This is a genomic window from Pseudomonas sp. PDM03 (genome assembly GCF_014852385.1).
GTDB lineage: Bacteria > Pseudomonadota > Gammaproteobacteria > Pseudomonadales > Pseudomonadaceae > Aquipseudomonas > Aquipseudomonas migulae.
Genome location: NZ_JACVBM010000002.1, coordinates 337,417 through 395,087 on the forward strand (window position 1 = coordinate 337,417; position 57,671 = coordinate 395,087).

Below are 57,671 nucleotides of genomic sequence, written 5' to 3' on the forward strand. Positions count from 1 at the left end.
CTGTTTGACCGTCACAACAAATCAACGCGGTCGTTCATTCCCGGTTACATCAGCAGAGGTTTATCGCTATGCCTGACTACAAGGCCCCCTTGCGTGATATTCGCTTCGTTCGTGACGAACTGCTCGGCTACGAAGCGCACTATCAGAGCCTTCCGGCTTGCTCGGACGCAACTCCGGACATGGTTGACGCCATTCTCGAAGAAGGCGCCAAGTTTTGTGAGCAGGTACTGGCTCCGCTGAACCGCGTGGGTGACACCGAAGGCTGCACCTGGAGCGAGTCCGGCGTTAAAACCCCGACCGGCTTCAAAGAAGCCTACAAGCAATTCGTTGAAGGCGGCTGGCCAAGCCTGGCCCACGACGTAGAGCACGGCGGCCAGGGCCTGCCGGAGTCTCTGGGGCTGGCAGTCAGCGAAATGGTTGGCGAAGCCAACTGGTCGTGGGGCATGTACCCGGGCCTGTCGCACGGCGCGATGAACACCATTTCCGAGCACGGCACGCCTGAGCAGCAACATGCTTACCTGACCAAACTGGTCTCCGGCGAATGGACTGGCACCATGTGCCTGACCGAACCGCACTGCGGCACGGACCTGGGCATGCTGCGCACCAAGGCCGAACCTCAGGCCGACGGTTCCTACAAAGTCTCCGGCACCAAGATCTTCATCTCGGCCGGTGAACACGACATGGCCGACAACATCGTCCACATCGTGCTGGCTCGCCTGCCGGATGCACCGGCTGGCACCAAAGGCATCTCGCTGTTCATCGTTCCGAAATTCATGCCGAACGAAGACGGTTCGATCGGTGCGCGCAACGCCGTGACCTGTGGTTCCCTGGAACACAAAATGGGCATCCACGGCAACGCCACCTGCGTGATGAACTTCGACGCGGCCACCGGTTTCCTGATCGGCCCGGCGAACAAAGGCCTGAACTGCATGTTCACCTTCATGAACACCGCACGTCTGGGTACCGCGCTGCAAGGCTTGGCCCACGCCGAAATCGGTTTCCAGGGCGGCCTGAAATACGCTCGCGATCGTCTGCAAATGCGCTCCCTGACTGGCCCGAAAGCGCCGGAAAAAGCCGCCGACCCGATCATCGTGCACCCTGACGTCCGTCGCATGCTGTTGACCATGAAAGCGTTCGCCGAAGGCAACCGCGCAATGGTTTACTTCACCGCCAAGCAAGTCGACATCGTCAAGTACGGCGTGGACGAAGAAGAGAAGAAGAAAGCCGACGCACTGCTGGCGTTCATGACGCCAATCGCCAAAGCCTTCATGACCGAAGTCGGTTTCGAATCCGCCAACCACGGCGTGCAAATCTACGGCGGCCACGGCTTCATCGCCGAGTGGGGCATGGAGCAGAACGTTCGCGACAGCCGCATTTCGATGCTGTACGAGGGCACCACCGGCATCCAGGCACTCGACCTGCTGGGCCGCAAAGTGTTGATGACTCAAGGCGAAGCCCTGAAAGGCTTCACCAAGATCGTCCACAAGTTCTGCCAGACCAACGAAGGCAACGAAGCCGTTCAGGAATTCGTCGCACCGCTGGCTGCAATCAACAAAGAATGGGGCGAGCTGACCATGAAGGTCGGTATGGCAGCCATGAAAGACCGCGAAGAAGTTGGCGCGGCCTCCGTGGACTACCTGATGTACTCCGGTTACGCCTGCCTGGCCTACTTCTGGGCTGACATGGCACGCCTGGCGGCCGAGAAACTGGCAGCCGGCACCACCGAAACGGCGTTCTACACCGCCAAGCTGCAGACTGCGCGCTTCTACTTCCAGCGCATCCTGCCGCGTACCCGCACTCACGTTGCAACCATGCTGTCGGGCGCCAACAACCTGATGGACATGAAAGAAGAAGACTTCGCACTGGGCTACTAAGCCTTAACGCAGCCTTCTGAAAAAACCGCTGCTCCTTCGGGAGTGGCGGTTTTTTTTCAACTCGACTTTGGTGAAAAAATCACGGTCGGGGGCAGTTCTCCCGTCTTTTGTTACGACCTTTGATGGGGGAACCGTGCATTGCTGGTTGGCCGGATAGTAGTCAGTAATGCGGCGTCAAAAAAACCTTAGCAAATCACTCAGAAAATCAGGGTCACTGCCGTTAAAGTAGTGGGCACAATGCCATCTATAGACATGACGGGTCGGAGCTTTACCCTTGCCGCGTTCTTCCGCTGTACGTTTCAGTCATTTCCTACCGTCACTTCTGCTTTTGCTTGCGGGGCTGGCGGCTGCGTACGTCAAGGACCTGAACGTCTTCTTCACTTCGCTGTTCAACGTGCTGCCTACGTTGGTGCTGTTGCTCGGCGGCGCTTATTGCGCGGTTTACCGACGTCAGCGTGAACTGTTTCTGATGGTCACGGTGTACATCGCCTACTACCTGCTCGACACCCAGACCGACTATTACCGCGACAACGGCAGAGTGCGTGAAGACGCCGCCGTGGTCTTTCACCTGTGCTGTCTGTTGCTGCCGCTGATGTTTGGCATATTCGCGGCGTGGCAGGAACGCACCCATCTGTTTCAGGACATGATCGCGCGTTTCGCGGTGTTGCTGGCCGTCGGCAGCGTGGCGTTAGGCCTGGAGCAAAGTTACCCACAAGCGCTGTTGATGTGGCTGTCGGAAATCCGCTGGCCAGCCTTGCATGGCGCGTGGATGAGCCTGATTCAGCTGTCCTACCCCGTGTTTATCGCCTCGTTCCTGCTGCTGAGCTGGCAATACTGGCGCAACCCCAGACCTTTGCACGCCGCCCAACTGGTGGGTTTGCTCGGGTTGTTCTGGGCGTTGCCGAAGACGTTCATCCTGCCGTTCACCCTGAACATCATGTGCAGCCAGGTGATGTTGATGATTGCCGCGGCGGTTGCCCATGAAGCCTATCAAATGGCCTTCCGCGATGAGCTCACCGGTTTGCCTGGCCGCCGCGCGTTGAACGAACGCATGCAGCGCCTGGGGCGCAATTACGTGCTGGCGATGAGCGACGTCGACCACTTCAAGAAATTCAACGACACCCACGGCCACGACGTCGGCGATCAGGTGCTGCGGCTGGTAGCCAGCAAACTGTCGAAAATCGGCGGCGGCGGCAGGGCGTATCGCTACGGTGGTGAGGAATTTGCGCTGGTGTTCGCGGGCAAGACGCTTGAAGAGTGCATGCCGCACCTGGAAGTCATCCGCGAATCCATCGCCACCTACAACATTCAACTGCGGAACCAGGACAACCGTCCTCAGGATGACCAGCAAGGTCGTCAGCGTCGTGCCGGATCAGGGGCTTCGAGCGTGTCGGTCACCGTCAGCATCGGCGTCGCCGAACGCGTGGAACAACGCAACCCGGAAAAAGTGCTCAAGTCTGCCGATGAGGCGCTCTACGCCGCGAAAGGCGCCGGGCGAAACTGCGTGGTGGCTTACGGTCAGAACCGTCGTGGTGCGGTGCGCGAGGCGGCTGCGGGTTGAGTGATGATGGCGCATTCAGCGTCTGGACTGTGATTGTGAGGCGTGGTCGGCGGCAGTAGGTTTGATCAATCTGCTGCCGGAGAAATGACCATGCCCGAGTACAAAGCTCCCCTGCGCGACATGCGCTTTCTGATCGACCACGTCTTCGACTTTCACAGCAACTACGCCGCACTGGGCGCCACGGATGCCAGCCCGGACATGGTCAATGCGATCCTCGAAGAAGGCGCGAAGTTCTGCGAGAACGTGCTCGCACCGCTCAATCGCAGCGGCGACGAAGAGGGTTGCCATTTCGACAATGGCGTGGTGACAACGCCTACAGGCTTCAAGCAAGCCTTCGCACAATACGTCGAAGGTGGCTGGCATGGTCTGGCGGCCGATCCCGCTTATGGCGGCCAGGGCTTGCCGAGTTCCCTGGGGCTGGTCATCAGCGAGATGGTCGGGTCCAGCAACACTTCCTGGGGCATGTACCCGGGTCTGACGCACGGCGCGATGTCGGCGATCCACGCCCATGGCACCGAAGAACAGAAAAACACCTACCTGAGCAAACTCACCGCGGGCCAATGGACCGGCACCATGTGCCTGACCGAAGCCCATTGCGGCACAGACCTGGGCATCATCAAGACCCGCGCCGTGCCAGCAGCCGATGGCAGTTACGCGATCTCCGGCAGCAAGATTTTCATCTCTGCCGGCGAGCACGACATGAGCGACAACATCATTCACCTGGTGCTGGCGAAACTGCCGGATGCGCCTGCGGGCACCAAGGGCATTTCGCTGTTCATCGTGCCTAAATTCCTACCCGATGCCGAAGGTGAGGCGGGTGCGCGCAACGGCGTTTCCTGCGGCTCGATCGAACACAAAATGGGTATCAAGGCCTCGGCCACCTGCGTGCTGAACTTCGACGAGGCCAAGGGCTTTTTGATCGGTGAGCCGAACAAGGGCCTGAACTGCATGTTCACCATGATGAACCATGCGCGTCTCGGCACCGGGATGCAGGGTTTGTGCCTGGGGGAAGCGAGTTTTCAGGGCGCGATCAAGTACGCCAATGATCGTTTGCAGATGCGTTCGCTGACCGGCCCCAAAGCACCGGAAAAAGCCGCCGACCCGATCATCGTTCATCCTGATGTGCGTCGAATGCTGCTGACCATGAAGGCCTTCAACGAAGGCAATCGCGCGCTGACCTACTTCACCGCGCAACTTCTGGATGCCGCGCACCTGAGCCCGGATGAAACCGCGCGGCAGGACGCCGAAGACCTGTTGGCGTTCCTGACGCCGATCTGCAAGGCCTTCATGACCGACACCGGGCTGGAAGTGACCAACCACGGCATGCAGGTGTTCGGCGGCCACGGCTTCATTCGTGAGTGGGGCATGGAACAGTTGGTTCGCGATTGCCGGATTGCACCGATCTACGAAGGCACCAACGGCATTCAGGCGCTGGATTTGCTCGGGCGAAAAGTGCTCGGCAGCCAGGGCAAACTGCTACGCGGCTTTACCAAAATCGTTCACAAGTTCTGCGCGGCGAACGCCGATCATCCGCAACTCGCCAGCTACATGGCGCAACTCAACGGGTTGAATCAGCAGTGGGGTGAGCTGACCACTCAGGTCGGCATGGCCGCGATGAAAAATCCGGACGAAGTGGGCGCCGCGTCGGTGGATTACCTGATGTACAGCGGTTACATCATCCTCGGTTACTTGTGGCTGCGCATGGCGCTGGTGGCTCAGGCGCAGCTGGATGCGGGCAGCGGCGATGCCGATTTCTGCCGGGGCAAACTGGCGACCAGCGAGTTTTACTTCAAGCGATTGCTGCCACGCACCGCCGCACATCGCGCGGCCATCGAGGCGGGTAGCGATTGCTTGATGAAGCTGCCGGCGGAGTTGTTTGCGCTGTAACGGTTACGTTTGAAAGCTTCGCGGGCAAGTCGGATCGCCGCATCGCTCGCTCCTACAGGTCATGCACCAAATCGAAATGGCGCAAACCCTGTAGGAGCGAGCGATGCGGCGATCCGACTTGCCCGCGAAGGCGTTCTAGCAGACACAAAAACGCAATGACCAAAAATTACAAAACGGTCACAGCCTGACCCTATGTGTCGCAAAAGTTGTTGGGTTACACTCGGACCCAACGAAAACACTCTTCCTACGAATCACCTGTAAAGATCCTGCGAGGTTTGCCATGGCTGACTACAAAGCGCCCCTGCGCGATATGCGCTTCGTCCTCAATGAAGTATTCGAGGTCGCCAAACTCTGGGCCGAGTTGCCTGCGCTGGCCGACATCGTTGACGCGGAAACCGTTGAAGCCATCCTTGAAGAAGCCGGCAAGGTCACCAGCAAAAGCATCGCGCCCCTGAGCCGCGCGGCGGACGAAGAAGGTTGCCATTGGGCGGACGGTGCCGTCACCACGCCGGCAGGTTTCCCACAGGCTTATCAGACTTACGCTGAAGGCGGTTGGGTCGGCGTCGGTGGCGATCCGACCTACGGCGGCATGGGCATGCCCAAGGCGGTTTCGGCCCAGGTCGAAGAAATGGTCAACTCCGCGAGCCTGTCGTTCGGCTTGTACCCGATGTTGACCGCCGGTGCTTGCCTGTCGATCAACGCCCACGCCAGCGACGAGCTGAAAGCCGCTTACCTGCCGAACATGTACGCCGGCGTCTGGGCCGGTTCCATGTGCCTGACCGAGCCGCACGCCGGTACAGACCTGGGCATCATCCGCACCAAGGCCGAGCCTCAGGCGGACGGTTCCTACAAAGTCAGCGGCACCAAGATTTTCATCACCGGCGGCGAACACGACCTGACCGAGAACATCATTCACCTGGTACTCGCCAAACTGCCGGATGCACCGGCGGGGCCGAAAGGCATTTCGCTGTTCCTGGTGCCGAAGTTCATGGTCAATGCCGATGGCAGCCTCGGTGCACGTAACCCGGCGACCTGCGGTTCGATCGAACACAAGATGGGCATTCAGGCCTCCGCGACTTGCGTGATGAACTTCGACGAAGCCGTGGGTTACCTGGTCGGTGAGCCGAACAAGGGCCTGGCGGCGATGTTCACCATGATGAACTACGAGCGTCTGGGCGTCGGTATCCAGGGCCTGGCCTCTGGCGAGCGCTCTTACCAGAACGCCGTTGAATACGCCCGCGACCGCCTGCAAAGCCGTTCGCCGACCGGCGCGCAGAACAAGGACAAAGTGGCCGACCCGATCATCGTCCACCCGGACGTGCGTCGTATGCTGCTGACCATGAAAGCCTCGAACGAAGGCGGCCGTGCCTTCTCGACTTACGTGGCGATGCAACTGGACACCGCCAAGTTCAGTGAAGACGCGACCACCCGCAAACGCGCGGAAGACCTGGTGGCGCTGCTGACCCCGGTAGCCAAGGCGTTCCTGACTGACCTCGGTCTGGAAACCACCGTTCACGGCCAGCAGGTTTTCGGCGGCCACGGTTACATCCGTGAGTGGGGCCAGGAACAACTGGTTCGCGATGTGCGCATCACTCAGATCTACGAAGGCACCAACGGCATCCAGGCGCTGGACCTTGTAGGACGCAAGATCGTTGGCAGCGGCGGGGCGTTCTACAACCTGTTCGCCGACGAGATTCGTCACTTCACCGCGACGGCCAGCGCTGAGCTGGACGAGTTCACCAAGCCGCTGAACGATGCCGTGACCACCCTCGACGAACTGACGGCGTGGTTGCTGGATCGGGCGAAAAACAACCCGAATGAAATCGGCGCGGCTTCGGTCGAATACCTGCAAACTTTCGGTTACGTGGCTTACGCATACATGTGGGCACTGATGGCCAAGGCCGCCTTAGGCAAAGAAGCGCAGGACGATTTCTACGCAAGCAAATTGGGCACGGCGCGGTTCTATTTCGCACGCCTGCTGCCGCGTATTCACTCGTTGAGTGCGTCGGTGAAGGCCGGTAGCGAGTCGCTGTTCCTGCTGGACGCGGCGCAGTTCTGACAATGTAACGTCATGTAAGCATTCTCTTACATGACGTGCTGCTTTTCTCCCATAGATGCAAATTGGATCCACGGCTAATCTACTTCACATGGACGTCGCGCAGGAAGCGCAAAGCAACAACACGGACACGTAGGATTCTGCCAGGACGGCGGAGTGAAATGGATGTCAGGGAAACAGTCTGCAAAGCCCCGCTTCGGCGGGGTTTTCTTTTGCCCGCAGAAAAGTAGTCAGCTCATCCCGTCCAGGGTTGTCGGGACTTCATTCGGGCCATTCATCACTTCTTCAAGCAAGGTCCGCAACAACGCCAATGACGCTTGTTGCCGTTGCACATCGCGACACACCAACCCGACTTTCAATGGCACCCGTGGCTCGGTCAGCGGCTTCCAGAGCAGTTCGTCATTGCCCAGCATCTTCTGCGAGCGGCCGGGCAGGACAGTCGCCAACCGGGTGTGCGGCAGGCTGTCGAGAATCCCCGCCATGTTGTTCAGTTCGGCCTGCACTTGCGGGCGTCGTCCCAGGCTGGCCAGTTGCGTCTGCCAGATTTGTCGCACCTGAAACTCTTCACCCAGCAGCAACATAGGCAACTCGGCGGCCTGACTCATGGAGACTTTCTTGAATTCACGCAGCGGATGATCCGCCGGGATGACCAGTGTCAGTTCATCTTCGTACAGCATCACGCCGTGTAGCCCCGGCTGACGGGGCGGCAGGTAACTGATGCCGATGTCCAGCGAACCGTTGAGCAGCCGTCGTTCGATTTCCAGTCCCGTCAGTTCATAGATCTGCACCACCAGGTGCGGCTGCGCCTTGCGCACGCGTTCGAGCATCTGCGGCACCAGGCTGGTGTGGACGGTTTGCAGCACGCCAATGGCCAGGGTGCGCAGCGCTTGTCCCTTGAAGTTGCCCAATGCTTCACGCGCCCGTTGCAGGCCGTCGAGCAAGGGCAGGGCGTGGTTGTACAACGTGTGCGCGGCCAGGGTCGGCAGCAAGCGTTTACTGCTGCGCTCGAACAGGCTCACATCGAGGTGTTGTTCGAGCTGGCGAATCTGTTGGGAGAGTGCCGGTTGGGAGATTGAAAGCCGCTCGGCGGCCCGGCCCACATGGCCCTCTTCGTAGACCGCGACGAAATAACGCAGTTGTTTAAAATCCATAAGTTTTACTTATTGAAAATGCTGGGAAATCGAAATGGCTCAAGGTCCTGCCTGAGCCTAGTCTAACCGCATTCACAGGGCTTACAGGGCCATAGAACGCGATGACAACCGTTTACGCCGAAGGTGTTTACATAGGTAAGGCAAAACACTTCACACGAGGTGTTTTCGGATGAATTTGTTCAATTTACGACGCAACGCTCCCAGCCTTGATGACCTGAGCGCGGACACTTTCCTGTCGTACAAAAGTGACAATCTTTCCAGTGAGTGCCTGATGCCCAGTGTCGAGCGGCCGAAACAGATTTTTGTGCGCGGTCAGGGCTCCTGGTTGTGGGACAGCGAAGACCGCGCCTATCTGGATTTTTCCCAGGGTGGCGGGGCCAATAGCCTCGGACATAGCCCTTCGATACTGGTCAACGCAATCACGGCGCAAGCTCAATCGCTGATCAACCCCGGTTTCGGCCTGCACAACCGCGGCATGCTCAACCTCGCCGAGCGGCTCTGCGTCAGCACTGGCAGTGACCAGGCGTACCTGCTCAACAGTGGCAGTGAAGCCTGTGAAGCGGCGATCAAACTGGCGCGCAAGTGGGGCCAGCAACATCGCGGCGGTGCGTCGCGGATCATCGTGGCCAACAACGGTTGCCATGGCCGTAGTCTCGGGACGATCCCGGCGTCGGACAGTTCCAGGCTGACCAACCGCTTCGACCCGCAACTTCCAGGCTTCAGCCACGTACCGTTCAATGATCTGGCCGCTCTGCACGCCGCCGTTGATGCCCGAACCGTGGCAATCATGCTTGAGCCGATCCAGAACGAAGCCGGGGTCATTCCCGCTACCGAGGATTACCTCAAGGGCGTCGAACGCCTGTGCCGTGAGCTTGGCATCCTGTTGATCTTCGACGAAGTGCAAACCGGTCTTGGTCGACTCGGCACCTTACTCGCAGAACAGTCCTACCGTGTGCGAGCCGATATCGTCGTCCTCGGCAAAGGCCTGGGCGGTGGTGTGCCCTTGGCGGCGCTGCTGGCGCGAGGCAAAGCCTGCTGCTTCGACGTCGGCGAGCTGACGGGCACTCACCATGGCAACGCGCTGATGACCGCTGCTGGCCTGGCTGTGCTCGATAGCGTGCAGGACAAGGGCTTTCTCGAGCATGTCAGGGAAACCGGCCAGCACTTGCGCGAAGGCCTGGCACGTCTGGCTCATCGTTATGGACACGGCGAACTGCGCGGTCAGGGATTGCTCTGGGGTCTGACCCTGTCCGACGATTCGGCTGACGCCGTAGTCAAAGCAGCGCTGTACGAAGGCTTGCTGCTCGACGCCCCGCAAGCCGATTGCCTGCGATTCACCCCAGCGCTCACGGTCAGTAAATCCAACATCGACGAAATGCTCCTGCGCCTGGCCCGCGCGTTTTCCCGCGTGCGCACCGCACAACTGCAATGCCGCAAAGGGATTGCCGTCTGATCAGAACCGTCCTACACGAATTCCCGAACCGTCTCGCGGTATAACGCATCGCCCCACGTTTGATTCTTTTGACGTGGGGCGTTTTTTTGTCTCTGCGTTTTGCCAGGCGCACTTCGTCGCTTGAACGGGAGCTAAATCGGTGGCTTTTTAGAAAAGCCGGCAGGGAGTGCCGGTGCCAGTGAAGGATTCCTGGTTTTGATTTCTATACCACTCAGTGGTATGTTTTTTGGAAGGGGTGCCAATGTCACCAAGGTTGTTCAAGACAAAGCGTTTTGCGATGCAGGCGGGTAAGGCCTGGATTGGTGATGATGAGCTTCGGGAGGCATTCACCGAAGTGCCCAAGGGCCAGGTGGAAAGTCTCGGCGGCGGGGTTTGGAAGAAGCGTTTGAATGCCAATCGCCACCGCTCGATTGTTGTGGCGAAGGGCGGTCGTTACTGGATCTATCAGTTCCTCTATGCCAAGCAGGATCAGAGCAATATCAGTCAGGCCGATTTGATCGGTTTTCGGAAAGTGGCGAAGGCCTACGAGGGGCTGACAGAGTTGCAAGTCCAGTACTTACTGGATACGAGGGAGTTTTTGGAGATATCTCATGAGTAAGAAATTCAAAAGTGAGGCGTTGGAATCAGTACACGAATCCGCCAGTGCCTTGTACGCCATCGGCGCAATCAGCAAGGCAACCATGCGCGAGTTCGATGAATCCTGTCTCGCGAGGGTACCGGACGCGATTCCTGCAGAGCAGATCAAAGCGCTGCGCGAGCGCAACAACGTCAGCCAGCCGGTATTTGCGCGTTATCTGAACACCAGCGCGTCGACGGTCAAACAGTGGGAAGCAGGGGCCAAACACCCCAGTGGCATGGCGCTGAAGTTATTGAGCATCGTACAGAAACACGGTCTGGAGATACTGGCCTGAGGAACAGCACTGAACCCTGACGAACGGTGTTGGTCGATTAGCAGTAAGGCTCACGTGAGCCCACTTCAATTCAGGAGCTGCCCCATGGACTTCATTCGCATCATCATCGCCATTCTATTGCCGCCACTGGGCGTGTTTCTGCAAGTCGGTTTCGCTGGTGCGTTTTGGCTGAATATTCTGCTGACGTTGTGCGGATATATTCCGGGGATCGTGCATGCGGTGTACATCATCGCCAAGCGCTAAGGTTCGCAGCGCAAGATAGATCGCATTCGCTGGCAAGCCAGCTCCCACAGAGTTTGTGCCCGCTGCAGATCCTGTGGGAGCGTGGCTTGCTCGCGAAGGGAGCGACACGGTTTCAGCTTTCGAGCGCCATCACCCGTCGATAAAACAACCACTCCTGTTCCAGCGCATGGGCCTGATTACCGGCCTTGCGGAAGCCGTGACGTTCGTCCGCGTAATAATGCGCCTGTACCAGAATGCCGTTTTGCTGCAGCGCCTCGGCCATGTCGCGGGTCTGTTGCGGAACGACCACAGCGTCCAGTTCGCCCTGAAAGAAAATCACCGGCACGCTGATGTTGCTCGCATGCAGCAGGGGCGTGCGTGCGGCGTAGCGCTCGGCGTCCAGCTCAGGATCGCCAATCAGCCAATCCAGGTAATCGCCTTCGAACTTGTGGGTTGCGCGGCCCAGGGCAACGGGATCGCTGACGCCGTAAAGGCTGGCACCGGCGCGAAAGACCTTCTTGAACGCCAATGCACACAGCGTGGTGTAGCCGCCGGCACTGCCACCGCGAATAAACGCCTGGTCGCCATCGATCAATCCGCGCTCGGCGAGATGGGCGACTACCGCGCAGGCATCTTCCACATCCACTTCACCCCAACTCAAATGCAGCGCCTGGCGATAGGCGCGGCCGTAGCCGCTGCTGCCACGGTAGTTGAGGTCGGCCACGGCGAAGCCGCGTTGTGCCCAGTACTGGATGCGTGGATCAAGCATCGGGTAGCACGCTGATGTCGGGCCGCCGTGGATGAACACTACCAGCGGCGGTTTCGCTTCGCCGGTCATCGCCGGGTAGAAAAAACCGTGAGCCTCGCCCGAACCGCTCGGGTAGCGCAGGGTTTGCGCGATGCTGATCTGATCGGCGGGCAGCGGCGCGACTCCACCGGCCAATACCCTGACGGCTCGGGTCTTGCGGTCGATGGCGATCACGGCTGATGAACTGACCGGCGAAGCGGCGATGCAGTAGATGAATTGTTCATCCAGTGCCAGATGTCGGAATCGACTGTAGTCCCCGGTGAAATCTTCTGTAGTGTCACCGCCAATGCCCAGTCGGCCGAATCCGCCTTCGGTCCAACTGGCCAGATAGCTGTTTTCACCCAAGGGCAGCCAAGTGCAACCACCCAACTGCCAGGGCGCTGGTCCATGATCAGCCGCAGCGCTGGGCAAAGGGCGCAACGCATCGGAAGACTCCGCCCACGGCTGCCAGTAACCGCCGCGATCCGTCAGGCAAAATAGCCGGCCACCGTCATCGAATCGCGGTTGTTGCAACGACTCCTGAATATCTTCACCCGCCAGGCAACGCGCTTGAGCATAACGTCCATCGCTCTGGCGCTCGGCAACCATCAGGCGCGTCGCGGTCCATGGTTGGTCCGGGCGGCTCCACTCGATCCAGGCCAACCGTCGAGCATCGGGGCTCAGTGTCGGCGAGGCATAAAAGTCAGCACCCTCGGCCAACAGATGCCGCGTGCTGTCCGCCAGATCGATGGCCACCAGTCGATGCCGGTCCCGATGCTCTTCAACGGCCAACACTTGCCCATTGGCAAATTGCAGATCGCCGTAGCGGCATTCACCGGACGTCAGCGCTTCGGGCGTTTCGCCTTTGAGCGATTGGCGATACAGCTGCTGATCCGCCTCGTTGACGAAAACCAACCCGTCATCTGTCAGACAGAACGCTCCGCCGCCATATTCGTACACCCGACTGCGCACGCTGAAACCCATTGGCGTCAGGCAATGTGCCTGGCCATCACGCCAATGCCAGATTCGACAAGCGGCGTCCTCGGGACGGTACTCGTTCCAGAACAGGCCATGCTGGCCAACCTGCAGTTCGGCAAAGTCGACACCGGCAGCGACCGCTTTGGCGGCGCTGAAGGGTTCAGCTTTTTGCGATGAGTCGTGAGTTTCGTTCATTGCGAAAGGCCAGTTGTTCGATGGTCTGGGTCGCGTGCTCGGCTTCTTCGCGGGCCTTGAGAATCACGCCGTGATGTTCCGACTTGCTGCACACCGGGTCGGCGTTGCTGGCGTCACCGGTGAGCATGAAGGCCTGGCAGCGGCAGCCACCGAAGTCCTTTTCTTTCTCGTCGCACGAGCGGCAGGGCTCGGGCATCCAGTCGTAACCGCGAAAGCGGTTGAAGCCAAACGAGTCGTACCAGATGTGCTGCATGCTGTGGTCGCGCACGTTAGGAAACTGCACCGGCATCTGTCGGGCGCCGTGACACGGCAGCGCGGTTCCGTCCGGGGTTACTGTCAGAAAAATACTGCCCCAACCGTTCATGCAGGCTTTCGGGCGTTCTTCGTAATAGTCCGGCGTGACGAAAATCAGCTTGCACGGATGCCCTTCGGCTTCGAGTTTTGCGCGGTATTCGTTGGTGATGCGTTCGGCCCGGACCAGTTGTTCCTTGGTCGGCAGCAGACCGACCCGATTGAGCTGAGCCCAACCGTAGAACTGGCACGTGGCGAGTTCGACGAAGTCCGCCTCAAGGGCGATGCACAGCTCGATGATCCGGTCGATCTTGTCGATGTTGTGCCGATGGGTGACGAAATTCAGCACCATCGGATAACCGTGTGCTTTCACTGCGCGAGCCATTTCCAGCTTTTGCGCGAAGGCTTTTTTCGAGCCGGCCAGCAAGTTGTTCACCTGCTCGTCGCTGGCCTGGAAGCTGATCTGGATATGGTCCAGGCCGGCCTTCTTGAAGTCGCTGATTTTCTGCTCGGTGAGGCCGATGCCGGAGGTGATCAGGTTGGTGTAGAAACCCAACTTGCGCGCCTCGGCAATCAGTTCGGCGAGGTCCTGGCGCACCAGCGGTTCACCGCCGGAAAAGCCCAGCTGCGCCGCGCCCATTTCCCGTGCTTCGCGGAACACCTTGATCCACTGTTCGGTGCTCAACTCTTTGCCTTGCTCGGCGAAATCCAGCGGATTGGAGCAGTACGGGCATTGCAGCGGGCAGCGGTAGGTCAGCTCGGCCAGCAGCCACAGCGGCAGGCCGATTTCCGGTTTGGGCGGTAACTTGTCCGACACGGAATCAGGCAAGTTCGATCCAGTGCTGAGCACGGGCGACCTCCATGAATTGCTCGATGTCATCACCGAGCTCTGGCACGCCAGGGAACTGCGCGTCCAGTTCGGCGATGATCGCTGCGACGTCACGTTCGCCGTCGATCAAACCGCCGATCAGCGCGGCGCTTTCATTCAGTTTGATCATGCCTTCCGGGTACAGCAGCACATGGCCTTTCTGCGCCGGTTCGTACTGGAACCGGTAGCCTGGACGCCAGGTTGGGGTCTTGCTGCGATCAAAACTCATAAGCTGATTCCTTTGTGCCAGACCCGTTGCTCGGTCACGCTGTGATACGGCGGGCGTTTCAGTTCGTAGGCCATGCTCATGGCATCGAGCATGCTCCAAAGAATGTCCAGTTTGAACTGGAGAATTTCCAGCATGCGCTCCTGGCCTTCCCGCGTCGTGTAGTGCTGCAAGGTGATCGCCAGACCGTGTTCGACATCGCGGCGCGCCTGGCCCAGGCGGGTGCGGAAATATTCGTAACCGGCCGGGTCGATCCATGGGTAATGCTGCGGCCAGCTGTCGAGGCGCGACTGGTGGATCTGCGGCGCGAACAGCTCGGTCAAAGAGCTGCTGGCGGCTTCCTGCCAACTGGCCCGGCGGGCGAAGTTGACGTAGGCGTCCACGGCGAAACGCACGCCGGGCAACACCAGCTCCTGCGAGCGCAGTTGGTCCGGGTCGAGGCCGACGGCCTGTCCCAGACGCAGCCACGCTTCGATGCCGCCGTCTTCGCCGGGGGCGCCGTCATGGTCGAGCAGGCGTTGAATCCACTCGCGACGGATTTCCCGGTCCGGGCAATTGGCCAGAATCGCGGCGTCCTTCAGGGGGATGTTCACCTGATAGTAGAAGCGGTTGGCGACCCAGCCCTGGATCTGCTCGCGGGTCGCCCGGCCTTCGTACATCGCCACGTGATAGGGGTGATGGATGTGGTAATAGGCGCCCTTGGCGCGCAGGGCGGCTTCGAATTCGGCGGGGGACAGTGGGGTGTCAGTCATTTCGGTCTCCGGGGAACAACCGGTGGATTCTGTTGTGTCTGTTCGGGCCTCATCGCGAGCAGGCTCGCTCCCACAGGGATTTGGTGTGACCGCAGATCCAATGTGGGAGCCAGCCTGCTGGCGATAGACCGCGCAGCGGTCTCGGTGTCCTACAACACAATGCTCATGCCGTCATACGCCACTTCAACATCCCGCCGAGCCAGCTCGGCGCGCTCCGGCGAATCCTCATCGAGGATCGGGTTGGTGTTGTTGATGTGGATAAGCACCTTGCGCTGCTTGGGCAACTGTTCCAGCACTTCCAGCATACCGCCGGGGCCGTTCTGCGCCAGATGGCCCATTTCCCGGCCGGTGCGGGTGCCGACACCACGGCGCTGCATTTCGTCGTCGTCCCACATCGTGCCGTCCACCAGCAGGCAGTCGCTGCCGGCCATGATCTCCAGCAGCGGCGCGTCGACTTTGCCCAGGCCCGGCGCGTAGAACAGCTTGCCGCCGGTGTTCAGGTCTTCAATGATCAACCCGATGTTGTCGCCCGGATGCGGGTCGAAACGGTGCGGCGAGTACGGTGGCGCGGCGCTGCGCAGCGGCAGCGGAGTGAAACGCAGACTCGGGCAGGCCGGGATGGTGAAGCTGCAGTCGAGTTCGATGCGGTTCCAGTTCAGCCCGCCGTTCCAATGGGTCAGCATGGTGAACAGCGGGAAACCGGTGCTCAGGTCTTCATGGACCATGTCGGTGCACCAGACGTTGTGCGGGCAACCCTCGCGCAGGCTGAGCAAGCCAGTGGTGTGGTCGATCTGGCTGTCCATCAGGATGATCGCGCTGATACCGGTATCGCGCAGGGCGCGGCCCGGTTGCATCGGGGCAAAATTCTGGAGCTGGGCGCGGATGTCCGGCGAGGCGTTGCACAGCACCCAGTTCACGCCGTCATCGGAAATCGCGAGGGACGACTGGGTCCGCGCCTTGGCATTCAGGCTCCCGTCGCGAAAACCTGCGCAGTTCACGCAGTTGCAGTTCCACTGGGGGAAACCGCCGCCGGCGGCGGAACCTAGAATCTGGACAAACATGGGTGCTCCATCATTTCAACGCTGAAAATAAAAACGCCTCGGCAAACCGAGGCGCTGAACGGCAGGACAAGCTTAGCGGCTTGCGAAGTACATGGTGACTTCAAAGCCGATACGCAGGTCGGTGTAAGCAGGTTTGGACCAGGACATGGGAGCGCTCCTTCAGGTGATGGGACGGTTGAGATCTATACATATAGTCCACCTCCAGCCGGAGATGTTCAGATAGTTAGGTGGCTATGTTACTCAAAATTACAGAGTGATTGGCCTGCATTCTCGGAAAAAGCTAATTGCACCAGCGGTAATGATCATTTTGCCACTTGCCAAGGCGCCTCTGGCTGCGAACCGCTGGCCAGACAGCGCCAGCCGCCCTCGGCGTTGATCAGGCGTTGTGCGGCGGTGCGCAGGGCAGAACGATCGATGTCCAGAATGGATTGGGGAAGCTGTGCCAGATAATCCGACGAGTGGCCGGCCAGCTTGCCCTGCCAGAGCAGTTCGGCGGCCTGGGCGACGGGCAATGCAGGGATCTGGAATTGATCGGCCAAGGCCTGACGCTGGGCAACGAAGGTCGCCTCGTCGATGCCGTCGATCATTGTGGGCAAGTCGTTCAGAAAGTCTTCCATGTGTTGCAGCAGGTTTAGAGGGGCGACGCTCGGTGATTGCACGCCGAACAGAACACCCGTCTGCCCATGGACCTGACGCAGCGCACTGAACACCGCATAACCCAGTTGCAACTCAACGCGCAGACGCTGGTAGAACGGCGTCTGATAAATGTGCGCGAGCAAACGCCACGCAGCTTCGTCAGAGATTTCCTGTGTGGCCGTCGGACAGAACAGCAACAGCGCGTGTTCGCTGGAACCGGTGTCGAGGGCGGTCCACAGACGCTGCCCGTTGATCGAGGACAGCGGCGACGGTTGAGTGTCCGCAATGCCGGGCACGCGACTCAGGGCGAACCCCATCGCTGCTTGAGTCTGTGCCGACAACCCGATTGCCAGGCCTTCCCAGCGCGCCGTCGACCACAGCTGCTGCAAGTCATCAGCGACTGAGCTTTGCTCAAGGCAATGATCAGGCAGCGCTTTCAGCAGTTGTTTAATCGGTATCAACGCGGCGCTTTTCGGTTCTTCCTGTGGGAAACCGGCGTCAGGGTTTGTCAGCTCTTTCAGCGCATGTTCGAGGACGGTCGGCATCGACTCTTGCAGCCCCGTCATTTTCAGCAACCATTCATTTCCAGAAGCGCTGAAAGAAAAGTCGACGCCCGCCTGACGGGCATCCTCGCGCAGCGGTTGCAGATGGTTATCCAGACCCTGTTGATGGCGGGGTTGAGGTTTGGACTCCAGTCGCCAGCGCAGATAAATCGCGCCTTCAGCGGTGTTGTCCGGCAGGGCCTGGCTGAATTGCATCGGCGAGTTTTCGCGACGGCTGCGCGAGCGGTCCTGCGCAAATGTCCGCAGGCCACGGTGTTTACTGGTCTGGCCGCGAATCAGGCCGGCATTTGAGGGTGGCGCCTCGGCGCGCAAGAACGGATTCGGTGTCGGCAGTTGCCATTCACCACTGAAGTTATCCACAGCGCCGATTTTCTTCAGGATGTCCTTGAGCGCAGCAACGCTCTGCTCGGATAACCCGGTTTCAAGCTGTTCGCTGTCGAGTCGGGCCAGTTGCAGCGCACTGCTGACTTGTTGCTGGCGCTGAAGCACGGCAGCGTACTCGTCACGCAGAAGGGCCCAATCTTGCTGAGCTGCAAAAAAGCCCAGCCAATCCAGGAGCTTCTCGCTCAGGACGCTCGCCGAGGCGGTCGTTGTGAATTCAACGTGCAGCACGGCTTGTCCGGCAAATTTATACAGTGGCTTGGCATTCAGATGCTCAGCCAAACCGCATTCGCGCAATACAGTCAGTAGCCCGCCGGGTTTCGCGGCGTTCAGCCAATGGCACAGAAACGCCAATGCTTCGGTCGACGCATTGGGCAGTGCTTCGAAGGTAAACAGCAGATCCAGCCGACGCTCGCCAGCCTGTTGATAACTTGCGACTGAAGATTCCATCAGCGGCACAGGAGCCTGTTGCGGGAGGTTTTCTCCCATGGAAATCACTTCGCCGAATTTCAGCGCCATTTGCTTCAACTCTTCGATACTTTGCGGGCCGGCCAGGCTCAGCGTCATCTGTCCGGTCTGATAAAACTGCTGATGGAAATCCTGCAGCGCTTGCTGAAACTCCGGTTGCTGCACGGGCAGGCTGTCGCGGTTGCCGGCATGAAAGCCGCGCAACGGATGAGTCGGCGAAAGCCCATCGAACAACGCCAGTTGCTGCTGTGCCGTAGGATCCTGCGACCAGGCGACAAACTCCGCGTGCAGCACTTCCCGTTCCCGCAACTGATCGTCCAGATTCATACGCGGATGAGCGAGCATGTCTGACAGACGCTGCAATCCTCCGTTGAAAACTTGAGGTGGCAATTCGAAAAAGAATTCGGTGGTGCGCTCACTGGTCCGTGCATTCACCTGGCCACCATGACCTTGTACGTAGGCCATCAGCCCTTGTTCCGCAGGAAAACGCTCGGTACCGAGAAACAGCAGGTGCTCAAGAAAATGCGCCAGGCCTGGCCATGCCAATGGCACGTCATGACTGCCCGCAGTGACCCGCAACGCGGCCGCACAACGCTTCAGATTCGGGGCATGACGCAGCGTCACCCGCAGGCCGTTGGCCAGGGTTTCAGTGTGAGGGCGAGGGGGATTCAGCGCAGGCATGAGCACTTCCAGAACAGGGAAGCGCTAATGCTAGCGGATTACTGGGTGTCAGCGCTTGTTCAGCTCGCCGTAAAGCTCGGGGCGGCGATCGAGGAAGTAACGATTGGCCGCGCGGGAATCGATCATCAACTGGCGATCCAGCTCACCGACAATCAGCGCTTCATCGAGGCCCGCCTGAGCGATGCGGCTGCCATCCGGCGCGGCGATGCTGCTCTGGCCGCAGTAGTGGATGTCGCCTTCGTTGCCGCAGTAATTGGCATACGCCACGTAACACTGGTTTTCGAAGGCGCGGGCGCGGACTGTGACGTCGGCGATGAAGTCGTAAGGAATCATGTTCGCCGTCGGCACCAGAATCAGCTCGGCGCCGGCCAGGGCCAAACGCCGCGCGTTCTCCGGGAACTCCATGTCGTAGCAAATCAGGAAACCGAGCTTCCAGCCGTTGAGCTCCACCAGCGGAAAATCATCCTGGCCGGCGCTGAACATCGAGTGATCGAGGTCGCCGAACAGGTGAGTCTTGCGGTAGTTGCAAAGGCGTTCGCCATTGGCGTCGATCAGTTGCACGGCGTTGTAGATCTGCCCATCTTCGGTACGCTCGGGATAGCCATACAAAATGGCGATCCCTGCGGTCTTGGCAATGCGCGCGATCTGCTGCGCCGACTCTCCGTTGTGCACCTCCGCCAGGACCCTGACGGCATCGACGCCGATGTTGTAACCGGTCAGGAACATCTCCGGCAGCACCAGCAAATCGGCGCCTTTGGCCTCCAGCGCCAGTTGATGCAGGCGTTGCAAATTGCCGGCGACGTCCAGAGGCAGTGGTGGACATTGGTAAAGGGCTACGCGCATTTCGAACTCCTTTTACTCGGGCAGGGCGATCGGACCGATCTCGTTGAACACATCTCCTGGACCCGGGTTCTCGGCGTGAGTTTCACCGCCGAAGTGTTTCATGATGCCCCACACCGCATTGAGCGAGGTTTGCACCGCGCCTTCGACCCACGCCGGCGTCCACGAAACGTCGTCGCCAGCGATGAAAATCCCGCGCTGTTCGGCTGGCATATCAGCCTGCATGAAGTGCGCATACATGCGCTGGTTGTAACGGTAGTGACCGGGCAATGCGCCTTTGAAGGCGCCAAGGAAATGCGGGTCGGCTTCCCACGACACGGTGATCGGATCGCCGATGATTCGCGCCGCGATGTCGACTTTCGGGTAGATCTTTTTCAGCGCGTTCAACGCCAGTTCGACGCGTTTTTCCACCGGGTGTGGAAGCATTTTCAACGCATCGCTCATCCACGAGTACGACAGGCAAATCACGCCCGGCTTGTCGTCGCCGTTATCGAACAGATAGGTGCCGCGGGTCAGGCGATCGGTGAGGGTCATGCTCATCAGGTCGCGGCCGGTTTCCGGATCCTTGTCCTTCCAGAACGGGCGGTCGACCATCACGAAGGTTTTGGAAGATTGCATGTAGCGGGTGCGGTCGAGGGCCATCCACATCTTTTGCGAGAACAGGGTTTCGTCGCACTCGATCTGGGTGGTCAGCAACCAGCTCTGGCAGGTGGTCAGCACCGCCGCGTACTCGCGGGTATCGCCATTGTTATCGGTGACCGCAAAACGACCGTCCGCGGCGTGAGCGATTTTTTTAACCCCGGAGCGTGGTGCGCCCCTGTGCAGCGACTTGAGGCTGGTGCCTTCGGGCCAGTGCACGCAACGTTCCGGCGCATGGCGCCAGATGCCTTGCGGCACTTGTTCGACGCCGCCGACGACCAGATGTTGGTGATCGTCGCAGTTAGTCATCACTACGCGGAAGATTTCCAGCATCGAGTTCGGGAAGTCCGAGTCCCAGCCGCCAGTGCCGAAACCAACCTGGCCGAATACTTCGCGGTGATGGAACGACAGCTTGGCGAAGGCTTCGGAGGTGGCGACAAAGTCGTAGAAGGTGCGGTCGTCCCACAGCGGAACCAGGGTGTTCCACAACTCTTTGAGGCGCGGCACGTCACGGTCGCGGATTGCTTGCTGGATATCGGAGAACTGCGAACCGGCTTCCAGTGCGTCCGCCCACGCGTCAGCCACTTCCTGGAACAGTGCCGGAAGATCCGCCAGTTTCTGTGCGTAATGGGTTTTGCCTTCCAGGTCGATGACGGTGCTGCCAGAGGCCGGGGTCAGCGGATTGGGAAAGGGTTTGGTCTCGAGGCCGAGCTTGTCGACGTAGTGGTAAAACGCGGTGGACGACACCGGGAAGCGCATGCCGCCCAGTTCGGCGACGATGCCATCGGTCCCGTTGAACGCCTGCGAGCGCAGGCGGCCGCCCAATTTCGAGGCTTCATAGACGACGGGCTTGAGGCCCAGTTTCATCAGTTCGTAGGCCGCGACCAAACCGGCGATACCGGCGCCCACAATCGCTACTTCGGCGCCGTGGTGGTGCGCAGGAATGCTGCCGAGGCCGGCCGGGTGTTCGATCCAGTCGTCGAAGGCGAAAGGAAAGTCCGGGCCAAAAATGGTGACTGGTTTTTTACCGTCTGCAGGATGGCGATTGTTCTTGTTCATGGCTGACCTTGCTGGCGACCGGACGCGGGGTGCGCGTCTGAGTATAGGAAAAGATGGCAGCCATTCTAGAGAGCGTAGAACACGTTAATAAGACGCAATGTGTCGTCGTTTTGCTAATTAATTGTGCAAAATGACGAGCTATTGCTACACACCGTCCAGTGTGGGAGCGAGCCTGCTCGCGATGACGGAGTGTCAGTCGACATTGATAGTGATGCGTAAATCGATTCGCGAGCAGGCCGGTCTCGCTCCCACCTTGCTCGGCGTTAAACCGGCTGGCCGCGATCTATCTTGCTGCTGAGAATGATCGACGTGGTCGTCTTCTCCACCCCGTCCACACTGCCGATCTGATCCAGCAACTGATCCAGTTGCTCCGGCGAATCAGCGCGCAGCCACGCCACATAATCAAATTCGCCACTCACTGCACACAACTGCTGAACCTGAGCCATCGCGCTCAATCGCCGCAACACCTCCTTGCCCGAGCGCGGTTGCACCGTGATCCCGACGTACGCCTGCAATCCGCCGTCCACCACACGCTGGCCCAGGCGCACGCCGTAACCGGTGATGACCCTGGCCTTTTCCAGTCGCGACAGCCGCGACGTCACGGTGGTGCGGGCGATGCCCAATTGCCGGGCGAGCATGGCCACGCTTTCGCGGGCATTGATTTGCAGGGCCGCGATCAATTGGCGGTCGATTTCGTCAAGAACGGGCGGGCGAGTGTCAGGCAATGGTCGTCTCCAGCAACACAAATCAATGGGTCAGCATGTTACAGCACCGCTCGCATACCGGATGTTTGATCTAGCCTCAGTACCGTTCATGCCATTTTTGCCTGCGACAATTTGCCATAAGTAACTAGGTAGTACATTATTCCGCGCTTGTCACAAATGGGAAAAATTACCGACATGAATAATTCTGGGGCTGCCGGCGGCGGCAAATGGTTGCTGTCGGGGCTGGGTGTCCTGATTGCGTTGATCGGACTCGGCCTGGCCGGTGGCGGCGGTTATCTGGTCTCGCTAGGCGGCAGCTGGTATTTCCTGCTGATGGGCCTGGCGATGCTGGTGTCCGGGCTGATGATCGCCCGTCGCAAGCCACAAGGTGCGTGGCTGTATGGTGTGGCGCTGATTCTTACCGCGATCTGGGCCGTATGGGACACCGGGTTCGAATACTGGCCATTGGTCTCGCGCGTGCTGACCTTCGCCGTGATCGGCGTGGTCGTTGCGCTGATCTATCCGACGCTGGTGCGTGCTTCAGGCGCGACTGCCGGCCGTGGCGCTTATGGCCTCGCCGGTATTCTGGGCGTCGGCGTTGTCGCAACGATGGCCTACATGTTCGTGCCGACCCATGTGGTCAAGGCCAGCATTGAACCGGCTGTTACGCCGGTCGCTCCGGGTACCGAACAGAAAGACTGGGCCCATTGGGGCAACACCACCGCTGGCAACCGCTTTGCCGCGCTGGACCAGATCAACAAAGGCAACATCGACAAGTTGCAGGTGGCGTGGACGTTCCGCACCGGCGATATCCCGCAAAGCACCGGCGCTGGCGCTGAAGACCAGAACACCCCGCTGCAAATCGGCGACACGGTCTACACCTGCACCGCTTACGGCAAAGTCTTCGCGCTGGATGTCGACACCGGCGCCCAACGCTGGAAGTTCGACCCGCAAGGTACTGCGCCAAACTGGCAGCGTTGCCGTGGCCTGGGTTATTCCGAGACGCCAGTGTCTTCGGATAACCAGCCGACTGCCTGTACGAAACGTCTGTTTCTGCCGACCGGCGATGCCCGTCTGATTGCGATCAATGCCGAGACCGGCAAGCCGTGTGAAGAGTTTGGCAACAAAGGCACGGTCGATCTGACCACCGACATGGGTGAAGTGAAGCCCGGTTACTACCAGCAAACCTCGACCCCGCTGGTCGCAGGTGACGTGGTGATCGTCGGTGGCCGTGTGGCCGACAACTACTCCACCGGCGAGCCGCCAGGCGTGGTCCGCGCTTACGATGTACGCAGCGGTGAACTGGTGTGGGCGTGGGATCCGGGCAATCCGAACACCACCAAACGTCCACCGGCTGGTGAGACCTATACGCGCGGCACACCAAACGTCTGGTCGGCCATGTCCTACGACGCCAGACTCGGTCTGGTCTACTTGCCCACCGGCAACGCCACGCCAGACTTCTTCGGCGGCCAACGCACGGCATTCGATGACAAGTGGAGTTCGTCCATCGTCGCCATCGACGTGAAGACCGGTCAGGTGCGCTGGCACTTCCAGACCACCCATCACGACCTGTGGGACTTCGACCTGCCGGCCCAACCGTTGTTGTACGACGTGCCGGACAACAAGGGTGGCCTGCAGCCAGCCTTGGCGCAAGTCACCAAACAAGGCGAGATCTTCCTGCTCAACCGCGAAACCGGCGTGCCGATCGCGCGCGTCGAAGAGCGCCCGGTTCCGCAAGGTAGTGTGCCCGGCGAACGCTATTCGCCCACCCAGCCGTTCTCGGTGGACATGCCGTCCATCGGCAACAAGACCCTGACCGAAGCCGACATGTGGGGCGCCACGCCGTTTGACCAGTTGATGTGCCGCATCCAGTTCAAAGGCATGCGCCACGAAGGCGTCTACACCCCGCCGGGCATGGACCGCGCGCTGCAATTCCCGGGCTCGTTGGGCGGCATGAACTGGGGCAGCGTCTCGGTAGATCCAAACACGAACTACATGTTCGTCAACGACATGCGCCTGGGCCTCGCCAACTACATGATCCCGCGCAACAAGATCGCCGCCGGGGCTAGCGGTATCGAAATGGGCGTCGTGCCACAGGAAGGCACACCGTTCGGGGCGATGCGCGAACGCTTCCTCTCGGCGGTGGGCATTCCGTGCCAGAAGCCGCCGTTCGGCACGATGTCCGCCATCGACCTCAAGACCCACAAACTGATGTGGCAAGTGCCGGTCGGCACCGTGCAAGACACCGGTCCGCTGGGCATCCGCATGCATTTGCAGATTCCGATTGGCATGCCGACCCTCGGTGCTTCCCTGGCTACCCAGTCCGGCCTGCTGTTCTTCGCTGGTACCCAGGATTTCTACCTGCGGGCGTTCGATACGGGTAACGGGAATGAGATCTGGAAGTCGCGTTTGCCGGTGGGTAGCCAGTCGGGTCCGATGACTTACGTTTCGCCGAAAACCGGTAAGCAGTACATCCTGCTGACGGTGGGCGGTGCACGTCAGTCAACGGATCGTGGGGATTACGTGATTGCGTATGCCTTGCCTGAGTAAAGGCTGAATCGCACGTACGAAAAAGCCGCGCAATTGCGCGGCTTTTTCTTTTTTGAAATTACTCAGTTATCTGCCAGAACGGGTCTTGGTGCCACTCCTGTGGAAATCCCATTGCTCGCTGATTCAGACTGGGAAATTCCAGCATCAGTTCTAGTAAACGGCGATCCCAATGGGTGTGTGGGCTCACTTGGTGCATCAAGTGTTTTAGGATGCACAAAACCGAAAAAATTCGCGGATGCTGTCCCTGCTGAAGTAATGCCTGTGGCCATTGAAAACTGGTTTTCTTAGGCAGTTCAGGTCGTATCCCCAGCTCCCGATTCCACAGCCGCGCGTGATGGGCGCAAATGTTGCGAATGGTGGTCAGGGTATGCAGCCACGATTGCAGCAGAGGTGCAGGTAATGCAAGGTACTTGGCGATAACTTTCTTGTCTGCGTCGCGGGCAAGTCCCTTGTAAAGGTGAGACAGATCTCCCAGGGGCAGCTCTTCCAGCATGGCCCATCCGGGCATCAGTGACGGCTGGTCGTACGTTACCGGATAGTGCCGGGCATAGCTTTCTTTCGCACGTTGCCGCTTAAGATGATCTTTACGCCTGGTATCGGTTTGCAGGCGGTCTATCCGTTGGCAGTCTTTTTCGTAATCGCGTTTGGCGCTGTTTTGCTTGGTGCGTATGGTCTCCATCAATCGAGCGTGGTCATAGGTGTGCTGAAACAGCCGGACTTCCATGTACCAATGCCCGCCGTGAGTGGGGCCCATGTGGTTGCTGATCAATGAACGAACGGCAACTTCGACACGCTCGATGGCATCCATTGCAAGTAGGCGCAGCCTGCGGTCGAACTCATAGAGCGTGGTCAGTTCACGAAATTCGGAACCCTTGCGGAAAGGGTGATCTTGATCGTCTGCATGCTGAAACGTACGCATGTAAGGTGTGAGGCGGAAGAAGCTGACAGCTTGCAGGAAGTACTGTGCTCGAGCCTCATCCTGGATTTGCAGGCCACGCTGCTTGAGCAGTTCGATTTGGGCAGTGATGTCGATCACCGGTTTACCAAAGACTCTCATGCCCTAAAAACTCCGGGCAAAAAAAACCCGCTCAATTTGTGCTTGGCTGCTGACGCAACTATAGGCATGGCGGGTGTGTTGCGGCGAAGACTAGGTAGAACCGCTTCGCATTGCAAGTTTTTTGCTGAAAGGTCGATAAGCGGATAGGCCAGGTTTTGCATGAGGAATCTCGCTGTTTTTGTTGACGAGGAACCTTGTCTTTTTCAGGTTTTGAGTCTGATTGTACTGGCTGTAAACACTGACCCGAGCTCGATAAGCCGCGTAACAGGGCCTATAAGAATAGAGCTTCAACAACTTGGGAATCTTCCTACTTCGCTCGACAGAATGGACACTAACAGTCAGTCGAATTCGAAGAGTGCGGGGCAATGGAAATGACAACGAAGATGTCTCCCGCTATACGGGATCACGCATTACAGATCGCCCATCACGAAATGGGCCACTACGTCGTGGCCCGCGCATTGGGGTTTGCAACCGGCGGCGTGACTCTGTCCGTGACCATGGATTTGCGCCATCAAGGGGGCGCTGCCATTACCCTGGCGCGCCCGATTTCATCGATGGAAGCAATGAAAGCGCACGTGGAAGCCCGAATAATGGTCCTGATGGCTGGCGCCATCGGGCAGACATTGTCTTCGACACATCGGTCCGGGAATCGCGTCGACAAGACGAAAGCCGTCACCATCCTGAAAGGTGCGCTGGGGGCGGAACAGGATTATGCAAAAGTAAAAGAGCTTCAGCATTTACTGCGCAACATCACCTGTCCCGATACGGACCCTGCGTCATCTGACCGTATTGCGGCTGAGCTTCAAGCGATGACTGATCGCATGTGGGGCCGGACTCAAGCAATCGTCGAGGATCTGGCGGACACGATTACCGAACTGGGGCGCGTGTTGGTCGACGCCATGGTCATCGTGGAGCAGTGGGGCAGGGCAGCGGATACGTATGAGGTGGTGTTTACGCGTGAAATGCTTGAGCGGTTGCGGCCAGTGCAGGCCATTCCAGCGTTGGGTGTTTGGGCGTAAGACAACGCACCACCGATCATCCTGTGAAAGCCCCGAATTCTCGGGGCTCATTCCACGGTCAATTGGCCGCTATTTTTCGGACTTCGTATTGGCGCGATCAGGTCCGCGCTCCAGCACCTTCATCACATCATCGACCACGGCCTTGCTCATCGACGTCAGGTAATGCGCTGCCCAGGCGTGGCGGTCGGTGTCTTTGGCGTAGGCGGCGTCCATGGTCAGCTCCTTGGCGAGGTACAACAGATTTGAGGCCTGAGCTAGAGCATCGGCGAGGGGAACGCCACTACTGACATGGAACAGCGGTTGGTTTGAGCAGTAGATGAAGGGGGTGAGGCCGATGGTTTTCAGTTCTGAGGGGTGGAGCGGATTTGTTTGGGGCATGGTTTTACTCCAGGGTTCCAGGAGCTGCCATTTTTCGTTACCACACGAAAAGGTGGCAGCTGTACGCAGGGTGGTAAACCGGGAACCAAGGAAACCGGCACGCCCGAGGGCGTCCCACGCACAGCCGCCATATCAAGAATTCAGGCCTGAAAACTACCTTCGTTCGTAATGCGTGCATTAGTGCGCTGGTTTCGCCGGGTTACCACACCCGATCACTGCATTTGCAGCGACGTCCGGAGACTATCCCGTCGAAGAACAGCGCAACAAGGCATCAAAGTGCCCACAAAACACGATTCGGAGTTTGCCTACAAGGTCTGCGGACGTCATCCGATATTGCGCCACCTGAAGTAAACAAAACCAAACGCCAGAAGCCGAACACCCACATCCCGCTCGAAACCGCCCTTAACAATTGCATTGGCAACCAAGGTGGCCGCACGGCCGCTAATGCCTAAAGTTATTCCCTTGAGATCATATTCCTTGGGTGGCATATTGGTATGGGTTGGGAAATTGAATACACCGATGAATTTGAAGGCTGGTGGGAGAGGTTGGACGCGAAAGAGCAGTCCTCGGTGTCAGCCAGCGTCGATCTGCTTGGGTTACTCGGCCCGGGCCTGCGTTTCCCACATAGCAGCGACATTAAAGGTTCACGACTGGGCAACCTCCGAGAGTTGCGGGTCCAGCATGCCGGTCGTCCCATTCGCGTGCTTTATGCGTTTGATCCACGCCGATGCGCACTACTTTTAATCGGAGGGGATAAAACCGGGCAAAACCGTTGGTATGACGAGCATGTCCCGCTGGCTGAAAAACTGTATGACGACCATTTGGAAACATTGCGTAAAGAGGGCCGCAACGATGGCTAAAAAATTTGCTGAACTTCAAGCTCGTATGACGCCAGAGTCTCGCGCAAACGCAGAGCGGTTGTTCCAGCAGCACCTGAAGGAAATGCCCCTGCACGAGCTGCGTAAGGCCCAGGAGTTGAGCCAGGAAACACTGGCCAAGATGCTGCATGTCAATCAGGCGGCAATTTCCAGGATGGAACGACGTACAGACATGTACATCAGCACGCTGCGCAACTACATCCGCGCAATGGGGGGCGAGCTGGAAATCATCGCGACCTTTCCTGAGGGCCAGGTAAAGATCGAAAATTTTGCGAACTGAGCGATCCGAAAAATAGTGCTACAAAAACCAGTCACTCAGACACGAAAAAGCCGCGCATTAAGCGCGGCTTTTTTGTTTGGTGGGCCCACACGGACTTGAACCGTGGACCAAAGGATTATGAGCCCGAGTTAGAGTGGCCTACTCATTAGGGAAGCCCAGATAAATCAACAGTTTTGGATTTTTATGTGCATATATGCAGTAATGAAATCTTCCTGAATTGGACGGGCTTTGGACGGGTATGGATCATCGACCCCACCGACGATTCACCTTCTGATCATGGGGCGTTGTTGTCGTGTCATCATGTTGATCAGTTTTTCTGTAGCTTTGTCGAGAGGTTTTTCTTCGCCAAGCGATAACAGCAGCACAGGTTGCTGACTGCGTCCCCGATTGACCATTAGGCGACCTAGAAACGTGGCAGCCCTAAGGTTGTCCTTAAATTCCCGTCTCAGGCAGCGTCTTAACCCCGACGCCAAAAGGTCAGCCAACTGAATACCAAAATCGACTTTTGAGTCAACGAATTGGATGTCTTCTCTGATCAATTTCTTTATGTCCAATACATCACGCAAATCGAGGTCAAGGTTGTAGTGATCGTTGAGATAGGAAGGTTTCTCCGTCTCTGAAAAGTCATACCTTGCCATGTGGCTGTAATCGAAGCCTTCGACTCTTGGCAATGGGTCAGTTATAGACATGCTTTGTAGATACGGTGGGCTGAGGTTTTCAAACACATCTTCGAACTCAGTTTTTCTTACCGGATCTTTTTGATCCACCCGCCATACGAACGATCCAAGAGTCTCCGGGTTGCGTTGGGCGTAGTAATTCATCGCTTGCGAAACCACGTAATGCATCAGCTTGATTTGACAGATGAACTGGATGTAGAGCTGGTCCGAGAGTCTGAGCACCTGATTGGAGATGTTCAGGACATCGTCTCGTAGGGTTTGGTGAACCAGTTTATCTATGTGCTCTACAAGCCCCTGAGCGCTCATTCCCTTGTGAGTACCTACAGTTTCGGGTGTGTTGAGATGGGCATCCGTTGCCAGTGCATATAGCGTGCAATTCAACTGAGCCAGCCGGTTTAAAAGGCGAAAGTAGCTCATTTCATCGCCCACCTTTCCAAGCTTCAACTCGTCGGTTGGGGAAACCCCGTTTTCGACCTTGAATTGTTGAAGTGCGCTTTCGGCCGCGTCCATCGCATCTTCCAAAATAACGACTGCGGCCAAGGCGCTCCAGGCGTTGTGCTTAGGTGTGAAGGTAAACGTTCCTGATTCATCGATAAAAATACGCATGTTTTCCCCATCCCTGCGGCCAGGCTGACCGAAAAATTACTTGCTTAGGAACTGCGGGTGCCTCCCACCTTCCACTGGGGAGGTATTGTGAAACTGCACTTTTCCCGGAGAGTCGCGGCCAGCTTGCCTTCGAAGCCAATCGCATAAAATTCAGATGCCCAAAAACGTCAGCGAAAACGATGTGAGCAAAAGCAAAAAACTCACAAAAATGTATGTTTTTTTTCGTTTGGCCCCCGTAATCATGGGGCTTCATGTCTTAGCCTTCTGTCTTACTCTTGAAGAGAGTAGAGCACGACCGCTTCACTTTTTTGCAATGTTTTACATTCAGTGCAATCAGCCGTTCGGCCTGTAACCCCCCGGCTAGCTTGACCTGTGACTATGACTTTCCTTTCTGCCTTGTTTGCACAAAAAAACTAGACGAGGCCCGTCGGCGGGAGGGGGATAAGTGCTTTTTCAGGTGTTTTTTTCTTGGCGAGGTGTTTTTCTACAATGAGCTTGCCATTGATGGATCTGACCCTCTGACCGGCTGGTTATAGAGGATCTCTCAGACCTTCCATATACGAAGTGTTCTTAAGGAGGACAAATGTCACGACAGCCAGCGCTGCCAAAAATTGAGATTACGAAGGTCGGTAAGTTGTTCAGGGTCGACTGGGATTATCAGGAGGCGCCCGAAAGTGCTGCCTTGCACCGTGAGAGCGATTATCTGTGGGCTTACCTAAAGGGGGTTTTGGATGCTTTGGATATCAGCGAGAAACAGAGGGTTTGCTCGGCGGGAAGGGTAGGGTCCATCAAATCGCTAAACGAGAGTGTGGCCAACAAGCTTGCCGATGTCCTGCGAAAAACTCTTAATCCAATGGTCGAAGCTGAGTACAAGCGCCTTGCTGCTCAGGAGCGTCTTCCGCTGCACCTGCGGAACTCCGCCCGGTTGGAGGAGCTTTAGGACTCAGCGGTTAGCAGTCTCTCAGGGTTTGCCTTGGTCTTGAATGTGGCTCGGGCAGGCTTCGATATATGAATGCCCCCAATCCTTTACCACATCGGCTGGACGCAACGCTGGCAGGATAGCGGTTAGAAATTTGTCTTAAGCGGGATTGAGTACATCCACGGATGCGCCTATGCACAATTCCGGTGGTGCAGGCTGGAATAGTGGCAGATCTAATGTAACTATAAGACAAACAAACAAAGGATCGACGTTGCTCCTGGTGCCGTTGAAACTGCAAGGGAATGGGTAAGTATGACGTTCGAAGAATTTTTACATATATGCGATACGACACATCCAGAAGCTCTCGATGCAGCAGAGTCAGCAGATCATAATTACAGTAAAGCCTATCAGTTGATAAGAAATAAGATGAAGGGTGATACACTAATTTTTTTTAAGAACTTTGATCTCCTTCAAAAACAGCTTGCAATCTGGAGCATTAAAAACAAGAGGGACCATAGTCACTATCTTAGGATATTGAATTGCTTGTCCGAATCAGTTAGAGGTTACACTCCAGAAGATGGGGTGGCGAGTGAGGAAACGAACTGGAAAGAAGCCATTTTCCTAGCAGTTCAATACAGGCATGTATTTCATTGGTTCGACCTTCAAGCATCGGCAGACTTCAATGATCAAATATATGAATTCGCCCTCGCTTATGCAAATCTAGAAAAATATGGGGTTCGATTCACGGAAAAAGAACATGAGCTATTTATAAGTGAAGAAAGCTATGAGTTGATAAACGCAAAAATATATGAACATTGTAAGCTCATAGGAGGCAAAAACCTTTTAAAAACATTATTTAACTATCTGTCGCCAGAGTACAAATCAGGCCCCGGCAGGTTCGTAGGGCTACGGAGAATCTCAGTAAACCATCAAGCAACCAAGGCTGATGTCCCATATGGCTATTTATTAGCGATCGGTGCAAGGCATATTGGAGATAGGGGGAGCAAGGAGCACAATGATGAGTTCCTCAGCTTGCTAATGCTATGTAGGGATTTGACTACGATCTTTGAAATACAGATATATTCTCAATGGGAGACACTATTTCTTCCAGCACATAGATTTATCCGTTTTTTGCAAGAGTCAGTTTGGTATGACAATCTGATAAGTTTTTCGCAAATTAAGAGTCAGCACGCAAAATTGATTTTAACTCGGCTCTCCAAATCATTTGTGGAGAATAATTTCAAGTCCAATGAGCTTAAGCTGAAAGACATTTGCCGTGTGGCCAATTCATTAATGGATTTAGCGAAGGATAAAGTTGCATCGTCGACAAACATTAGAGTCATTGCTAAACACTCAAAAATTCCGGAGTATTTAGTGGATAGGATAATGAGAGAATACCTTTCATTTCAACCTGGCGAGGTGAATACTACTCTTGAGTTTCCGCCCGTTAGTGATGATATCGACTATTATTTCAAACCTGCTATCGCGATAAATGGCGAGTACTACCTATATCCAAGAAGCATTTGTGCACTCGGTGCGCTCAACTCTGTGCTAAACGTTATCTCAGCCCCAAACAATCAACGATCTCAACAAAACGACATACTTTTAGGTTACGAGGTTGAGGACTTCTTAAGAGAAGAGTTTTACAAGAAAGAAATTAAAATCGCTTACGGCGCCAAAAAAGATAAAAAAGGTGTGGATGAATTCGAATGTGATCTGATAGTCGAGACAGATAAAACAGTTTTTATATTTGAGATAAAGAAAAAAGGACTGACAAGAAAAGCAATGTCAGGTGATGAGGTCTCATTGCTTGCCGATCTTGCGGATAGCTTGATGTTCTCTCATAAGCAAGCAATGAATATAGAGCGCCATCTAAAAGACAATGCGTCAATTGAGTTAATACACAAAAATAAAAAAATGATAGTGGTTTTGGGTGATCGAAAAATCAAAAGAATTTCCGTCAGTCTGAACGATTTCGGCGCTTTGCAGGACAAAGTCAGCTTGCAAAAAATACTTCTCCATGCCACAGATACAACATTAAACCACCCGGATAAAAAAATAGATAAGGAGCTAAAAAAGTGGCGTGAGTACACTGCCGAAATTCGGCGGCTTGCTATCATTAATGGAGAGTATGATGAAAGCGGCCACCCTTTTCATGACTCCTTTTTTATGAGTATCCCTCAAATTATGACTATTCTAAATTACTCTGAAAATTGTGATGAGTTCGAGTCGGACATGTTGTTTCTAAACTCCATGACGCTCGGGACAAGGAACTTTTACAGAGAGTATTTTCACGGACAAAAAATACGTAATGGAGCTAAAGCACTGCAAAAAGCTAGGATGTCTCCGTAATACTTCTTAGTTTTGCTCCCAATATGAGAACGTCTTTTGAGCTTTCTACAAAGTATGCTTTATCAGTTGGACTAGGTAACGGTCCTGGTACATGGGTATGAATGGCCAACTGAGTGTTCATCCGATGGACCAAATCAATCAGATCGCATAGGACCTGCAGCGCATTTACTTCTTCAGACCCTAACCAGGTTCTGGGCGCTTGCAGGCGCTGACTAATTCCAGCCGCGCTTTCGCGCAGGCCCTGAATCCTTTCCTGCATATCGCCACCCACCGTGGCGTTGTGCTTCTGCCCCACCACCAGGTTCAAATCGCGACCGGTGGCTTGGTGCAGATCGTCCACAGCCGCCAGGCTCGCGGATCCCCCCGACAGCAGTTTCATGGCGCCCAGCGCCTCGATCTTTTTGATGCCCCCCACTGACTCGGTCGAATGGTCGTCCACCGTCCTGGTGTGATTCTGGAAGCTCTCGGTGTTGTCCAGGGCTTCGACTTCGCGCTCGCTCGCCTTGTCCTGGATCTTGCCGTCAGTCTGGCGCAGCCAGTTGCCATCGGCGTCGACGCGCTGCTGGCAGGCTTCGCTGTGCTGCCACACATGGTCGCCCTTCGGCACCCGGGGCAGGCTCAGGCCGTGCGGCAATATTTGCGTGATAAAGAGTTTGTTCGGCAGGCCGTAGGCAAAGCTGACCACCACGGTGGTGCCTTCCTCGGGGAAGCCGAACATGCCGGCTTCTTGTCCGCCCATCGGTGCCGGCAACGGCAAACCGGCAAGGATCGGCAGAGCCGGATCCGGCTCGCCATCGGGCAGCAGCACTTCGACGTCGACGCCAAAGCGTGGCCGGAAGTCGTCACACAGACCAGGTGCTGCAGGTGCATCAGGAACGGCCACCACACGGCCAAAGCGTGGCAGGTGGTAACCGCCACTCAGTTCAGGGAATTGCCGGTCTACTGCGCGGCGGATTGCGTCTTCCATCGGATGGCCATCTGGTTGCCGGCGAGCGTCACGGACGTGATCCGATCGCCTTGATTGATCGATGCTCCTGGTCGCAACCCGGGAAGGGCCGCAACCATCGCGCTTTGATTGCTTTGGTAGCCGTCGAACAGCTCGGCCGGCAGCTGCAGCGGTTCGCGGGTGCCGAAAAAGCTATCTGCCCAACTGCCGACGAACACCTCGCCGTCGCCCTGCTGCTGCTAGATAAAGTCGGGGATGTTGGCCACCGGTGCCAGGTGGGGCGAAGCGGAGAAGCTTCAGCTGCGCCAAGTGCGTCATAAGCTGATTCATTACAGCCGCACGAAGTCCAGCAAGAACCGGTCGGTGCCTATCTCCCAGCGCCTGGAAGATCGACTCAAAGCCGCGCTGCCCTTCACGCCTTGTTACAACACTTTCCGCCGTGCTGTTGAAACCATTGGCTTCGAGCTGCCTGAGGGGCAAATGACGCACGTCCTGCGACATACCTTCGCCAGTCATTACATGATGAATGGTGGGGACATCCTGACGCTTCAGCGGGTGTTGGGGCACGCGACGTTGGCCATGACTCAGAAGTACGTGCACTTCAGTCCTGGGCATATGGCTGAGGTGGTTTCATTGAATCCGTTGGCGAGCATTTTCGAGAAGATAATGGACGGTGAAGAGCCCGAAGAATCAGCCGTCTAAAAGTGAATTGGACGGATTTTGGACGAAACCCATTTTGTGAAATGGATCACTCCAAAATTTTCGAGGGCTAGAAACGGCGAAAGCCGCGCGGTGCGCGGCTTTCAATTTGGTGGGCCCACACGGACTTGAACCGTGGACCAAAGGATTATGAGTCCTCTGCTCTAACCAACTGAGCTATAGGCCCTCAGTAGGCCGCGGATTATAGCGACGGTTTCTCGGCTGTGCTATCCGAAAAATCCGATACGGCTATACGAAGAAACGTCGCGGCGAATTCGTCCGCCCGCAACGGCAAGCTGACGATGTAGCCCTGAATCTGTTCGCAGCCTTCTTCGGCGAGAAATAGTTGCTGCGCCAGAGTCTCGACACCTTCGGCTATCACGGTGAATTGCATGCTGCGACCCAGCGCGATGATGGCGCGGACGATTGCCGCATCGTGGGGATCATCCGGCAGGCCGCGGACGAAAGACTGGTCGATCTTGAGAATATCCAGCGGCAGGCGTTTGAGGTAGCTCAGGGAGGAATAGCCGGTGCCGAAGTCGTCGATGGCCAGTTGCACACCCAGGTGTTTGAGTTGATGCAGCACCGCCAGCGCTTCCTCGGCCTGGCTCATGATGAAGTTCTCGGTAATTTCCAGTTGCAATAACCCGGGCTGAAGGCCGTTGTCCTTGAGCAGTTGTTCGATCCGGCCGAGCAGGTTGGGTTGACGCAGTTGTGCGCCTGCGAGGTTGACCGACAGCGGGCCGAGGCATTCATAGGTCTGATTCCATTCGTACATCTGCCGACATGCGGTCTCGAGCACCCAGTCGCCGATTTGCAGAATCATCCCGTTCTCTTCGGCCAGCGGAATGAAGTGCTCTGGCGGTACGGCGCCGAAGGTCGGGTGATGCCAGCGGATCAGCGCTTCGGCACCGACAAGGCGATGGTCCTCCAGGCTGATTTTGGGCTGGTAACACAGGGACAGCTCATTGCGCTCGATGGCACGGCGCAGTTCGTGTTCCAGTGCGACGCGCTCGCTGGCCTGGGCGGTCAGGTCGCGGGTATAGCTTTCGACCCGGTTGCGACCCTTGGCCTTGGAGCGATACATCGCCGCGTCGGCGTTTTTGACCAGCGTGGCGACGTCACAGCCGTCTTTGGGATACAGGCTGGTGCCGATGCTGGCGCTGATGAAGAACTCATGCTCGCCGGCCTGGAATGGCGCGCTGAAGCAGTTGAGCAACTTGGTTGCGATATTGTCGGCGTCGGTGGATTGCTGCAGGCCTGGCAGCAGGATGATGAACTCGTCGCCTCCCAGTCGCGCCACGGTGTCGATATCGCGCAACTGCTCCTTCAGACGCACGGCGATGCCCTTGAGCAGCAGGTCGCCGACCGGGTGGCCGAGGCTGTCATTGATGTGTTTGAAACGGTCCAGATCGAGGAACAACACCGCGCCCTGGCCGCCGTTTTCCTGCTGGTTGTTGAGCGCGGTCAGCAGCCGGCTTTCGAACAGTGTGCGGTTGGGCAGGCCGGTGAGCGGGTCGTGGTGCGCCTGATAATCGAGTTTGGCTTGCGCGTGTTTCAGGCTGGAAATGTCCGCGAACACGGCAACAAAGTGGGTGATGAACTTGTCGCGGTTGCGCACGGCGCTGATGGTCAGCCAGCTCGGGTACAACTCGCCGTTTTTGCGCCGGTTGGAAATCTCGCCCTGCCAATGGCCTTCGGCGGTCAGTTGATGCCACATGGCCGCGTAGAAAGCGCTGTCATGCAGGCCCGAGGCTAGCAGGCGCGGGGTGTGGCCCAGTGCTTCGCTTTCGCTGTAGCCGGTAATTTCGGTAAACGCGCGATTGACCGCGCTGATGTGTTGCTGCGTATCGGTGATCAAAACCCCCTCGGCGGTGCTCTCGAACACCGTCGCGGCTTGTTGCAGTTTTTCCTGCATCAGGTGTCGCTCGGTGATGTCCCGGGCGATGGTCAGCATGCAGTCTTCATCGCCGATCGGCAGCGGCCGGCTGGACACCTCGCAGAGGCGGATCTGCCCGTCGCTGCGGCGGATATGGCAACTGAAGTCGCGGACGAAACCGTCCCGGTGTAGCAGGTCGAGCATCTGTTTGCGTTCGTTGAGGTTGACCCAGATCCCCAGCTCAAGCGCCGAACGATCCACCGACATTGCACTGTTGAAGCCGGTAATGCGGCTGAAGCCTTCGTTGACCTCCAGCAGCAAGCCATCGCTTTGCCGGGACAACAGCAAACCGTCGGGGGACGCGTGGAAGGCTTTGGCGAATTTTTCTTCGGACGTTTGCAGCTGTTGCTGGGTTTCCTTGAGCTTACTGATATCGCGCACAACCACCACCAGCGCCGGGGTCGTGTCGAGGTCGAAAGGTTCGGCGGAGATCAGGCCGGTAAACACTTGGCCATTGCTGCGGCGAAAGGGCATCTCCAGGTTGCGGATGCTGCCGGCCTGCAAGCGTTGCAACAGGCCTGGCCCAACGCCGGGTATGCCCCAGATGTTCAGGTCGGTGGCGGTCTGACCGATGACGTCCTCGGCTTTGAGACCAATCTGCTCCTCGAACGCTTCGTTGACCTCCAGCAGGCAGCCATCCGACAGTCGCGCAATGACCAAAATGTCCGGGCATTGCTGGAACACCGAGGCAAACTTCTGCTCCGACAGGCGCAACGCCTCTTCGGTGCGCTTGGTTTCGCTGATGTCGATCATCAGCCCGCGCATCACCGGCTCATGACCGTGCTCGATCAGGCTGACGATGTCGCGCACCCACAGGCAACGGCCGTCGGCGGTGATGACCCGGTAATCGAGGCTGTGATCGCGCCCGGCCAGGACTTCGTGATCGCAGAAGGTCTGGGCGCGAGTCAGGTCGGCGGGGTGGATGATGTTGCGCCAGAACCCCGGAATCAGCCAGTGGGACAGGGGATAACCGAGTAACTCTTCGGCGTGGGGCGACACATAGCTATAGGTGAAATCGGTGATCCGCGCTTCCCAGGCGATGGCGGAAAGGCTCTCCACCAGCCCGCGATAATGGTATTCGCTGCTGCGCAGTTCCTGCTCCAGGTCGACGCGGCGGGAGATTTCCGAACTCAGTCGGCGATTGATCCGGATGACCACCGCCAGCACGGTGATCAGCAACAGCAACCCCGGCAGGCCGTAAATGATCAGGTCGGACCAGAAGGTTCGATGATCGAGGACGTTACCGACCCAATGTTCCTGGATAGCGCTGATTTCTGCCGGTGTCATGTCCGCCAGGACTTTGTCGAGGATGCCGACCAGAATCTTCTTGTCCTGAGGCACGCCCATGGCCAGTTGATAGCGATAGGGCGTCTCGCCGCTGACATAGAGCCCATCGAGCTTGAGTTGGCGCAAGCTCCAGACGCTGGATGCGAGATCGCCGACCACCGCGTCCACTTCATCGGTCGCCAGTGCCTGCAAGGCCGAACTGACGTTGGGCATGCCCACCAGATTCAGGTCGGGGTGGTGAGTGCGCAGCAGTTCATGAGGCGCGTAGTTTTCCACCACGGCGATTTTCAGACCGTACAACTCTTCAAGCTTGTGCGGTTGAGCGCCTCCGACGTGGGCAAGGATGACGATCGGAAAGTCGAGGTAGGGGCGCGTAAACGCCAGGTATTTCTGACGCTCCGGGGTCGACATGATGCCCGGCAACAGGTCCAGTTTCGCTTGTTTGGCCTGCTCAAGCACAGCCGTCCAGCTCACAGGCTCGATGGGCGTGAGCTTGATGGCCAGGCGTTGGCGAATCAGATCGATGTAATCCGCCGCAAGGCCCTGATAGCGGCCCTGATCGTCACGAAACTCAAAGGGTGGCCATGACGCATCGACACCCAAGCGTAAGTCAGGGTGGGCCGTCAACCAGCTACGTTCTTCGTCGGTCAGAGTCAGCGCGCCAGCCGTTGCGGTCCAGGTCATCAGCGACAGCAAAAAAAGCACGGTCGGCAGTCTGGGCATAACGGTCTCGTTATGGCTCGGGGGAATGTTTCGAGTGTAGACGGGCAATTCGGCGGGAGGGAAGTGCGGGGGATTTAATCTGCATAAAGCAAAACCCCCGGCCTGGGCCGGGGGTTTTGTGATCACTCGTCGAGGAAGGAGCGCAGATGCTCGCTTCTCGTCGGGTGGCGCAGCTTGCGCAGCGCCTTGGCTTCGATCTGACGAATCCGTTCACGGGTCACGTCGAACTGCTTACCAACCTCTTCAAGCGTGTGGTCGGTATTCATGTCGATACCGAAGCGCATGCGCAGAACCTTGGCTTCACGGGCAGTGAGGCCGGACAGGACTTCGCGAGTCGCTTCTTTAAGGCTCTCAACGGTAGCAACATCGATTGGCGACTGCATGGTCGAGTCTTCGATGAAGTCACCCAGATGGGAGTCTTCGTCATCACCGATCGGGGTTTCCATGGAGATCGGCTCTTTAGCGATCTTCAATACCTTGCGGATCTTGTCCTCAGGCATTTCCATGCGTTCGCCCAGCTCTTCCGGGGTCGGTTCGCGACCCATTTCCTGCAACATCTGCCGGGAAATACGGTTGAGCTTGTTGATCGTCTCGATCATGTGCACCGGAATACGGATGGTGCGGGCCTGGTCGGCGATCGAGCGAGTGATCGCCTGACGGATCCACCAGGTGGCATAAGTCGAGAATTTGTAGCCGCGGCGGTATTCGAACTTGTCTACCGCTTTCATCAAACCGATGTTGCCTTCCTGGATCAGATCGAGGAATTGCAGGCCACGGTTGGTGTACTTCTTGGCGATGGAGATCACCAGACGCAAGTTCGCTTCGACCATCTCTTTCTTCGCGCGGCGGGCCTTGGCCTCACCGATCGACATGCGACGGTTGATGTCCTTGATCTCGGCGATCGTCAAACCTGTTTCGGTTTCCAGCGCGGTCAGCTTCTGCTGGCAACGAATGATGTCCGGCTGCAGGCGACCAATGGCTTCAGCATATTTGCTTTTGCCTTTGGCCAGAGCGTCGCTCCAGCTTTCGTCAACTTCGTTGCCCGGGAACTGGCGCAGGAAGTCGGCACGCGGCATACGGGCATCACGCACGCACAATTGCATGATCGCGCGCTCTTGCTGACGCAGACGATCCAGGGCACTGCGAACACGCTCGACCAGGCCTTCGAATTGCTTCGGCACCAGTTTGATCGGCATGAACAGCTCAGCCAGGGCCAACAGTTCAGCAATAGCTGCCTTGTTGTTGCGACCGTGCTTTTTCAGAGCCTTGCGGGTGATTTCCATCTGATCAGCGACAGCGCCAAAACGCTGTGCGGCGATGATCGGATCCGGACCACTTTCGGCTTCTTCTTCGTCATCCGAAGCTTCGGCGTCATCGTCGTCGGTATCGTCGTCCGCTTTCACGGCTTTCGGATCGACTGGCGGCGGCACTTCTGCAGCAGGCGGCGCAATGCCGTCGTCCGGGTCGATATAACCGCTCAGGACGTCGGACAGGCGGCCACCTTCGGTGGTGACGCGAGTGTATTCGGAGAGAATATGGTCAACCGTGCCAGGGAAGTGCGCGATTGCGCCCATCACTTCGCGGATGCCTTCTTCAATACGTTTGGCGATTTCGATTTCGCCTTCACGTGTCAGGAGCTCTACCGTACCCATTTCGCGCATGTACATGCGCACCGGGTCGGTGGTGCGACCGATGTCGGTTTCGACCGCTGCCAACGCTGCTGCTGCCTCTTCGGCCGCGGCTTCGTCGGTATCGGCGTCGGCCAGCATAAGGGAATCCTTATCTGGCGCAACCTCGAATACGTTGATCCCCATGTCATTGATCATGCGGATGATGTCTTCCACCTGTTCCGGATCTGAAATATCCTCCGGCAGGTGGTCGTTGACCTCCGCGTAAGTCAGGTAGCCCTGCTCACGACCAAGTGTGATCAACTCTTTGATACGAGACTGCTGTTGCGCTTTTCCGGACATAACACCCTATCCACTGAAGGTCTTGGCGGGCAAAAAACAAGCCGAGGATTATACCTGAGCTATGACCTCACGCGCCAGTTGAGGTCGGGTTTGGTACAGTCATATTGCGTTTTAATAGGTCGCGCATCTGATTTGCGATCTGATTTGCTTCCTCTGCGGTCAATCCCGGCTGTCTTGCTTTTCTGATAAGTGCTTCCAGGCTATCGGTGTGTTGACCGGCTGATAGCCTAGTAATGGTGTCTAAAAACTGTTGTTCAAGGTTGCCGCCTTCAATCAGCCATTCCTTTTCCGCCAATGCTTTGAGAAGACGTCCCTGCTCCGTCCCATGCCAGCGGGCCATTAACTGAATTGAGTTTAGCTTAGGATTTTTTTGCACGGCCTCGATAAGGGCCACCAGCAATTGCGCGTAGGTGTTGCTCTCATTGGCGAAGTGATCGGCGGTTTCTACCTTGCCGGCCAGCTCCGGGTGATGAATGAGCGTGCGAAGCGCAATCAGGGTCGGGGCTTCCACGGCAATCGGTGTGCGCGGGGCGCTTTGTTGATCGCGTTCACCGCCACGCTTGCCATTTTTGTCCCACGGTTTCTTGTCCCATTTCTTGCCGCCGGCGCCGGGTTTCTTCGGCGTCCATTCCTGCTGCGGCACGTACATCTCTTGCGCCTGCGGCTGATGGTAATCGCCATAATCCGGCATCGCGTCGTAATCGATGCCCGGGTCATAGGCAGGCGGCGCGTCCTGAGGTGCGCTTTGCACCAGTTGGGTCACCGCTTCGCCACTGAGCCCGGTGATTTCGGACAGGCGCTTGCGCATGAGGATCCGCAGGTTCGCGCCCGGAACCTTGTCGATCAGCGGCGCCGCGAGGGTGGCCATGTGGGCCTTGCCTTCGAGCGAGCGCGGGTCCGATTCCTCGGTCAGTTGCTGAAAGAAGTAGTCTGCCAATGGCTGCGCGTGCTGGTTGATCCGCGCGCGGAACGCATCGGTGCCTTCGGAGCGGACCAGCGTATCCGGGTCTTCGCCCTCGGGCAGAAACAGAAAGCGCGCCCGTCGCCCATCTTGCAGGCAAGGCAGGGTGGCTTCCAGTGCTCGCCATGCGGCGTTACGGCCAGCCTGGTCGCCGTCGAAGCAGAACAAAACGTTGGGCACGACGCGAAACAGACGCTTCAAGTGCTCTTCGCTGGTGGCGGTGCCGAGTGTGGCGACAGCATTGCGCAGGCCTTGCTGGGCGAGGGCGATGACGTCCATGTAGCCTTCGACGACGATGATTTCGTCGAGGTTGCGGTTGTTTTTGCGTGCTTCATAGAGGCCGTAGAGTTCCTGGCCTTTATGGAATACCGGGGTTTCCGGTGAGTTCAAGTATTTCGGTTTGTCATCGCCCAATACCCTGCCACCAAAAGCGATGATGCGGCCTCGGCTGTCGCGGATCGGAAACATCACGCGATCGCGGAAGCGGTCATAGCGCTTGCCGGTTTCGGCGTTTTCGATCAGCAGGCCGGCATCGACCATGGCTTTCTGTTGCAGGGTGTCGCTGCTCAAGTGCTTGAACAGATTGTCCCAGCCGGGCGGAGCGAAACCGAGGCCGAAGTCACGGGCGATCTCGCCGGTCAGTCCGCGACCCTTCAAGTAATCCACGGCGGCTTTGCGCGACGGATGGCTTTTCAGTGCCTGACGATAGAAATCGGCGGCGGCAGTGAGCAGCGGGTACAGCGGCGAATCGGTCGGCTGCCGCGGTTTGTGCGGCCGGCCGCTTTCTTCGCGGGGGATTTCCATGCCGGCGGCTTTGGCCAGTTCTTCGACAGCCTGGATGAAGTCCAGGTTGTCGTGGTCCATCATGAAGCCGAGGGCGTTACCGCCAGCACCGCAGCCGAAGCAGTAATAGAACTGTTTGTCGGGGCTGACGCTGAAAGAAGGGGTTTTTTCTTTGTGGAACGGGCAGCAGGCAGTGTAGTTCTTGCCGGCCTTTTTCAGTTGCAGGCGCGAGCTGACCACATCGACGATGTCGGTGCGGTTCAGAAGGTCGTCAATGAAGCTCTGGGGAATTAGCCCGGCCATGGCGGTCTCGTCATCTGCGCTGAAATGGACCCAAAACGAAGGGCCGGCGAACGCGGGTCATTGCTTGAGGCGCGCAAAGTGTGCGGCTCGACCAGTGTTGTCTGCGTAATCGCTGTCGGGAAGTGTATCTGCCGAAAATCCACTGACGTTAATACCAATCAGTATTCGACTATTTGAAAGTGTTTCGCTGAATCCGCTGCGGCCAGTCGATGGCCTCGGATAGCTCATAAGCGGGCACGCAAGAAGGTGCCTTGGGCTGATCGTCGTGAGAGGAATCAGTGGGTGTGCTCGTCAGTAGCCTTGGAAGGCTCGTCAGAAAAGACGTGCACCGCTGGCAAAAGAGCCAGGTCTGACGCTGTGAAGCAGGTTTGTCTCGGTCGCGTCTGCGGCTTTGACGGTGAAGCATCAAGCGTTGTCCGCAAATGCCATTAGCCCGGCTGAGGGCCGGGCTTGGCAGAAGCTTGCTACGAACGTCTGTGTATTAGTACAGACGAACGGCGCGGCGCTGTTCGCGCTGAACTTTCTTGGCGTGACGCTTAACAGCGGCTGCTGCTTTGCGCTTACGCTCAGAAGTTGGCTTCTCGTAAAATTCGCGGCTACGAACTTCAGCCAGTACACCGGCTTTTTCGCAGGAGCGCTTGAAACGACGCAGAGCTACGTCGAAGGGTTCGTTCTCTTTTACTTTGACGGCTGGCATCCAGAGCTACCTTCATTCATTACCGGGGTCAACATCCTCGCGGCAAAAGAGCACTTGAAGACGTCGGTTTTTAAGGGTTGCGGATGTTAACCCCTCATCGCTCGGAATGCAAAGCCTCTGATCGAAAACCGCTAGTCGGGGCATCACATGGCGACTATTATGCGCGCCTTCGAATTCAGCCTAAACAAGGCGCAAACCCATGCTAGTACTGGGATTAGAAACCTCCTGCGACGAAACCGGTGTCGCATTATATGACAGTGAACGCGGCTTGCTGGCCGACGCGCTGTTCAGCCAGATCGACCTGCATCGCGCCTATGGTGGCGTGGTGCCGGAGCTGGCTTCGCGTGACCACGTCAAACGCATGCTGCCCTTGATTCGTCAGGTGTTGGCCGAGGCGGGCTGCGTGCCCACCGAGATCGACGCGATCGCCTATACCGCGGGTCCAGGGCTGGTCGGGGCGCTGCTGGTCGGTGCTTCCTGTGCTCAGGCGCTGGCCTTTGCCTGGGGCATTCCGGCGCTCGGCGTACACCACATGGAAGGCCATTTGCTGGCGCCGATGCTGGAGTCGCAACCGCCGGAATTCCCGTTCGTCGCTTTGTTGGTGTCGGGCGGTCATACGCAGCTGGTTCAGGTCGACGGGATCGGTCAATACACGCTCTTGGGCGAAACCCTCGACGATGCTGCCGGTGAAGCCTTCGACAAGACTGCGAAGATGATGGGGCTGAATTATCCGGGCGGTCCGGAAATCGCTCGTCTGGCGGAGCAGGGCGTTGCAGGACGTTTCACTTTTCCGCGTCCGATGTGCGACCGCCCAGGCCTGGCTTTCAGCTTCAGTGGCCTGAAAACCTTCGCCCTCAACACCTGGCAGCAGAGCGTCAGCGCCGGGGACGACAGCGAGCAAGCCCGTTGCGACATCGCGCTGGCGTTCCAGCAGGCCGTGGTGGAGACTTTGACCATCAAGTGCAAGCGCGCCCTGAAACAGGCGGGCATGAAGCGTCTGGTCATCGCAGGCGGCGTCAGCGCCAACAAGGCATTGCGCTCTTCACTGGAAAAAATGCTCGGCGACATGAAGGGCGACGTGTTTTACGCCCGTCCGGAGTTCTGCACCGACAATGGCGCAATGATTGCGTTTGCCGGCTGCCAGCGCTTGCAGGCCGGTCAGCACGAAAGTCTGGCGATCAGCGTGCAGGCACGCTGGCCGATGGAGCAATTGTCAGGGCTGTGATGAGCGGCGCTCACGTCCGGTATTTAAAAATGCCGTTCGCGCCCGGCAAACAGGTCGCGTAGATTGCCTCGATGGCGCCAGACGATCATGCCCGTGAGCGCGCTCATGGGCAGCAAGGCCGCCGGTTCCTGCCAGGCCAGCAGCGGCAGGGTCAACGGTGTAGCGATCAGCGCGGCGAGTGAGCTGGTGCGGGTCAGGTAGAACGTCAGCAGCCAGGCACAGACCGCCAGCAGGGCTGCTGGCGGGTAAAGCCCCAGTAACATGCCGGCAGCAGTGGCGACACCTTTGCCACCGCGAAAGCGAAAATACAGCGGGAACAGGTGGCCGATGACGGCGCAAACGCCGATCCAGGCCTGTTCTTGCAGCGAAAGACCCGCAACACCGGCGATCAGCACCGGCAGCAGTCCTTTGCAGAGGTCGCCGATCAAGGTCAGGATGGCGAGTTTCTTGCCGGCCAGACGCAACATGTTGGTGGCACCGGCATTGCCCGAGCCACTCATTCGCGGATCGGGGTTACCGGTCAGGCGGCTGAGCAAAATGGCGAAGGACAGAGAGCCGAGCAGGTAGGCGAGAGTCGCCAGTAACCAAAACATGCTAACTATTCCGGGCGAGGACGCCCTGATTCTAACGGCGCATTGCGCCCTTGTCGTGCAGCGGAGAAAAGTGCTTGGACAGAGTGTTTATCGAGGGCCTGGAAGTCGACACCGTGATCGGTGCCTACGACTGGGAGCGAGGCATCCGACAGTGCTTGCGTCTTGATCTGAGCTTCGCCTGGGACAATCGCCCGGCCGCGGCCGGTGATGACCTGACCCTGGCGCTCGATTACGCGAGCGTTTCGTCGCGCATCCAGGCCTTTGCCGAGCAAGCGCAGTTCCAGTTGGTCGAGACCTTTGCCGAGCGTCTGGTTGAAGTGCTGATGAGCGAGTTCAACATTACCTGGATGCGTCTCAAACTGACCAAGCCAGGTGCCGTCCCGGCGGCCATCGGTGGTGTGGGCGTGGAGATCGAGCGCGGATGTCGCTGACACAGGTGTACCTCGGGCTCGGTAGCAATATCGAGCGCGAAACCCATTTGCAGGCTGGCCTGGAAGCCCTGGCGGGTTTTCTGGTGGATATAAGATGCTCGGCGGTGTTTGAGAGCCAGCCGGTGGGGATCAAGAGCGGGCCGTTCTTCAATTTCGTGGTTTCGGCTTACACCGATTTGCCACTGATAGAGCTGGACCGCCGACTGAAATTCATCGAGGCAGACAACGGCCGCTATGCACCGGACCGCAAGGGTTTGCCGCTGGATATCGACGTGCTGTTGTTCGGTGATCTGGTGGGCAACTTCGACGGATTGATTCTGCCGCGGGCAGAGATCCTGAAAAATGCCTTCGTATTGTGGCCGTTGTCGCTCATTGCACCGGATCGTGTGCATCCGGGCGTAGGCAAAAGCTTTGCGACGTTGTGGGGCCAAGCGCAGATTGATCAGGTGTTGGCGCCAGTGGCGTTTGCGTGGCGCGGGGAGCAGCTGACACCTCAGAATTTGTTGTGACCTGAATGACGCCTTCGCGGGCAAGCCTCGCTCCTACAAGTATGCCTTGCCCTGTAGGGGCGAGCGGTGCGGCGATCCGACTTGCCCGCGAAGCTTTTCAGGAAGGCGCCGTCTCTTTGTAAATCTTCAGCGCTTTAAGCCGCTCACGCTTGATCGCCTCTCCCAACTCCGGCCCCTTGAATCCCTTCTCCAGCAGCGGTTGTACCGCCACGCTGCGGGCCGCATTCGCCGCCCCGCGCAAATAATCCGCCTGTGGATAACTTCTCTGCTCCAGCCCTTTGCGCCCGCGCGCGTCCATTTCACACGCCGCAATAAACTCCTCAAACCGCTGCGGGCGACGATAGACGTCAAAACTCTGCAGCAGCTCCAGCAACGTCGAGGGCTTTAACTCCAGGGCGCGATGGCCATGGGTGTGATACTGCCCCACCAGCAAAGCCAGTTCCTGGCAGTCCTTCGGTGCCTTGAAGCGTTCATTGACCGCTTTGATCAGCTTCAGGCCGGTGTGTTCGTGGGCGATGTGCCGCGGCCATTCCTCCTCGGGCGTTAGTCCTTTACCCAGGTCATGCAGCAGGCAAGCCCAGCGCACAGTCAGTGGTTGTTTGTACCGCGCTGATTGCTCAAGGACACTCAAGGTGTGCACGCCCGTGTCGATTTCCGGGTGATGAGCTTCCGGTTGCGGTACGCCGAACAGCGCATCGACCTCCGGCATCAGTACCTTGAGAGCGCCGCACTGGCGCAGCACTTCGATAAACACCTGCGGTTGATCTTCCAGCAGTGCGCGGGAAATTTCTTTCCAGCTGCGTTCGGCGGTCAATGCCTCCAATTCGCCCGACTCGCTGAGTTGGCGCATCAGCTCCAGCGTTTCCGGTGCGACGGTGAAGCCCAATTCCGCATAACGAGCGGCAAAGCGCGCAACGCGCAGAACACGGAGCGGATCTTCGGCGAATGCGGGGGAAACGTGACGCAGAACGCGAGCTTCGAGATCGCGTTGGCCTTGGTACGGGTCGGTCAAATTCTGTTGATCGTCTTCAGCCATGGCGTTGATCGTCAGGTCGCGACGAATCAGGTCTTCTTCGAGGGTGACTTCAGGGCTGGCGTGAAAGGTAAAACCGCCGTAACCGCGTCCGCTTTTGCGTTCAGTCCGGGCGAGGGCATATTCTTCACCACTTTTTGGATGAAGAAACACCGGGAAGTCTGCGCCCACCGGGCGATAGCCCTTGGCGAGCATTTCTTCGGTGGTGGCGCCGACCACGACCCAGTCGATATCGGTGACAGGTTTGCCCAGCAGGCGATCGCGTACCGCACCGCCGACTTTATAAATCTGCATAAAAAACCTCCGTTAGCCCGACAGAATAACCGTTGCGTCGAGCTTGCGGAGGCACGAACAGGATCAAAGATGAATGACGGCCAGGTCCAGCCGGCCGTATTCGCCTTCGCTGTGCTCGCTTCTGGGCGGTACGTGGTGGGTTTTCATCACCTGATCCCCTTGCAGGGTTTCCAGGTGAATGTCGAAGCCCCAGAGGCGGTGCAAGTGTTTAAGCACTTCCTCGGTGGACTCGCCCAGCGGTTTGCGGTCGTGTTGCTGGTGACGCAGGGTCAGGGAGCGGTCTCCGCGGCGGTCGATGCTGTAGATCTGGATGTTGGGTTCGCGATTGCCCAGGTTGTACTGCGCGGCCAGGGTTTCCCGGATGGTGCGGTAGCCATCTTCGTCGTGGATGGCCGGCACCAGAAGGTCGTCCTTCTGGTCATCATCGAGAATGCTGAACAATTTCAGGTCGCGGATCACCTTCGGCGACAGGTACTGCAGGATGAAGCTTTCATCCTTGAAGCTGCTCATGGCGAACTTGATGGTGGATAGCCAGTCGGTGCCGGCGATTTCCGGGAACCAGCGATAATCTTCCTCGGTGGGGGTTTCGCACATGCGCCGGATATCACGGTACATGGCAAAGCCCAGGGTGTAGGGGTTTATACCGTTGTAGTACGGGCTGTCGAAGCCCGGCTGGAAGACCACGCTGGTGTGGGACGTCAGGAACTCCATCATGAAGCCGTCGGTGACCAGCCCTTCGTCGTACAGGTCGTTCATCAGGGTGTAATGCCAGAACGTGGCCCAGCCTTCGTTCATCACCTGAGTCTGGCGTTGCGGGTAAAAATACTGCGCGATCTTGCGCACTATCCGCACGATCTCCCGCTGCCAGGGCTCCAGCAGCGGCGCGTGTTTTTCGATGAAGTACAGGATGTTTTCCTGCGGTTCGGCGGGGAAGCGTGCGTTGTCCCGGTCGCTGTACTTGTCCGCGCCTTTCGGAATGGTGCGCCACAGATCGTTGATCTGTTTCTGCAAATGCTCTTCCCGGTCCTTTTGCCGACGACGTTCTTCCTCGGCGGAAATAGGGTAAGGGCGTTTGTAGCGGTCAACCCCGTAGTTCATCAGCGCATGGCAGGAGTCCAGCAGGTCCTCGACTGCATCGATGCCGTGGCGCTCTTCGCACTGCATGATGTACTGCTTGGCGAACACCAGGTAATCGATGATCGAACTGGCGTCGGTCCAGGTGCGAAACAGGTAGTTGCCTTTGAAGAAGCTGTTGTGCCCGTAGCAGGCGTGAGCCACCACCAATGCCTGCATGCAGATGGTGTTTTCTTCCATCAGGTAGGCGATGCAGGGGTCGGAGTTGATCACGATTTCGTACGCCAGCCCCATCTGCCCGCGAGTGTAGGATTTTTCGGTGCTGAGGAAGTGTTTGCCGTACGACCAATGGTGATAACCCAGCGGCATACCGACGGAGGCATACGCATCCATCATCTGCTCGGCCGTGATCACTTCGATCTGGTTGGGGTAGGTGTCGAGCGCATAACGAGCCGCGATACGACTGATTTCGCGGTCGTAGGCCTGGATCAGCTCGAACGTCCATTCGGAGCCGGTGGAAATGGGTTGGCGCTTCTGCTCTTTGGCGGTCATGTCACTAACCTGCGCTGGAAGAGTTCACGGAAGACCGGATAGATATCCCCGGCCGAGACCAGTTGTTGCTGGGCAAAGGTGTCAGAAAAGGCTTCGGCGATGCGCTCGTACTCGAACCACAGGGCCTGATGTTCGCGCGGGGTGATCTCAACGTAAGTGTAGTACTGCACGAACGGCATGATCTGGTTGATCAGAATGTCGCGGCAGATCGGCGAGTCGTCATTCCAGTTATCGCCGTCGGAAGCCTGGGCGGCGTAGATGTTCCACTCGTTGCTCGGATAGCGTTCGGCCATGATCTCCTGCATCAGTTTCAACGCACTGGAAACGATGGTGCCGCCGGTTTCGCGGGAATAGAAGAATTCTTCCTCATCCACTTCCCGGGCACTGGTGTGGTGGCGGATGAAAACCACGTCAATCTTGTCGTAGTTACGCTTGAGGAACAGGTACAGCAGGATAAAGAAACGCTTGGCGATGTCCTTGGTCGCCTGGGTCATGGAGCCGGACACGTCCATCAGGCAGAACATCACCGCCTTCGAACTGGGGTTGGGTTGCTTGACCAGCAGGTTGTACTTGAGGTCGAAGGTGTCGAGGAACGGTATGCGATGAATGCGCGCACTGAGTTTTTCTATTTCCGCCTCGATTTCCTGAATATCGCCGAAGTTGTCCGGTTCTTCCTGCCTGAGTCGCAGCAATTCCTCTTTGGCTTCGCGCAGTTTCGCCCGGCTGCTGCCGGACAGGGCGATTCGTCGGGCGTGGGCTGAGCGCAAGGTGCGGATGATGTTGATCCGCGACGGGTTGCCTTCGTTGCTGATGCCTGCGCGAACGGTCTTGAAGGTATCGGTGCCGGTCAGGTTGCGCTTGACCAGATTGGGCAGTTCCAGGTCCTCGAACATGAACTCGAGGAACTCTTCCTGGGTGATCTGGAAGACGAACTCGTCCATGCCTTCGCCCGAGTTGCCAGCCTTGCCGGGCCCTCTGCCGCCGCCACCTCCGGGCGGACGGGCGATGTGCTCGCCGCTGGTGAACTCTTTGTTGCCGGGGTGCACGACGGTCTGTTTGCCCCCGCGACCGTGGTGAAGCACCGGCTCGTCGATGTCGCGGCCGGGAATGCTGATCTGTTCGCCGTGTTCCATGTCGGTGATGGAGCGCCGGCTGACCGCCTCTTCGACAGCCTTTTTGATGTGATCACGGTAACGCCGCAGAAACCGCTGACGGTTCACCGTGCTCTTGTTCTTGCCATTGAGACGTCGGTCGATCACATAGCTCATGACTGCTCCTTAGAAGCTGTCCTGAAAGGGGCGAGCGGTGATGCAGCATCGGACCGAGGGCCAAGGGATATTCAACGCTCCCCCAAGCGCTTTGGATGCTGCCTGAACTCGCTACCGACTTTCGAACACCTTCCAGAGGCCTGTGTAACAGAAAATGCGTGCACAGGCCTCTGGCTGACGACAACCGGTCTGACCGGCAGCGGGTTATTGTGATTTTCTGACCCGCAGGTACCACTCGGACAGCAGTCGTACCTGTTTGTCGGTGTAGCCCCGCTCGACCATCCGTGTGACGAAGTCGTTGTGCTTCTGCTGGTCCTCTTTGCTCGCCTTGGCGTTGAAGCTGATGACGGGCAGGAGGTCCTCGGTGTTGGAGAACATTTTCTTCTCGATGACCACCCGCAGTTTTTCGTAGCTGAGCCAGGTCGGGTTCTTGCCGTTGTTGTTGGCACGGGCGCGCAGCACGAAGTTGACGATTTCGTTGCGGAAATCCTTCGGATTGCTGATGCCGGCTGGTTTTTCGATTTTCTCCAGTTCTTCGTTCAGCGCCACGCGATTGAGGATCTCGCCGGTTTCCGGGTCGCGGTATTCCTGGTCCTGGATCCAGAAGTCGGCGTACAGCACGTAGCGATCGAAGATGTTCTGGCCGTACTCGCTGTACGACTCGAGGTAGGCGGTCTGGATTTCCTTGCCGATGAACTCGATGTAACGCGGCGCCAGGTACTCCTTGAGGAAGCGCAGGTAGCGTTCGCGGGTTTCAGCCTGGAATTGTTCCTGTTCGATCTGTTGTTCCAGCACGTAGAGCAAATGCACCGGGTTGGCGGCGATTTCGTGCGGATCGAAGTTGAAGACCTTCGACAGAATCTTGAACGCGAAACGGGTCGACAGACCGTTCATGCCTTCGTCGACACCGGCATTGTCGCGGTATTCCTGGATCGACTTGGCCTTCGGATCGGTGTCCTTGAGGTTTTCACCGTCGTAGACCCGCATCTTGGAGTAGATGTTCGAGTTTTCCGGCTCCTTGAGGCGCGAGAGCACGGTGAACTGGGCGAGCATCTTCAGCGTGTCCGGTGCGCAGTGCGCCTTGGCCAGGGAGCTGTTGAACAAGAGCTTGTCGTAGATCTTCACTTCGTCGCTGACCCGCAGGCAGTACGGCACTTTGACGATGTAGATCCGGTCGATGAAGGCTTCGTTGTTCTTGTTGTTGCGGAAGGTGTGCCATTCCGATTCGTTGGAGTGGGCCAGCAGGATCCCGGTAAACGGAATCGCCCCCAGACCTTCGGTGCTGTTGTAGTTGCCTTCCTGGGTGGCAGTCAGCAATGGGTGCAGCACCTTGATCGGTGCCTTGAACATTTCGACGAATTCCATCAGGCCCTGGTTGGCCCGGCACAGTGCGCCCGAGTAGCTGTAGGCGTCGGCGTCGTTTTGCGGGAATTCTTCCAGTTTGCGGATATCGACCTTGCCCACCAGTGCCGAGATGTCCTGGTTGTTTTCGTCTCCCGGCTCGGTTTTGGCCACGGCTATCTGGTTGAGGATCGACGGATAGAGCTTCACCACGCGGAACTGGCTGATGTCACCGCCGAATTCGGCCAGACGTTTGGTGGCCCATGGCGACATGATGGTGTTGAGATAGCGCCGCGGAATGCCGAAGTCTTCTTCGAGGATCGCGCCATCTTCGGTGGCGTTGAACAGACCCAAAGGAGATTCGAAAACCGGCGAGCCTTTGATCGCGTAGAAAGGCACCTTCTCGATTAGCTGTTTCAGCTTCTCGGCCAGGGACGATTTACCGCCGCCGACGGGACCGAGCAGATAGAGGATTTGTTTTTTCTCTTCCAGGCCCTGAGCGGCATGGCGGAAATACGAGACGATCTGGTCGATGCATTCTTCCATCCCGTGGAAGTCTTCAAAGGCCGGATAGCGGCGGATCACCTTGTTGGAAAAGATTCGCGAAAGCCTCGAGTTGGTCGAGGTGTCGAGCAGCTCCGGTTCTCCGATGGCCAGCAACAGACGCTCGGCGGCGGAAACGTAGGCGCTGCGGTCCTTTTTGCACAGCTCCAGGTACTCTTGCAGTGAGAGTTCTTCCTGGCGTGTGGACTCGAAGCGTTGTTGGAAGTGGCTAAAGATACTCATGACGTCACCTCGCTCGATACGTGGAGCCGACGCCGGATCAGTCAGTCGATGCTGGCAGCGACCGGATATGCAGTCGCTGTTTACCCCCCAGAACCCTTTCAAAGCGTACCGCCCCGAAAGCTACTCCCGATGACCCGCGCGCCGGTGTACCGGCTCTCCCCTGTTTTGGATGGCCTGCGCTTAAGGATAGTTGCTTATTCGGGAGGTAAAGGCGAGATACGTAATTAGTTGTGGCAGACCGTTCGTCTGCCACCGCGCGAGCCCGCGGCAGCCGGGGCTTGCACGTTACAAAAAAATTATTCGGAAGTGCCTTGCGCAGTTTCCGAAGGATAAGTCGTACGCCACAGCTCAAAACCGCCATCCATGCTGTAGACATCGGAGAAGCCCTGGCTGATCAGGTAGGCCGCTGCGCCCTGGCTGGAATTGCCGTGATAGCAGACCACCACCGTCGGTGCGTCCAGATCCGCGCCCTGAATGAAAGCATGCAGGGAATGGTTGTCCAGATGCTTCGAGCCGCTGATGTGCAGCGCGGCAAATGTTGCCGGGTCTCGAACATCGACCACCACTGCGCCTTGTTCGCGCAGGGCCTGGGCCTGTTCTGGGGGGATACGTTTGAATTCGCTCATGGCGGGCTCCTGTGGCTCGGCTGAAAGCGCAGTCTAGCGCCGGGCGCTGGCTGGCGTTTGTTCGGAAATAGGGGAGGCGACTGACGGCAGGAAGGTGTGGCCATGCTCGTCGCATTTGCACTGCAGGCGTTCAAGGGTGTCGACGTTCATCAAAGTCATCGAACCGCCCCAGACGCAACCGGTGTCGAGGGCGAAGATGCCCGGCTCGTTGCACTGGCCTTCGAGCGCTGCCCAGTGGCCGAAGATGATCTTCACGTCCCTGGTCTTGCGCTCTTTGTAAGTGAACCACGGCGCATAACCTGGCGGCGCGGTGTCGACGCCTTCCTTGCCCTTGAGGTCGAGTTTGCCTTCGCTGGTGCAGAAACGCATGCGGGTGAAATAGTTGGTGATCACACGCAGGCGGGTTACGCCTTTGAGATCGCTGTCCCATTTCAGCGGTTCGTTGCCGTACATGCCGTCGAGGTAAGGCGCGAAGCGATTGTCGTCGCGCAGGGCTTCTTCGACTTCGGCGGCGCACTTCAGGGCTTTGCGCAGCGACCATTGCGGGGGGATGCCGGCGTGGACCAGGGCGATGTTGCGTTGCTCGTCGTAATGCATGAGCTTTTGCTGGCGCACCCATTCCAGCAGTTCCACACGATCCGGTGCTTCGAGAATCTCGCGCAGGGTGTCGGCTTTCTTCAGGCGTTCGATGTTATGCCCGGCGGCCAGCAGATGAAGATCGTGGTTGCCGAGCACGCACACCAGTGATTCGCGAATGCTATAGAGGAAGCGCAAGGTTTCCAGCGACTGCGGGCCACGGTTGACCAGATCGCCCACCAGCCACAGTTTGTCCCGGGCAGGGTCGAAGGCGACTTGCTTGAGCAGGCATTTCAACGGTTCGAGGCAACCTTGCAGGTCGCCAACGGCGTACGTCGCCATCAGTGCAGGGCTCCGGGCACCGCCAGGCGGAACGGAGCGATGATGGCGTCGAAGTGTTTGCCGTCTTCGGCAATCATTTGATAGCTGCCTTGCATGTTGCCGACCTTGGTCGTCATCACCGTGCCGCTGCTATAGGTATGGCTCTCGCCTGCCTTGATCAACGGCTGTTGGCCAACCACGCCGGCACCGCGAACCTCCTCGACATGCCCGTCACCATCGGTGATCACCCAGTGCCGCGACAACAGCTTGGCCGGTAATTCGCCATTGTTGTGCACGGTGATGGTGTAAGCGAAGGCAAAGCGGTTTTGCTCGGGTTGCGATTGTTCTGCCAGATAGCGGGTGACGACGCTGACGTCGACCTGATAACGAGGATCGGACATTCAAGAGGCCTTAAAAACGAAGCGGGACGCGGGGCGTAGCTGATGGAACTCAGTCTAGGCCAAGTATCGGGTAGTAAACCAGACATGAGGGCTGGTGTCCTACCCGATAACGCTTGTTGCCTGTCAGTCGGCGGCGGGTTTCTGTAGGACTTGTTCGCTGAGCTTGTCGGCCAAGCGTACGAAGGCGGCCAGATCGAGCTGCTCCGGGCGCAGGCTGCCGTCGACACCGGCTGCGGTGATTTCGTCGTTGCTCAGCAGCAACTTGAGGGTGTTGCGCAGGGTCTTGCGGCGCTGGTTGAAGGCTTCGCGCACGACGCGCTCCAGCAAGCGGTGATCCTTGGCCGGGTGCGGCAGTACGGCGTGAGGCACCAGGCGCACGATGGCAGAATCGACTTTCGGCGGCGGGTTGAATGCGCCTGGGCCAACGTTGAACAGGTGCTCTACACGACAATGGTACTGAACCATGATCGACAGACGACCCCAGTCACCGCCGCCAGGGCCAGCCGCCAGACGCTCGACCACTTCTTTCTGCAGCATGAAGTGCATGTCGCGAATGATGCCCGCGTTGTGCAGCAGGTGAAAAATCAGCGGCGTGGAGATGTTGTACGGCAGGTTGCCCACCACGCGCAGGCTGTTCGGCGCGGCGTTCAGGCTGTTGAAGTCGAACTTCAGCGCATCGCCCTGGTGCAGGTTGAAATTGCTCTTGCCGGCGAACTGCTGGTTGAGGATCGGGATCAGGTCTTTATCCAGCTCTACTACGTCCAGCTGGGCACCGCTGTTCAGCAGGCCCTGGGTCAGCGCGCCCTGGCCCGGACCGATTTCCAGCAGGCGGTCTTCGGGCTTGGCATGGATGGAGCGCAGGATGCGGTCGATAACGCCGGCATCGTGCAGGAAGTTCTGGCCAAAGCGTTTGCGCGCCTTGTGTTGGTAATGCTCGGTCATAAACGGGTCTCGGCCATCTGGTAGGCGGTTTCCAGGGCGACTTGCAGGCTGCCGGTGTCGATTTTGCCGCTGCCGGCCAGGTCCAGGGCGGTGCCGTGGTCGACCGACGTGCGGATGATCGGCAAGCCGAGGGTCACGTTGACTGCTGCGCCGAAGCCTTTGTATTTCAGCACGGGCAAGCCCTGGTCGTGGTACATCGCCAGCACCGCATCGCAGTGCTCCAGATATTTGGGGGTAAACAGAGTGTCGGCGGGCAGGGGGCCGCGAAGGTCCATGCCTTCGCCACGCAGGCGCTCTAATGTAGGTTCGATGATGTCGATTTCTTCATGGCCCAGGTGTCCGCCTTCGCCGGCATGGGGATTGAGCCCGCACACCAGGATACGCGGCTGGGCGATGCCGAATTTTTGTTGCAGGTCGGCATGCAGAATCCGCGTGACCCGCTCCAGACGCTCCGGTGTGATTGCATCGGCAATCTCGCGAAGGGGCAGGTGAGTGGTGACCAGCGCCACGCGCAATCCGCGGGTCGCAAGCATCATCACCACTTGCGCGGTCTGCGTCAGGTCGGCGAGAAATTCTGTATGCCCGGAAAAGGCGATACCTGATTCGTTGATCACGCCCTTGTGCACAGGGGCGGTGATCATGCCGGCGAAGTGCCCGTCCAGGCAGCCCTGGCCAGCGCGGGTCAGGGTTTCCAGTACGAAAGCGGCATTGGCTTTGTCGAGCTGACCGGCAGTCACCGGCGCATTGAGCGGCGTATCCCAGACATACAGGCTGTTGGCTGGCGCGGGGACATCCGGCCAGCTGTCCGGGGTCACCGGCAGCAAATCAACAACCACGCCCAGCTGCGCGGCCCGCTCAAGGAGCAGGTCGCGGCTGGTAATGGCAATCAGGGGATGTGGCTGGGCTTGCGAGGCAACCAGCAGGCAAAGGTCAGGACCTATGCCGGCCGGTTCGCCGGGTGTCAGCGCGAAACGTTGGGGTTTCACTGCGCTGCCTGGTCTGCACCAGGGAGTTTGATCTCTACGTACGCTTCGTCACGGATCTGACGCAGCCAGGTTTGCAGCTCTTCGTCGTATTTGCGGTTACGCAGTACGGTCATTGCTTGCTGCTCACGGGCCTGGGTGGTGCTGTCCGTGGCGCGGCGGCCAAGGACTTCCAGGACGTGCCAGCCATATTGGGTCTGGAACGGCTTGGACAGCTGACCTTGCGGGGTCTTGGCCATCACTTCGCGGAACTCGGGCACCAATGCATTCGGGTCGATCCAGTTCAGGTCGCCGCCGTTGAGAGCGGAACCCGGGTCTTCCGAGAAGCTTTTCGCCAGTTCGCCGAAATCTTCGCCCGCTTCGATACGAGTGTAGAGCGACTGGGCCAGGGCCTTGGTTTTTGCTTCGTCGCGGATCGGGCTAGGTTTGACCAGGATATGACGCACGTGCACTTCGTCACGCGTCTGGGTCTCGCCGCCACGCTTGTCGAGGATCTTCAGGATGATGAAGCCGCCCGGCGTGCGCATCGGCTGGGTTACATCGCCGACCGACATGGTGCTCAGCATGCGATCGAACGGAGGTGGCAATTGAGCGGCTTTACGCCAGCCCATGTCGCCGCCTTCCAGTGCGGTTTCGCTGGCGGATTTGGCGATTGCCAACTGAGCGAAGTCAGCGCCTTGCTTGAGCTGCTGGTAAACCGCGTCGGCCTGTTTGGCAGCACTCTGAATTGCATCGGAATTAGCACTTTCCGGTGTAGGAATCAGGATGTTGGCCAAGCGGAACTCTTCGGACAGCTGCATTTTGCCAAGGTCGGAAGCGAGGAAGTTCTTCACTTCCTGCTCGGACACTTGAATGCGCTCAGCCACACGGCGTTGACGCACGCGGCTGATGATCATTTCACGACGAATCTGCTCGCGAGCGTCTTCATAAGACAGGCCATCACGAGTCAGGGCCACGCGGAATTGATCGATCGACATGTTATTGCGCTGGGCAATGGTGCCGACCGCCTGATTCAGCTCTTCATCGGTGATGCGAATGCCGGAGCGTTCGCCGATCTGCAGTTGCAGGTTTTCGACGATCAGGCGCTCGAGCACCTGCTGATCCAGCACGCTGGCCGGCGGCGCAGCAGAACCGCGTTTGGCGATGGTTTGCTGAACTTCATGAACACGTTGGTCCAGCTGGCTCTGCATGACCACATCGTTGTCGACAATGGCCACCACTTTATCGATGGACTGTACCGCGGCATTCGCCGCAGTACCCAGGAACAGCGCGCCCAGCATCAGCGGGCGCAGACAATCAGAAAGCTTGGTCTTCACGTTCACGATAACCTTGGATGCCTTTGTCGAGGAAGCTCTCTACTTTTTGGCCAACAACGCCGCCGAGACCTTTCAGAACGATTTGGAGGAAGATGCCATGGTCGCCTTTTTCGTTTTGCGGAACTTCCTGAC

49 protein-coding genes, 1 tRNA gene and 1 pseudogene (1 of these 51 running past the window's edge) are annotated in these 57,671 nt (G+C 57.9%); 18 read left to right on the forward strand and 33 right to left on the reverse strand.

Annotated features, from left to right (window positions below):
• Positions 1 to 68: 68 nt before the first annotated feature.
• The 4 genes from IB254_RS06425 to IB254_RS06440 all read left to right on the forward strand — a co-directional run bounded on the left by IB254_RS06425 (position 69) and on the right by IB254_RS06440 (position 7,381).
• The gene (locus IB254_RS06425) at positions 69 to 1,874 is read left to right on the forward strand and encodes a phenylacyl-CoA dehydrogenase (protein ID WP_192416801.1); all 1,806 of its coding nucleotides are present in this window, start codon (positions 69 to 71) and stop codon (positions 1,872 to 1,874) included.
• A 274-nt stretch (positions 1,875 to 2,148) separates the two neighbouring features.
• Positions 2,149 to 3,435 (forward strand): GGDEF domain-containing protein, encoded by a 1,287-nt coding sequence (locus tag IB254_RS06430; protein ID WP_008035909.1) that lies wholly within the window; start codon positions 2,149 to 2,151, stop codon positions 3,433 to 3,435.
• Positions 3,436 to 3,525: 90 nt separating this feature from the next.
• Entirely contained in the window at positions 3,526 to 5,322 is a 1,797-nt protein-coding gene (locus IB254_RS06435) for an acyl-CoA dehydrogenase C-terminal domain-containing protein (RefSeq protein ID WP_192416802.1), read from the forward strand.
• Positions 5,323 to 5,602: 280 nt separating this feature from the next.
• Positions 5,603 to 7,381, forward strand: coding sequence for an acyl-CoA dehydrogenase C-terminal domain-containing protein (locus IB254_RS06440; protein WP_192416803.1), 1,779 nt, complete (start codon positions 5,603 to 5,605; stop codon positions 7,379 to 7,381).
• Between the two features lie 227 nt (positions 7,382 to 7,608).
• Here the strand turns inward: IB254_RS06440 and IB254_RS06445 are convergent, their stop codons facing one another.
• Positions 7,609 to 8,529, reverse strand: a complete 921-nt coding sequence (locus tag IB254_RS06445) for a LysR family transcriptional regulator (RefSeq protein WP_008024202.1) — start codon at positions 8,527 to 8,529, stop codon at positions 7,609 to 7,611.
• Positions 8,530 to 8,698: 169 nt separating this feature from the next.
• Here IB254_RS06445 and IB254_RS06450 point away from each other — a divergent pair, with 169 nt between their 5' ends.
• From IB254_RS06450 to IB254_RS06465, 4 genes are all read left to right on the forward strand, one after another.
• Positions 8,699 to 9,982 (forward strand): aspartate aminotransferase family protein, encoded by a 1,284-nt coding sequence (locus IB254_RS06450; protein ID WP_192416804.1) that lies wholly within the window; start codon positions 8,699 to 8,701, stop codon positions 9,980 to 9,982.
• Between the two features lie 241 nt (positions 9,983 to 10,223).
• The gene (locus IB254_RS06455; protein WP_192416805.1) at positions 10,224 to 10,580 is read left to right on the forward strand and encodes a type II toxin-antitoxin system RelE/ParE family toxin; all 357 of its coding nucleotides are present in this window, start codon (positions 10,224 to 10,226) and stop codon (positions 10,578 to 10,580) included.
• Positions 10,573 to 10,893 (forward strand): helix-turn-helix domain-containing protein, encoded by a 321-nt coding sequence (locus IB254_RS06460; RefSeq protein ID WP_192416806.1) that lies wholly within the window; start codon positions 10,573 to 10,575, stop codon positions 10,891 to 10,893. Before IB254_RS06455 ends, IB254_RS06460 begins: the two co-directional genes overlap by 8 nt.
• Before the next feature lie 84 nt (positions 10,894 to 10,977).
• The gene (locus tag IB254_RS06465; RefSeq protein WP_007904205.1) at positions 10,978 to 11,136 is read left to right on the forward strand and encodes a YqaE/Pmp3 family membrane protein; all 159 of its coding nucleotides are present in this window, start codon (positions 10,978 to 10,980) and stop codon (positions 11,134 to 11,136) included.
• A gap of 112 nt (positions 11,137 to 11,248) precedes the next feature.
• Here IB254_RS06465 and IB254_RS06470 read toward each other — a convergent pair whose 3' ends face one another.
• The 10 genes from IB254_RS06470 to IB254_RS06515 form a co-directional block, all read right to left on the reverse strand.
• Positions 11,249 to 13,075 (reverse strand): S9 family peptidase, encoded by a 1,827-nt coding sequence (locus IB254_RS06470; RefSeq protein ID WP_192416807.1) that lies wholly within the window; start codon positions 13,073 to 13,075, stop codon positions 11,249 to 11,251.
• Positions 13,041 to 14,216 carry a pyrroloquinoline quinone biosynthesis protein PqqE gene (pqqE, locus tag IB254_RS06475; protein WP_008024195.1) on the reverse strand — a complete coding sequence of 392 codons (1,176 nt, stop codon included), beginning with the start codon at positions 14,214 to 14,216 and terminating at the stop codon, positions 13,041 to 13,043. Before pqqE ends, IB254_RS06470 begins: the two co-directional genes overlap by 35 nt.
• Complete coding sequence (gene pqqD / locus IB254_RS06480) at positions 14,188 to 14,463, reverse strand: pyrroloquinoline quinone biosynthesis peptide chaperone PqqD (RefSeq protein ID WP_008024193.1); 276 nt, start codon at positions 14,461 to 14,463, stop codon at positions 14,188 to 14,190. Before pqqD ends, pqqE begins: the two co-directional genes overlap by 29 nt.
• Positions 14,460 to 15,212: a pyrroloquinoline-quinone synthase PqqC gene (gene pqqC / locus IB254_RS06485; RefSeq protein ID WP_192416808.1), complete on the reverse strand. Its 753-nt coding sequence runs from the start codon at positions 15,210 to 15,212 to the stop codon at positions 14,460 to 14,462. Before pqqC ends, pqqD begins: the two co-directional genes overlap by 4 nt.
• A 149-nt stretch (positions 15,213 to 15,361) precedes the next feature.
• Complete coding sequence (gene pqqB, locus IB254_RS06490; RefSeq protein ID WP_192416809.1) at positions 15,362 to 16,273, reverse strand: pyrroloquinoline quinone biosynthesis protein PqqB; 912 nt, start codon at positions 16,271 to 16,273, stop codon at positions 15,362 to 15,364.
• A 72-nt stretch (positions 16,274 to 16,345) separates the two neighbouring features.
• Positions 16,346 to 16,420, reverse strand: a complete 75-nt coding sequence (gene pqqA, locus IB254_RS06495; protein WP_009045898.1) for a pyrroloquinoline quinone precursor peptide PqqA — start codon at positions 16,418 to 16,420, stop codon at positions 16,346 to 16,348.
• A gap of 155 nt (positions 16,421 to 16,575) precedes the next feature.
• On the reverse strand, positions 16,576 to 19,002 hold the full coding sequence (gene pqqF / locus IB254_RS06500) for a pyrroloquinoline quinone biosynthesis protein PqqF (protein WP_192416810.1): 2,427 nt from the start codon (positions 19,000 to 19,002) through the stop codon (positions 16,576 to 16,578).
• 48 nt (positions 19,003 to 19,050) lie between these two features.
• Positions 19,051 to 19,845, reverse strand: coding sequence for a carbon-nitrogen hydrolase family protein (locus IB254_RS06505; protein WP_192416811.1), 795 nt, complete (start codon positions 19,843 to 19,845; stop codon positions 19,051 to 19,053).
• 12 nt (positions 19,846 to 19,857) lie between these two features.
• The gene (locus tag IB254_RS06510) at positions 19,858 to 21,540 is read right to left on the reverse strand and encodes a flavin monoamine oxidase family protein (RefSeq protein WP_192416812.1); all 1,683 of its coding nucleotides are present in this window, start codon (positions 21,538 to 21,540) and stop codon (positions 19,858 to 19,860) included.
• A 263-nt stretch (positions 21,541 to 21,803) separates the two neighbouring features.
• Positions 21,804 to 22,265: an Lrp/AsnC family transcriptional regulator gene (locus IB254_RS06515; protein ID WP_192416813.1), complete on the reverse strand. Its 462-nt coding sequence runs from the start codon at positions 22,263 to 22,265 to the stop codon at positions 21,804 to 21,806.
• A 174-nt stretch (positions 22,266 to 22,439) separates the two neighbouring features.
• Here IB254_RS06515 and IB254_RS06520 point away from each other — a divergent pair, with 174 nt between their 5' ends.
• A complete protein-coding gene (locus IB254_RS06520; RefSeq protein WP_192416814.1) occupies positions 22,440 to 24,794 on the forward strand; it encodes a glucose/quinate/shikimate family membrane-bound PQQ-dependent dehydrogenase in 2,355 nt (784 codons plus the stop codon).
• 58 nt (positions 24,795 to 24,852) lie between these two features.
• On the opposite strand, the gene IB254_RS06525 is transcribed toward IB254_RS06520, so the two are convergent.
• Positions 24,853 to 25,851, reverse strand: coding sequence for an Abi family protein (locus tag IB254_RS06525; protein WP_192416815.1), 999 nt, complete (start codon positions 25,849 to 25,851; stop codon positions 24,853 to 24,855).
• Between the two features lie 371 nt (positions 25,852 to 26,222).
• On the opposite strand from IB254_RS06525, the gene IB254_RS06530 reads away from it, so the two are divergent.
• Positions 26,223 to 26,870, forward strand: a complete 648-nt coding sequence (locus tag IB254_RS06530) for a peptidase M41 (RefSeq protein ID WP_192416847.1) — start codon at positions 26,223 to 26,225, stop codon at positions 26,868 to 26,870.
• A 69-nt stretch (positions 26,871 to 26,939) separates the two neighbouring features.
• Here IB254_RS06530 and IB254_RS06535 read toward each other — a convergent pair whose 3' ends face one another.
• On the reverse strand, positions 26,940 to 27,248 hold the full coding sequence (locus IB254_RS06535) for a DUF3077 domain-containing protein (RefSeq protein WP_008035943.1): 309 nt from the start codon (positions 27,246 to 27,248) through the stop codon (positions 26,940 to 26,942).
• Between the two features lie 494 nt (positions 27,249 to 27,742).
• On the opposite strand from IB254_RS06535, the gene IB254_RS06540 reads away from it, so the two are divergent.
• Positions 27,743 to 28,108: a type II toxin-antitoxin system RelE/ParE family toxin gene (locus IB254_RS06540; RefSeq protein ID WP_008027030.1), complete on the forward strand. Its 366-nt coding sequence runs from the start codon at positions 27,743 to 27,745 to the stop codon at positions 28,106 to 28,108.
• Positions 28,101 to 28,406, forward strand: a complete 306-nt coding sequence (locus tag IB254_RS06545) for a helix-turn-helix domain-containing protein (RefSeq protein WP_008027032.1) — start codon at positions 28,101 to 28,103, stop codon at positions 28,404 to 28,406. The genes IB254_RS06540 and IB254_RS06545 overlap by 8 nt, the downstream gene beginning before the upstream one ends.
• Positions 28,407 to 28,669: 263 nt before the next feature.
• Here the strand turns inward: IB254_RS06545 and IB254_RS06550 are convergent, their stop codons facing one another.
• Positions 28,670 to 29,689, reverse strand: coding sequence for a DUF3800 domain-containing protein (locus IB254_RS06550; RefSeq protein WP_192416816.1), 1,020 nt, complete (start codon positions 29,687 to 29,689; stop codon positions 28,670 to 28,672).
• Between the two features lie 583 nt (positions 29,690 to 30,272).
• Between IB254_RS06550 and IB254_RS06555 the strand changes: the two genes are divergently transcribed.
• Positions 30,273 to 30,629, forward strand: a complete 357-nt coding sequence (locus tag IB254_RS06555; RefSeq protein ID WP_192416817.1) for a hypothetical protein — start codon at positions 30,273 to 30,275, stop codon at positions 30,627 to 30,629.
• 291 nt (positions 30,630 to 30,920) lie between these two features.
• On the forward strand, positions 30,921 to 32,960 hold the full coding sequence (locus IB254_RS06560; protein WP_192416818.1) for a hypothetical protein: 2,040 nt from the start codon (positions 30,921 to 30,923) through the stop codon (positions 32,958 to 32,960).
• On the opposite strand, the gene IB254_RS06565 is transcribed toward IB254_RS06560, so the two are convergent.
• Both IB254_RS06565 and IB254_RS06570 read right to left on the reverse strand, forming a co-directional pair.
• Positions 32,944 to 33,927: a hypothetical protein gene (locus IB254_RS06565; protein ID WP_192416819.1), complete on the reverse strand. Its 984-nt coding sequence runs from the start codon at positions 33,925 to 33,927 to the stop codon at positions 32,944 to 32,946. The genes IB254_RS06560 and IB254_RS06565 overlap by 17 nt on opposite strands.
• Positions 33,900 to 34,172, reverse strand: a pseudogene (locus IB254_RS06570) (hypothetical protein); the annotation flags it as partial. The pseudogene IB254_RS06570 and the gene IB254_RS06565, both read right to left, overlap by 28 nt.
• Between IB254_RS06570 and IB254_RS06575 the strand changes: the two are divergent.
• Positions 34,162 to 34,608 carry a tyrosine-type recombinase/integrase gene (locus IB254_RS06575; protein WP_192416820.1) on the forward strand — a complete coding sequence of 149 codons (447 nt, stop codon included), beginning with the start codon at positions 34,162 to 34,164 and terminating at the stop codon, positions 34,606 to 34,608. The pseudogene IB254_RS06570 and the gene IB254_RS06575 sit on opposite strands and share 11 nt — an antisense overlap.
• A gap of 107 nt (positions 34,609 to 34,715) precedes the next feature.
• Here IB254_RS06575 and IB254_RS06580 read toward each other — a convergent pair.
• From IB254_RS06580 to rpsU, 5 genes are all read right to left on the reverse strand, one after another.
• A tRNA-Ile gene (locus tag IB254_RS06580) sits at positions 34,716 to 34,792 on the reverse strand.
• Between the two features lie 15 nt (positions 34,793 to 34,807).
• Positions 34,808 to 38,554, reverse strand: coding sequence for a bifunctional diguanylate cyclase/phosphodiesterase (locus IB254_RS06585; RefSeq protein ID WP_192416821.1), 3,747 nt, complete (start codon positions 38,552 to 38,554; stop codon positions 34,808 to 34,810).
• A gap of 122 nt (positions 38,555 to 38,676) precedes the next feature.
• Positions 38,677 to 40,524: an RNA polymerase sigma factor RpoD gene (rpoD, locus tag IB254_RS06590; RefSeq protein WP_008027035.1), complete on the reverse strand. Its 1,848-nt coding sequence runs from the start codon at positions 40,522 to 40,524 to the stop codon at positions 38,677 to 38,679.
• Between the two features lie 67 nt (positions 40,525 to 40,591).
• Positions 40,592 to 42,571 carry a DNA primase gene (gene dnaG / locus IB254_RS06595; RefSeq protein ID WP_192416822.1) on the reverse strand — a complete coding sequence of 660 codons (1,980 nt, stop codon included), beginning with the start codon at positions 42,569 to 42,571 and terminating at the stop codon, positions 40,592 to 40,594.
• A gap of 481 nt (positions 42,572 to 43,052) precedes the next feature.
• Positions 43,053 to 43,268 carry a 30S ribosomal protein S21 gene (rpsU, locus tag IB254_RS06600; RefSeq protein ID WP_002551877.1) on the reverse strand — a complete coding sequence of 72 codons (216 nt, stop codon included), beginning with the start codon at positions 43,266 to 43,268 and terminating at the stop codon, positions 43,053 to 43,055.
• A 199-nt stretch (positions 43,269 to 43,467) separates the two neighbouring features.
• On the opposite strand from rpsU, the gene tsaD reads away from it, so the two are divergent.
• On the forward strand, positions 43,468 to 44,493 hold the full coding sequence (gene tsaD, locus IB254_RS06605) for a tRNA (adenosine(37)-N6)-threonylcarbamoyltransferase complex transferase subunit TsaD (protein WP_008027039.1): 1,026 nt from the start codon (positions 43,468 to 43,470) through the stop codon (positions 44,491 to 44,493).
• Between the two features lie 23 nt (positions 44,494 to 44,516).
• Here tsaD and plsY read toward each other — a convergent pair whose 3' ends face one another.
• On the reverse strand, positions 44,517 to 45,086 hold the full coding sequence (gene plsY, locus IB254_RS06610; RefSeq protein ID WP_008027042.1) for a glycerol-3-phosphate 1-O-acyltransferase PlsY: 570 nt from the start codon (positions 45,084 to 45,086) through the stop codon (positions 44,517 to 44,519).
• A gap of 74 nt (positions 45,087 to 45,160) precedes the next feature.
• Here plsY and folB point away from each other — a divergent pair, with 74 nt between their 5' ends.
• Complete coding sequence (gene folB, locus IB254_RS06615; protein WP_192416823.1) at positions 45,161 to 45,517, forward strand: dihydroneopterin aldolase; 357 nt, start codon at positions 45,161 to 45,163, stop codon at positions 45,515 to 45,517.
• The gene (gene folK / locus IB254_RS06620) at positions 45,508 to 46,026 is read left to right on the forward strand and encodes a 2-amino-4-hydroxy-6-hydroxymethyldihydropteridine diphosphokinase (RefSeq protein ID WP_192416824.1); all 519 of its coding nucleotides are present in this window, start codon (positions 45,508 to 45,510) and stop codon (positions 46,024 to 46,026) included. Before folB ends, folK begins: the two co-directional genes overlap by 10 nt.
• A gap of 97 nt (positions 46,027 to 46,123) precedes the next feature.
• Here folK and IB254_RS06625 read toward each other — a convergent pair whose 3' ends face one another.
• The 11 genes from IB254_RS06625 to IB254_RS06675 all read right to left on the reverse strand — a co-directional run.
• Positions 46,124 to 47,353: a multifunctional CCA addition/repair protein gene (locus IB254_RS06625; RefSeq protein WP_192416825.1), complete on the reverse strand. Its 1,230-nt coding sequence runs from the start codon at positions 47,351 to 47,353 to the stop codon at positions 46,124 to 46,126.
• Between the two features lie 63 nt (positions 47,354 to 47,416).
• Positions 47,417 to 48,979 (reverse strand): SpoVR family protein, encoded by a 1,563-nt coding sequence (locus IB254_RS06630; protein ID WP_008027050.1) that lies wholly within the window; start codon positions 48,977 to 48,979, stop codon positions 47,417 to 47,419.
• Positions 48,976 to 50,247 carry a YeaH/YhbH family protein gene (locus IB254_RS06635; RefSeq protein ID WP_008035961.1) on the reverse strand — a complete coding sequence of 424 codons (1,272 nt, stop codon included), beginning with the start codon at positions 50,245 to 50,247 and terminating at the stop codon, positions 48,976 to 48,978. Before IB254_RS06635 ends, IB254_RS06630 begins: the two co-directional genes overlap by 4 nt.
• 204 nt (positions 50,248 to 50,451) lie before the next feature.
• Complete coding sequence (locus IB254_RS06640) at positions 50,452 to 52,374, reverse strand: PrkA family serine protein kinase (RefSeq protein WP_008027052.1); 1,923 nt, start codon at positions 52,372 to 52,374, stop codon at positions 50,452 to 50,454.
• Positions 52,375 to 52,670: 296 nt separating this feature from the next.
• The gene (gene glpE / locus IB254_RS06645) at positions 52,671 to 53,000 is read right to left on the reverse strand and encodes a thiosulfate sulfurtransferase GlpE (RefSeq protein WP_008027054.1); all 330 of its coding nucleotides are present in this window, start codon (positions 52,998 to 53,000) and stop codon (positions 52,671 to 52,673) included.
• 33 nt (positions 53,001 to 53,033) lie between these two features.
• On the reverse strand, positions 53,034 to 53,918 hold the full coding sequence (locus tag IB254_RS06650) for a symmetrical bis(5'-nucleosyl)-tetraphosphatase (protein WP_008027057.1): 885 nt from the start codon (positions 53,916 to 53,918) through the stop codon (positions 53,034 to 53,036).
• Positions 53,918 to 54,298, reverse strand: a complete 381-nt coding sequence (gene apaG, locus IB254_RS06655) for a Co2+/Mg2+ efflux protein ApaG (RefSeq protein WP_008027059.1) — start codon at positions 54,296 to 54,298, stop codon at positions 53,918 to 53,920. The genes IB254_RS06650 and apaG overlap by 1 nt, the downstream gene beginning before the upstream one ends.
• 123 nt (positions 54,299 to 54,421) lie before the next feature.
• Positions 54,422 to 55,240 carry a 16S rRNA (adenine(1518)-N(6)/adenine(1519)-N(6))-dimethyltransferase RsmA gene (rsmA, locus tag IB254_RS06660; protein ID WP_008027060.1) on the reverse strand — a complete coding sequence of 273 codons (819 nt, stop codon included), beginning with the start codon at positions 55,238 to 55,240 and terminating at the stop codon, positions 54,422 to 54,424.
• Entirely contained in the window at positions 55,237 to 56,226 is a 990-nt protein-coding gene (gene pdxA, locus IB254_RS06665; protein ID WP_008035963.1) for a 4-hydroxythreonine-4-phosphate dehydrogenase PdxA, read from the reverse strand. Before pdxA ends, rsmA begins: the two co-directional genes overlap by 4 nt.
• Entirely contained in the window at positions 56,223 to 57,539 is a 1,317-nt protein-coding gene (gene surA, locus IB254_RS06670) for a peptidylprolyl isomerase SurA (protein WP_192416826.1), read from the reverse strand. Before surA ends, pdxA begins: the two co-directional genes overlap by 4 nt.
• Positions 57,520 to 57,671: the 3' portion of an LPS-assembly protein LptD gene (locus IB254_RS06675; RefSeq protein ID WP_192416827.1), read on the reverse strand. 2,647 nt of this gene lie beyond the right edge of the window; only the last 152 of its 2,799 coding nucleotides appear in the window; the start codon falls outside the window, past its right edge; it ends in the stop codon at positions 57,520 to 57,522. Before IB254_RS06675 ends, surA begins: the two co-directional genes overlap by 20 nt.

Coding starts and splice junctions, on each gene's coding strand:
- IB254_RS06650 (WP_008027057.1), bottom strand. CDS start 53,918: ATGGCGACGTACGCCGTTGGCGACCTGCAAGGTTGCCTCGAACCGTTG.
- IB254_RS06460 (WP_192416806.1), top strand. CDS start 10,573: ATGAGTAAGAAATTCAAAAGTGAGGCGTTGGAATCAGTACACGAATCC.
- IB254_RS06560 (WP_192416818.1), top strand. CDS start 30,921: ATGACGTTCGAAGAATTTTTACATATATGCGATACGACACATCCAGAA.
- IB254_RS06510 (WP_192416812.1), bottom strand. CDS start 21,540: ATGAACAAGAACAATCGCCATCCTGCAGACGGTAAAAAACCAGTCACC.
- IB254_RS06530 (WP_192416847.1), top strand. CDS start 26,223: ATGACAACGAAGATGTCTCCCGCTATACGGGATCACGCATTACAGATC.
- IB254_RS06585 (WP_192416821.1), bottom strand. CDS start 38,554: ATGCCCAGACTGCCGACCGTGCTTTTTTTGCTGTCGCTGATGACCTGG.
- tsaD (WP_008027039.1), top strand. CDS start 43,468: ATGCTAGTACTGGGATTAGAAACCTCCTGCGACGAAACCGGTGTCGCA.
- IB254_RS06635 (WP_008035961.1), bottom strand. CDS start 50,247: ATGAGCTATGTGATCGACCGACGTCTCAATGGCAAGAACAAGAGCACG.
- pqqF (WP_192416810.1), bottom strand. CDS start 19,002: ATGCCTGCGCTGAATCCCCCTCGCCCTCACACTGAAACCCTGGCCAAC.
- pqqD (WP_008024193.1), bottom strand. CDS start 14,463: ATGAGTTTTGATCGCAGCAAGACCCCAACCTGGCGTCCAGGCTACCGG.
- IB254_RS06535 (WP_008035943.1), bottom strand. CDS start 27,248: ATGCCCCAAACAAATCCGCTCCACCCCTCAGAACTGAAAACCATCGGC.
- IB254_RS06455 (WP_192416805.1), top strand. CDS start 10,224: ATGTCACCAAGGTTGTTCAAGACAAAGCGTTTTGCGATGCAGGCGGGT.
- pqqB (WP_192416809.1), bottom strand. CDS start 16,273: ATGTTTGTCCAGATTCTAGGTTCCGCCGCCGGCGGCGGTTTCCCCCAG.
- IB254_RS06575 (WP_192416820.1), top strand. CDS start 34,162: ATGTTGGCCACCGGTGCCAGGTGGGGCGAAGCGGAGAAGCTTCAGCTG.
- apaG (WP_008027059.1), bottom strand. CDS start 54,298: ATGTCCGATCCTCGTTATCAGGTCGACGTCAGCGTCGTCACCCGCTAT.
- IB254_RS06550 (WP_192416816.1), bottom strand. CDS start 29,689: ATGCGTATTTTTATCGATGAATCAGGAACGTTTACCTTCACACCTAAG.
- IB254_RS06555 (WP_192416817.1), top strand. CDS start 30,273: ATGTCACGACAGCCAGCGCTGCCAAAAATTGAGATTACGAAGGTCGGT.
- IB254_RS06470 (WP_192416807.1), bottom strand. CDS start 13,075: ATGAACGAAACTCACGACTCATCGCAAAAAGCTGAACCCTTCAGCGCC.
- plsY (WP_008027042.1), bottom strand. CDS start 45,086: ATGTTTTGGTTACTGGCGACTCTCGCCTACCTGCTCGGCTCTCTGTCC.
- dnaG (WP_192416822.1), bottom strand. CDS start 42,571: ATGGCCGGGCTAATTCCCCAGAGCTTCATTGACGACCTTCTGAACCGC.
- IB254_RS06625 (WP_192416825.1), bottom strand. CDS start 47,353: ATGCAGATTTATAAAGTCGGCGGTGCGGTACGCGATCGCCTGCTGGGC.
- IB254_RS06525 (WP_192416815.1), bottom strand. CDS start 25,851: ATGAGAGTCTTTGGTAAACCGGTGATCGACATCACTGCCCAAATCGAA.
- IB254_RS06540 (WP_008027030.1), top strand. CDS start 27,743: ATGGGTTGGGAAATTGAATACACCGATGAATTTGAAGGCTGGTGGGAG.
- folK (WP_192416824.1), top strand. CDS start 45,508: ATGTCGCTGACACAGGTGTACCTCGGGCTCGGTAGCAATATCGAGCGC.
- IB254_RS06505 (WP_192416811.1), bottom strand. CDS start 19,845: ATGCGCGTAGCCCTTTACCAATGTCCACCACTGCCTCTGGACGTCGCC.
- IB254_RS06435 (WP_192416802.1), top strand. CDS start 3,526: ATGCCCGAGTACAAAGCTCCCCTGCGCGACATGCGCTTTCTGATCGAC.
- rpsU (WP_002551877.1), bottom strand. CDS start 43,268: ATGCCAGCCGTCAAAGTAAAAGAGAACGAACCCTTCGACGTAGCTCTG.
- IB254_RS06445 (WP_008024202.1), bottom strand. CDS start 8,529: ATGGATTTTAAACAACTGCGTTATTTCGTCGCGGTCTACGAAGAGGGC.
- IB254_RS06450 (WP_192416804.1), top strand. CDS start 8,699: ATGAATTTGTTCAATTTACGACGCAACGCTCCCAGCCTTGATGACCTG.
- IB254_RS06545 (WP_008027032.1), top strand. CDS start 28,101: ATGGCTAAAAAATTTGCTGAACTTCAAGCTCGTATGACGCCAGAGTCT.
- IB254_RS06565 (WP_192416819.1), bottom strand. CDS start 33,927: ATGGAAGACGCAATCCGCCGCGCAGTAGACCGGCAATTCCCTGAACTG.
- IB254_RS06440 (WP_192416803.1), top strand. CDS start 5,603: ATGGCTGACTACAAAGCGCCCCTGCGCGATATGCGCTTCGTCCTCAAT.
- rpoD (WP_008027035.1), bottom strand. CDS start 40,524: ATGTCCGGAAAAGCGCAACAGCAGTCTCGTATCAAAGAGTTGATCACA.
- IB254_RS06520 (WP_192416814.1), top strand. CDS start 22,440: ATGAATAATTCTGGGGCTGCCGGCGGCGGCAAATGGTTGCTGTCGGGG.
- glpE (WP_008027054.1), bottom strand. CDS start 53,000: ATGAGCGAATTCAAACGTATCCCCCCAGAACAGGCCCAGGCCCTGCGC.
- pqqC (WP_192416808.1), bottom strand. CDS start 15,212: ATGACTGACACCCCACTGTCCCCCGCCGAATTCGAAGCCGCCCTGCGC.
- IB254_RS06425 (WP_192416801.1), top strand. CDS start 69: ATGCCTGACTACAAGGCCCCCTTGCGTGATATTCGCTTCGTTCGTGAC.
- rsmA (WP_008027060.1), bottom strand. CDS start 55,240: ATGACCGAGCATTACCAACACAAGGCGCGCAAACGCTTTGGCCAGAAC.
- IB254_RS06630 (WP_008027050.1), bottom strand. CDS start 48,979: ATGACCGCCAAAGAGCAGAAGCGCCAACCCATTTCCACCGGCTCCGAA.
- IB254_RS06640 (WP_008027052.1), bottom strand. CDS start 52,374: ATGAGTATCTTTAGCCACTTCCAACAACGCTTCGAGTCCACACGCCAG.
- IB254_RS06465 (WP_007904205.1), top strand. CDS start 10,978: ATGGACTTCATTCGCATCATCATCGCCATTCTATTGCCGCCACTGGGC.